This is a genomic window from Pseudomonas reactans (assembly GCF_013387025.1).
In the GTDB taxonomy this organism is placed as follows: domain Bacteria; phylum Pseudomonadota; class Gammaproteobacteria; order Pseudomonadales; family Pseudomonadaceae; genus Aquipseudomonas; species Aquipseudomonas reactans.
In genome coordinates, this window is sequence record NZ_JACAQP010000015.1 from 55,991 (window position 1) to 111,776 (window position 55,786).

Annotated in this window: 57 protein-coding genes and 1 riboswitch (1 of these 58 only partly in view); of the genes, 20 read left to right on the forward strand and 37 right to left on the reverse strand. The window is 60.5% G+C overall.

Features of this window, described 5'->3' with window-relative positions; all coding sequences use genetic code 11:
- Nucleotides 1-221 precede the first annotated feature (221 nt).
- The 11 genes from HX793_RS18160 to HX793_RS18210 form a co-directional block, all read right to left on the reverse strand.
- The gene (locus HX793_RS18160) at nt 222-1,673 is read right to left on the reverse strand and encodes a cobyric acid synthase (protein WP_177052480.1); all 1,452 of its coding nucleotides are present in this window, start codon (nt 1,671-1,673) and stop codon (nt 222-224) included.
- Nucleotides 1,670-2,659: a threonine-phosphate decarboxylase CobD gene (gene cobD / locus HX793_RS18165; protein WP_177094456.1), complete on the reverse strand. Its 990-nt coding sequence runs from the start codon at nt 2,657-2,659 to the stop codon at nt 1,670-1,672. Before cobD ends, HX793_RS18160 begins: the two co-directional genes overlap by 4 nt.
- Nucleotides 2,652-3,560, reverse strand: a complete 909-nt coding sequence (cbiB, locus tag HX793_RS18170) for an adenosylcobinamide-phosphate synthase CbiB (RefSeq protein ID WP_016976523.1) — start codon at nt 3,558-3,560, stop codon at nt 2,652-2,654. Before cbiB ends, cobD begins: the two co-directional genes overlap by 8 nt.
- On the reverse strand, nt 3,557-4,207 hold the full coding sequence (gene bluB / locus HX793_RS18175) for a 5,6-dimethylbenzimidazole synthase (protein WP_016976522.1): 651 nt from the start codon (nt 4,205-4,207) through the stop codon (nt 3,557-3,559). The genes cbiB and bluB overlap by 4 nt, the downstream gene beginning before the upstream one ends.
- Nucleotides 4,204-5,535 carry a cobyrinic acid a,c-diamide synthase CobB gene (locus tag HX793_RS18180; RefSeq protein WP_016976521.1) on the reverse strand — a complete coding sequence of 444 codons (1,332 nt, stop codon included), beginning with the start codon at nt 5,533-5,535 and terminating at the stop codon, nt 4,204-4,206. The genes bluB and HX793_RS18180 overlap by 4 nt, the downstream gene beginning before the upstream one ends.
- On the reverse strand, nt 5,532-6,143 hold the full coding sequence (cobO, locus tag HX793_RS18185; protein ID WP_010208674.1) for a cob(I)yrinic acid a,c-diamide adenosyltransferase: 612 nt from the start codon (nt 6,141-6,143) through the stop codon (nt 5,532-5,534). The genes HX793_RS18180 and cobO overlap by 4 nt, the downstream gene beginning before the upstream one ends.
- Before the next feature lie 80 nt (nt 6,144-6,223).
- A riboswitch (cobalamin riboswitch) is annotated at nt 6,224-6,474 on the reverse strand.
- A gap of 97 nt (nt 6,475-6,571) precedes the next feature.
- Nucleotides 6,572-7,108, reverse strand: a complete 537-nt coding sequence (locus HX793_RS18190; protein ID WP_177052476.1) for a C40 family peptidase — start codon at nt 7,106-7,108, stop codon at nt 6,572-6,574.
- A gap of 144 nt (nt 7,109-7,252) precedes the next feature.
- Nucleotides 7,253-7,882, reverse strand: a complete 630-nt coding sequence (locus HX793_RS18195; protein ID WP_016976518.1) for a C40 family peptidase — start codon at nt 7,880-7,882, stop codon at nt 7,253-7,255.
- Between the two features lie 213 nt (nt 7,883-8,095).
- A complete protein-coding gene (gene hda / locus HX793_RS18200) occupies nt 8,096-8,800 on the reverse strand; it encodes a DnaA regulatory inactivator Hda (protein WP_010208669.1) in 705 nt (234 codons plus the stop codon).
- Nucleotides 8,801-9,003: 203 nt separating this feature from the next.
- Nucleotides 9,004-10,077 (reverse strand): AI-2E family transporter, encoded by a 1,074-nt coding sequence (locus HX793_RS18205; protein WP_038847700.1) that lies wholly within the window; start codon nt 10,075-10,077, stop codon nt 9,004-9,006.
- 32 nt (nt 10,078-10,109) lie between these two features.
- The gene (locus HX793_RS18210) at nt 10,110-11,150 is read right to left on the reverse strand and encodes a DUF2066 domain-containing protein (protein WP_177052475.1); all 1,041 of its coding nucleotides are present in this window, start codon (nt 11,148-11,150) and stop codon (nt 10,110-10,112) included.
- A gap of 342 nt (nt 11,151-11,492) precedes the next feature.
- Here HX793_RS18210 and purM point away from each other — a divergent pair, with 342 nt between their 5' ends.
- The 4 genes from purM (at nt 11,493) to HX793_RS18230 (ending at nt 14,375) form a co-directional block, all read left to right on the forward strand.
- A complete protein-coding gene (purM, locus tag HX793_RS18215) occupies nt 11,493-12,551 on the forward strand; it encodes a phosphoribosylformylglycinamidine cyclo-ligase (protein WP_016976515.1) in 1,059 nt (352 codons plus the stop codon).
- Nucleotides 12,551-13,201, forward strand: coding sequence for a phosphoribosylglycinamide formyltransferase (purN, locus tag HX793_RS18220; protein ID WP_016976514.1), 651 nt, complete (start codon nt 12,551-12,553; stop codon nt 13,199-13,201). The genes purM and purN overlap by 1 nt, the downstream gene beginning before the upstream one ends.
- Before the next feature lie 8 nt (nt 13,202-13,209).
- Nucleotides 13,210-13,923 (forward strand): DUF3108 domain-containing protein, encoded by a 714-nt coding sequence (locus tag HX793_RS18225; RefSeq protein WP_033900686.1) that lies wholly within the window; start codon nt 13,210-13,212, stop codon nt 13,921-13,923.
- A 263-nt stretch (nt 13,924-14,186) separates the two neighbouring features.
- Nucleotides 14,187-14,375: a hypothetical protein gene (locus HX793_RS18230; RefSeq protein WP_016976512.1), complete on the forward strand. Its 189-nt coding sequence runs from the start codon at nt 14,187-14,189 to the stop codon at nt 14,373-14,375.
- 153 nt (nt 14,376-14,528) lie between these two features.
- On the opposite strand, the gene HX793_RS18235 is transcribed toward HX793_RS18230, so the two are convergent.
- The 7 genes from HX793_RS18235 to HX793_RS18265 all read right to left on the reverse strand — a co-directional run bounded on the left by HX793_RS18235 (nt 14,529) and on the right by HX793_RS18265 (nt 22,158).
- Nucleotides 14,529-15,074, reverse strand: a complete 546-nt coding sequence (locus tag HX793_RS18235; RefSeq protein ID WP_016976511.1) for a DUF2058 domain-containing protein — start codon at nt 15,072-15,074, stop codon at nt 14,529-14,531.
- 25 nt (nt 15,075-15,099) lie between these two features.
- Nucleotides 15,100-15,933 carry a nucleoside triphosphate pyrophosphohydrolase gene (mazG, locus tag HX793_RS18240; protein WP_177059454.1) on the reverse strand — a complete coding sequence of 278 codons (834 nt, stop codon included), beginning with the start codon at nt 15,931-15,933 and terminating at the stop codon, nt 15,100-15,102.
- Nucleotides 15,933-18,176 carry a GTP diphosphokinase gene (gene relA / locus HX793_RS18245; RefSeq protein ID WP_033900680.1) on the reverse strand — a complete coding sequence of 748 codons (2,244 nt, stop codon included), beginning with the start codon at nt 18,174-18,176 and terminating at the stop codon, nt 15,933-15,935. Before relA ends, mazG begins: the two co-directional genes overlap by 1 nt.
- A gap of 119 nt (nt 18,177-18,295) precedes the next feature.
- Entirely contained in the window at nt 18,296-19,648 is a 1,353-nt protein-coding gene (gene rlmD / locus HX793_RS18250; protein ID WP_177059450.1) for a 23S rRNA (uracil(1939)-C(5))-methyltransferase RlmD, read from the reverse strand.
- Entirely contained in the window at nt 19,648-20,550 is a 903-nt protein-coding gene (gene cysM, locus HX793_RS18255) for a cysteine synthase CysM (RefSeq protein WP_177059449.1), read from the reverse strand. The genes rlmD and cysM overlap by 1 nt, the downstream gene beginning before the upstream one ends.
- Before the next feature lie 111 nt (nt 20,551-20,661).
- Nucleotides 20,662-21,258 (reverse strand): tRNA-uridine aminocarboxypropyltransferase, encoded by a 597-nt coding sequence (locus HX793_RS18260; protein WP_177059448.1) that lies wholly within the window; start codon nt 21,256-21,258, stop codon nt 20,662-20,664.
- Nucleotides 21,259-21,264: 6 nt separating this feature from the next.
- Nucleotides 21,265-22,158 carry a LysR family transcriptional regulator gene (locus tag HX793_RS18265; RefSeq protein ID WP_177059447.1) on the reverse strand — a complete coding sequence of 298 codons (894 nt, stop codon included), beginning with the start codon at nt 22,156-22,158 and terminating at the stop codon, nt 21,265-21,267.
- 245 nt (nt 22,159-22,403) lie between these two features.
- On the opposite strand from HX793_RS18265, the gene speB reads away from it, so the two are divergent.
- From speB to HX793_RS18285, 4 genes are read left to right on the forward strand one after another with little or no spacing between them, the layout of a single operon-like run.
- Complete coding sequence (gene speB, locus HX793_RS18270; protein WP_016976505.1) at nt 22,404-23,354, forward strand: agmatinase; 951 nt, start codon at nt 22,404-22,406, stop codon at nt 23,352-23,354.
- On the forward strand, nt 23,354-23,776 hold the full coding sequence (locus tag HX793_RS18275) for a YybH family protein (protein WP_016976504.1): 423 nt from the start codon (nt 23,354-23,356) through the stop codon (nt 23,774-23,776). The genes speB and HX793_RS18275 overlap by 1 nt, the downstream gene beginning before the upstream one ends.
- Nucleotides 23,777-23,797: 21 nt before the next feature.
- Nucleotides 23,798-25,312 (forward strand): purine-cytosine permease family protein, encoded by a 1,515-nt coding sequence (locus HX793_RS18280; protein ID WP_016976503.1) that lies wholly within the window; start codon nt 23,798-23,800, stop codon nt 25,310-25,312.
- A gap of 24 nt (nt 25,313-25,336) precedes the next feature.
- Nucleotides 25,337-26,719 carry a sodium:solute symporter family protein gene (locus tag HX793_RS18285; RefSeq protein ID WP_177052473.1) on the forward strand — a complete coding sequence of 461 codons (1,383 nt, stop codon included), beginning with the start codon at nt 25,337-25,339 and terminating at the stop codon, nt 26,717-26,719.
- A gap of 64 nt (nt 26,720-26,783) precedes the next feature.
- On the opposite strand, the gene HX793_RS18290 is transcribed toward HX793_RS18285, so the two are convergent.
- The 4 genes from HX793_RS18290 to ptrR form a co-directional block, all read right to left on the reverse strand.
- On the reverse strand, nt 26,784-28,874 hold the full coding sequence (locus HX793_RS18290; protein WP_177052472.1) for an FAD-dependent oxidoreductase: 2,091 nt from the start codon (nt 28,872-28,874) through the stop codon (nt 26,784-26,786).
- A 566-nt stretch (nt 28,875-29,440) separates the two neighbouring features.
- Complete coding sequence (locus HX793_RS18295) at nt 29,441-30,043, reverse strand: peptidoglycan recognition protein family protein (protein WP_177052471.1); 603 nt, start codon at nt 30,041-30,043, stop codon at nt 29,441-29,443.
- A 235-nt stretch (nt 30,044-30,278) separates the two neighbouring features.
- On the reverse strand, nt 30,279-30,401 hold the full coding sequence (locus tag HX793_RS31335) for a PA1414 family protein (RefSeq protein ID WP_003193089.1): 123 nt from the start codon (nt 30,399-30,401) through the stop codon (nt 30,279-30,281).
- A 142-nt stretch (nt 30,402-30,543) separates the two neighbouring features.
- Entirely contained in the window at nt 30,544-31,437 is an 894-nt protein-coding gene (gene ptrR, locus HX793_RS18300) for a putrescine utilization regulator PtrR (RefSeq protein WP_177052470.1), read from the reverse strand.
- Nucleotides 31,438-31,540: 103 nt separating this feature from the next.
- Here ptrR and HX793_RS18305 point away from each other — a divergent pair, with 103 nt between their 5' ends.
- Entirely contained in the window at nt 31,541-32,749 is a 1,209-nt protein-coding gene (locus HX793_RS18305; protein WP_177094458.1) for an MFS transporter, read from the forward strand.
- On the opposite strand, the gene HX793_RS18310 is transcribed toward HX793_RS18305, so the two are convergent.
- From HX793_RS18310 to HX793_RS18320, 3 genes are all read right to left on the reverse strand, one after another.
- Complete coding sequence (locus HX793_RS18310) at nt 32,661-34,103, reverse strand: NCS1 family nucleobase:cation symporter-1 (RefSeq protein ID WP_177094460.1); 1,443 nt, start codon at nt 34,101-34,103, stop codon at nt 32,661-32,663. The two genes, HX793_RS18305 and HX793_RS18310, sit on opposite strands and share 89 nt — an antisense overlap.
- 199 nt (nt 34,104-34,302) lie before the next feature.
- Entirely contained in the window at nt 34,303-34,701 is a 399-nt protein-coding gene (locus tag HX793_RS18315; protein WP_177094462.1) for a DUF2177 family protein, read from the reverse strand.
- A gap of 52 nt (nt 34,702-34,753) precedes the next feature.
- Nucleotides 34,754-35,590, reverse strand: a complete 837-nt coding sequence (locus HX793_RS18320) for a CvfB family protein (protein WP_017845295.1) — start codon at nt 35,588-35,590, stop codon at nt 34,754-34,756.
- A 311-nt stretch (nt 35,591-35,901) separates the two neighbouring features.
- Between HX793_RS18320 and HX793_RS18325 the strand changes: the two genes are divergently transcribed.
- The 3 genes from HX793_RS18325 (at nt 35,902) to HX793_RS18335 (ending at nt 37,942) form a co-directional block, all read left to right on the forward strand.
- On the forward strand, nt 35,902-36,081 hold the full coding sequence (locus HX793_RS18325) for a PFL_1563 family small protein (protein ID WP_003193095.1): 180 nt from the start codon (nt 35,902-35,904) through the stop codon (nt 36,079-36,081).
- A 206-nt stretch (nt 36,082-36,287) separates the two neighbouring features.
- Nucleotides 36,288-37,010 carry a TorF family putative porin gene (locus HX793_RS18330; protein WP_016979367.1) on the forward strand — a complete coding sequence of 241 codons (723 nt, stop codon included), beginning with the start codon at nt 36,288-36,290 and terminating at the stop codon, nt 37,008-37,010.
- 65 nt (nt 37,011-37,075) lie between these two features.
- On the forward strand, nt 37,076-37,942 hold the full coding sequence (locus HX793_RS18335) for a DUF6279 family lipoprotein (protein WP_177052466.1): 867 nt from the start codon (nt 37,076-37,078) through the stop codon (nt 37,940-37,942).
- On the opposite strand, the gene copD is transcribed toward HX793_RS18335, so the two are convergent.
- From copD to HX793_RS18360, 5 genes are all read right to left on the reverse strand, one after another.
- Nucleotides 37,939-38,793 carry a copper homeostasis membrane protein CopD gene (copD, locus tag HX793_RS18340; RefSeq protein WP_177094464.1) on the reverse strand — a complete coding sequence of 285 codons (855 nt, stop codon included), beginning with the start codon at nt 38,791-38,793 and terminating at the stop codon, nt 37,939-37,941. The two genes, HX793_RS18335 and copD, sit on opposite strands and share 4 nt — an antisense overlap.
- Entirely contained in the window at nt 38,790-39,164 is a 375-nt protein-coding gene (copC, locus tag HX793_RS18345; RefSeq protein ID WP_016979364.1) for a copper homeostasis periplasmic binding protein CopC, read from the reverse strand. The genes copD and copC overlap by 4 nt, the downstream gene beginning before the upstream one ends.
- Before the next feature lie 50 nt (nt 39,165-39,214).
- Nucleotides 39,215-40,030, reverse strand: a complete 816-nt coding sequence (locus tag HX793_RS18350; RefSeq protein WP_177094466.1) for a copper resistance protein B — start codon at nt 40,028-40,030, stop codon at nt 39,215-39,217.
- Nucleotides 40,031-40,040: 10 nt separating this feature from the next.
- Nucleotides 40,041-41,747, reverse strand: a complete 1,707-nt coding sequence (locus HX793_RS18355) for a copper resistance system multicopper oxidase (RefSeq protein WP_177059444.1) — start codon at nt 41,745-41,747, stop codon at nt 40,041-40,043.
- A 127-nt stretch (nt 41,748-41,874) separates the two neighbouring features.
- Nucleotides 41,875-42,264 (reverse strand): hypothetical protein, encoded by a 390-nt coding sequence (locus HX793_RS18360; protein WP_016979361.1) that lies wholly within the window; start codon nt 42,262-42,264, stop codon nt 41,875-41,877.
- A gap of 154 nt (nt 42,265-42,418) precedes the next feature.
- Here HX793_RS18360 and HX793_RS18365 point away from each other — a divergent pair, with 154 nt between their 5' ends.
- On the forward strand, nt 42,419-42,694 hold the full coding sequence (locus HX793_RS18365; RefSeq protein WP_028617399.1) for a hypothetical protein: 276 nt from the start codon (nt 42,419-42,421) through the stop codon (nt 42,692-42,694).
- A 50-nt stretch (nt 42,695-42,744) separates the two neighbouring features.
- Here the strand turns inward: HX793_RS18365 and HX793_RS18370 are convergent, their stop codons facing one another.
- Entirely contained in the window at nt 42,745-44,091 is a 1,347-nt protein-coding gene (locus HX793_RS18370) for a DEAD/DEAH box helicase (protein WP_177094468.1), read from the reverse strand.
- Between the two features lie 193 nt (nt 44,092-44,284).
- On the opposite strand from HX793_RS18370, the gene HX793_RS18375 reads away from it, so the two are divergent.
- Nucleotides 44,285-45,583: a mechanosensitive ion channel family protein gene (locus HX793_RS18375; protein WP_016979358.1), complete on the forward strand. Its 1,299-nt coding sequence runs from the start codon at nt 44,285-44,287 to the stop codon at nt 45,581-45,583.
- Between the two features lie 111 nt (nt 45,584-45,694).
- Here the strand turns inward: HX793_RS18375 and HX793_RS18380 are convergent, their stop codons facing one another.
- The 3 genes from HX793_RS18380 to HX793_RS18390 form a co-directional block, all read right to left on the reverse strand.
- Nucleotides 45,695-46,561, reverse strand: coding sequence for a carboxylate/amino acid/amine transporter (locus HX793_RS18380; RefSeq protein WP_016979357.1), 867 nt, complete (start codon nt 46,559-46,561; stop codon nt 45,695-45,697).
- A gap of 202 nt (nt 46,562-46,763) precedes the next feature.
- The gene (locus tag HX793_RS18385) at nt 46,764-47,363 is read right to left on the reverse strand and encodes an FMN-dependent NADH-azoreductase (protein ID WP_016979356.1); all 600 of its coding nucleotides are present in this window, start codon (nt 47,361-47,363) and stop codon (nt 46,764-46,766) included.
- 139 nt (nt 47,364-47,502) lie between these two features.
- Entirely contained in the window at nt 47,503-47,817 is a 315-nt protein-coding gene (locus HX793_RS18390) for a hypothetical protein (RefSeq protein WP_025999983.1), read from the reverse strand.
- Nucleotides 47,818-47,866: 49 nt separating this feature from the next.
- Here HX793_RS18390 and HX793_RS18395 point away from each other — a divergent pair, with 49 nt between their 5' ends.
- From HX793_RS18395 to aqpZ, 5 genes are all read left to right on the forward strand, one after another.
- Nucleotides 47,867-48,790 carry a PA3225 family LysR-type transcriptional regulator gene (locus tag HX793_RS18395; protein WP_016979354.1) on the forward strand — a complete coding sequence of 308 codons (924 nt, stop codon included), beginning with the start codon at nt 47,867-47,869 and terminating at the stop codon, nt 48,788-48,790.
- A 14-nt stretch (nt 48,791-48,804) separates the two neighbouring features.
- Nucleotides 48,805-49,608: an alpha/beta fold hydrolase gene (locus tag HX793_RS18400; protein WP_095017173.1), complete on the forward strand. Its 804-nt coding sequence runs from the start codon at nt 48,805-48,807 to the stop codon at nt 49,606-49,608.
- 3 nt (nt 49,609-49,611) lie between these two features.
- Nucleotides 49,612-50,175 (forward strand): peptidylprolyl isomerase A, encoded by a 564-nt coding sequence (locus HX793_RS18405; protein WP_016979352.1) that lies wholly within the window; start codon nt 49,612-49,614, stop codon nt 50,173-50,175.
- Between the two features lie 94 nt (nt 50,176-50,269).
- The gene (locus HX793_RS18410) at nt 50,270-52,102 is read left to right on the forward strand and encodes an ABC transporter ATP-binding protein (RefSeq protein ID WP_177094470.1); all 1,833 of its coding nucleotides are present in this window, start codon (nt 50,270-50,272) and stop codon (nt 52,100-52,102) included.
- A 232-nt stretch (nt 52,103-52,334) separates the two neighbouring features.
- A complete protein-coding gene (gene aqpZ, locus HX793_RS18415; protein WP_177059441.1) occupies nt 52,335-53,036 on the forward strand; it encodes an aquaporin Z in 702 nt (233 codons plus the stop codon).
- A gap of 56 nt (nt 53,037-53,092) precedes the next feature.
- On the opposite strand, the gene HX793_RS18420 is transcribed toward aqpZ, so the two are convergent.
- The 3 genes from HX793_RS18420 to HX793_RS18430 form a co-directional block, all read right to left on the reverse strand.
- Nucleotides 53,093-53,341, reverse strand: a complete 249-nt coding sequence (locus HX793_RS18420) for a BrnA antitoxin family protein (RefSeq protein ID WP_016979349.1) — start codon at nt 53,339-53,341, stop codon at nt 53,093-53,095.
- On the reverse strand, nt 53,319-53,597 hold the full coding sequence (locus tag HX793_RS18425; protein ID WP_016979348.1) for a BrnT family toxin: 279 nt from the start codon (nt 53,595-53,597) through the stop codon (nt 53,319-53,321). Before HX793_RS18425 ends, HX793_RS18420 begins: the two co-directional genes overlap by 23 nt.
- A gap of 77 nt (nt 53,598-53,674) precedes the next feature.
- Nucleotides 53,675-54,799 carry a GNAT family N-acetyltransferase gene (locus HX793_RS18430; protein ID WP_177094473.1) on the reverse strand — a complete coding sequence of 375 codons (1,125 nt, stop codon included), beginning with the start codon at nt 54,797-54,799 and terminating at the stop codon, nt 53,675-53,677.
- Between the two features lie 283 nt (nt 54,800-55,082).
- Between HX793_RS18430 and HX793_RS18435 the strand changes: the two genes are divergently transcribed.
- Nucleotides 55,083-55,786: the 5' portion of a putative porin gene (locus HX793_RS18435; protein WP_016979346.1), read on the forward strand. Its footprint extends 619 nt past the window's final position; only the first 704 of its 1,323 coding nucleotides appear in the window; it begins with the start codon at nt 55,083-55,085; its stop codon lies off the right edge, out of view.

Here is a 55,786-nt window from a genome sequence, read left to right on the forward strand (position 1 = left end):
ATTCAAGCCGGAGTGAGGGCACACCGAGCCTAGGCGAGGTGCCGAGTGGTGGGGCGAAGACCTTTTGGTTACTTTTGGCTGGGCCGGCTTCCGGTCTTTCCAAAAGTGACCCGCTGTAAGAGCGGAACCATATTCAGCAGTTACCGCAGCAACGGATATGTACACCGACACACCGCCTTCGCGAGCAAGCCCGCTCCCACATTGGGACCGCGTACTCACCGTCAAACCCCACACAGCTCGCGCAATAAATCGGTATCCAAGTGATTCTCCACCAAATCCGCTAAGCGCTCGATATCGCGCTCACGCAAAGCGTGGTAATCCACAGATTGCACATCCTGCAAACCTGCCCAGCGCAGCAAGGCACTACACGCCGCCGGATTTTCGAACAACCCGTGCAGGTAAGTACCAAGGATCTGTCCATCAGCGCTTTGAGCACCGTCCGTGCGACCGTCATCCAACAACACAGCAGCGTTAAGCAATGCTTCGCCGGACGTCACACCCGCATGAATCTCATAGCCGCTGACCTCGGCATCCTCCAACATCAACCGCCCACGCACATTACGCAACTGCTTCTCTTCTTCCAGCGTGGTGCTGAATGCCAGCAACCCCAGGCCATCGCTGGAACCGGCAGCCCCTTCCAGGCCCAACGGGTCATGCACCTGCTCGCCAAGCATCTGCAGGCCACCGCAAATACCCAGCACCTTGCCGCCATAGCGCAAGTGCCGCGCCACGGCCGTGTCCCAGCCGTTGGCGCGCAGATAGGCCAAGTCGCTGCGCACGCTTTTCGAGCCGGGGAGGATGATCAAGTCGGCGGCTGGAATCGGCTGGCCAGGCCCAATAAATTGCAGATCCACTTGGGGATGCAGGCGCAGTGGGTCGAAATCCGTGTGGTTGCTGATGCGCGGCAACACCGGCACCAGCACCTTGAGTACCTGTGCCGCCTTGTCGATCTGGCGCTGATCAATACCGTCTTCGGCTTCCAGGTGCAGGTCCATCACGTAAGGCAACACGCCCACCACCGGCTTGCCGGTGCGCGCTTCCAGCCAGTCCAGGCCGGGCTGCAGCAGCGCAATGTCACCGCGAAAACGATTGATGATGAACCCTTTGACCCGCGCCTGCTCCGTGGGCGACAGCAGTTCCAGGGTGCCGACCAGATGGGCAAACACGCCGCCGCGATTGATATCGGCGATCAGCAACACCGGGCAATCCACCGCTTCGGCGAAGCCCATGTTGGCGATGTCATTGGCGCGCAGGTTGATCTCCGCCGGGGAACCCGCGCCTTCCACCATCACCACCGGGTAGGCCTGGCTCAAGCGAGCGTGGGAGGCCAGCACCGCCTGCATCGCGATGGCTTTGTAATCGTGATAGGCCACCGCGTTCATGCTCGTGACGGCGCGACCATGGATGATCACTTGGGAGCCGGTGTCGCTGTTGGGCTTGAGCAACACCGGATTCATGTCGGTGTGCGGCGCCAGGTGAGCGGCCTGGGCCTGCACGGCCTGGGCGCGGCCGATCTCGCCGCCTTCGGCGGTCACGGCGCTGTTGAGCGCCATGTTCTGCGGCTTGAACGGCGCCACCGCCACGCCCTGACGGACCAACCAGCGGCACAGCGCCGTCACCAAGGTACTTTTGCCGGCGTCGGAGGTGGTGCCTTGCACCATCAGCGTACTCATGTGGCGTCCTTATAGGCGACCAGGGCTTGGTCCAGGCGCAGCCAGTCAGCCTCGCTGTCGGGCAGCCCAAAGCGCAGGCTGCTGTCGTGGACAAACAGCCGCAGCAAAATGCCGCGTTGGGCCATGAATTCGTGCATGCGTTCGGCGTGGGGCGTGATCAGCCATTGAAACAACGCGCAGCCGCCCTGGGGTTGGAAGCCGTGGCGCTCCAGCAAGGCGAACAACCGCTGGCCCGCCTCGATGCAACGCGTGCGCTGGCGCACATGCCCGGCCGTGTCGCGCAAGCACACCTGGCCCAACACCCGCGTCGGTCCGCTGACCGCCCAGGGGCCGACCTGTTCGGCCAGCAACTTGAGCAGCTTGCGCTCGGCCAACACAAAGCCCAGCCGCACCCCGGCCAGGCCGAAGAATTTGCCGAACGAGCGCAACACGATCAGGCCCACCTGGTGGGCCTGGCCCGCCAGGCTCAGTTGAGGGGTGACGTCCATGAACGCTTCGTCGACCACCAGCCAGCCGCCGCGCTGGGCCAGCCGCGAATGCCAGTCCAACAAGCGTTGCGGGGTCAGGCTCAGGCCGGTGGGATTGTTGGGGTTGACCACCACCAGCACGTCGAGGCCATCGAGAAAGAAGTCGACTTCCTGCTCCTGCACTTCGCGCACCACGTATCCGGCACGACGCCAGGCTTCGGCGTGCTCGGCATAACACGGCGACAGCACACCGACCTTGCCCGCGCGGCGCAGGCGTGGCAGCAACTGGATGGCCGCCTGGGAACCGGGCACTGGCAACAGGTGCGCAGCGCCGTAGTATTCGCTGGCGGCCTGCTCCAGGCCATCGTCGGTTTCCGGCAGGCGCGCCCAGGCCCGCAGGGGGATCTCGGGGATCGGCCAGGGCCAGGGCGCGAGGCCGCTGGACAGGTCAAGCCAATCGGCCTCGGCTATTCCGTATTGAATCGCCGCCTTGCGCAGCCGGCCACCGTGCTCAAGCATAGAATTGCGCCCCCGCGCATAGGATCAGCAGCCACAACCATACGCCGCGCTGCACCAGTTGCCAGCCCCGTTCGATGGAATCGGCATCCGCCGCCGGGCCCTCGCCCAATTGCGGACGTTGATGCACTTCGCCGTGATAGATCGCGGCACCGCCCAACTCCACGCCCAGGGCGCCAGCACCGGCCGCCATGACCGGACCGGCGTTGGGGCTGTCCCAGGTCGGGCCTTGGGTGCGCCAGCATTTGAGCGCCAGGCGCGTCTTGCCCAGTACGGCGTAGGTCAACGCCACTAGGCGCGCAGGAATGTAGTTGAGCACGTCGTCGATCTTTGCCGCGGCCCAGCCGAAACGTTCGAAGCGTTCGTTGCGATAGCCCCACATCGCGTCGAGGGTGTTGCTCAGGCGGTAAAGCACCACGCCCGGGACGCCTGCGACGACGAACCAGAAAATCGCAGCAAAGACCGCATCGCTGCCGTTCTCCAGCACCGACTCGGTGGCGGCGCGGGCGACTTCAGTGCTGTCCAGTTCACTGGTCTGACGGCTCACCAGGTAGCTCACGCGCTTGCGTGCTTCTTCCAGGTCATCACTGCGCAAGGCCTGGGCCACCGGGATCACATGCTCACCGAGGCTGCGCATGCCAAGGGCGCAATACAGCGCCAGGATCTCCAATACCCAGCCGATGTAAGGTGCCCAGGATAACGCCGTGGCCAGCAGAGTCAGCGGCACCACGGCGATAAACCATGCAGTCACGCCATGGCTGCGCCAGCCGCGACCACCAGTATTGAAACGTTGCTCGATGCGCCCTGCGAAATTGCCGAACGCCACCAGCGGATGCCAGCGCCTGGGTTCGCCCAGCAGCGCATCCAGCGCGACTGCAGCGACACACAGCAAGGCCACACTCATTGACTCACTCCCCACCCATTCTCATACAACATGTCACTCAGCGGCCGAGGCTCGGTCCAGCCTTCGAGTTGCAACATCGGTGCCGGGTAAAACTCGGCCACCGGCCCCAGGCACAGCACCGCCAAGGGTTTCGCACCGGGCGGTAAACCCAGCAGATCGGCCAGGGCGTGGGGTTCGAACAGCGAGACCCAGCCCATGCCCAGCCCTTCGACACGAGCCGCGAGCCACAGATTCTGGATAGCACAGGACAATGACGCCATGTCCATTTCCGGCAAGGTGCGCCGGCCGAAAATATGCCGCTCGCGATCATCCATCAACGCCGCCACCAGCACTTCGGCGCAGTCGTGAATGCCTTCGACCTTGAGCTTCATGAACTCGTCGGAACGCTCGCCCAAGGCTTCGGCGGTGCGTACGCGTTCTTCTTCCACCAACTGTTGAATCTGCCCACGCAGCTGGCGGTCGCTGATGCGGATAAAACGCCAGGGCTGCATCAGGCCGACGCTGGGTGCCTGGTGCGCGGCCTGGAGCAGGCGGTGGAGCAATTCGGGGGCGACAGTGCCGCCGCTGAAGTGGCGCATGTCGCGGCGTTCGGCGATGGCGCGGTAGACGGCCTGACGGTCGGCCTCGGGAAAGGCGTTGTCGGTCATGGCCTCATCGCCGGCAAGCCGGCTCCTACAAGATCGGGCGCGAACAATGCGGCCACCGCCTGGGGATTCGAGGGGAAATAGAAGTGTACGTAGGACGCCGTCATCCGCCCCTGCCGATAAACCGCCTCGGCACCGCGCCCGCCATTCGGGCTCAGGCCACGGGCAATCGGCTGCCATTCGGTGGTGGTCAGCGAGTGGTGATAGGTATGGCCGCGCAGTGTGCCTTCGGGCAATTCGACATTTTGCAGCGCCAAGGCCGCGAGCTTCTTCTGCATTACCGCATCGCCTTGCAGCAAGCCGACCAGTTCGGCACGAGTGCCGTCGACATCGGTCAGCGAGTCCAGCAGGTAGAGCATGCCGCCGCATTCAGCGAGCAGCGGTTTGCCGGCGGCATGATGAGCGCGGATGGCGTCAAGCATCGGGGTATTTTCCGACAGCGCCTGGTGGTGCAGTTCCGGGTAACCACCGGGCAGGTAGAGGCTGTCGGCGTCCGGTAATTGGCGATCGTGGATCGGCGAGAAAAACTTCAGCTCAGCGCCCATTGCCCGCAACAGGTCAAGGCTGGCGCCGTAGGTGAACGCGAAGGCTTCGTCACGGGCCACGGCGATGCGCACGCCGTTGAGCAGTGGCTTGGCTTCGATCACTTCCGGTGCAGCAAAGGTCACTGGCGGCGGCAAGGCGACTTCACAACTGCTGCCCAGCGCTTGAGCGGCGGCATCCAGGCGTACATCGAGGTCATTCAGTTCGCTCGCCTGCACCAAACCCAGGTGACGGCTAGGCAGCTCGATACCGGTCTCGCGAGACAACGCGCCGTACCAGCGCAGGCCTTCGGTGAGGCTGCCCTCAAGCAATTGCGCATGGCGCAGGGTGCCGACGCGGTTGGCCAGCACGCCGGCGAACGGCAAGTCTGGCTGATAACGCGCCAGACCCAGGGCCAACGCGCCGAAGGTCTGGGCCATGGCGGTGCCGTCAATCACGCCCAAGACGGGCACGCCGAAGTGTCGCGCCAGGTCGGCGCTGGATGGCGTGCCGTCGAACAGGCCCATCACGCCTTCGATCAGGATCAGGTCCGCCTCCCCCGCCGCTTCCCACAGCAACCGGCGACTTTCCTGCTCACCCACCATCCACATGTCCAATTGATACACCGGCGCACCGCTGGCGCGCTCGTGGATCATCGGGTCGAGGAAATCCGGGCCGCATTTGAACACGCGCACCTTGCGCCCCAGGTTGCGATGTAAACGGGCCAGTGCGGCGGTGACGGTGGTTTTGCCCTGGCCGGACGCCGGTGCGGCGATCAAGACGGCCGGGCAATGACGGGGCTGATTCAAAGTTCGACGCCCTTCTGTGCCTTGATACCGGCCTGGAACGCGTGCTTGAGCATGCCCATTTCGGTGACGGTATCGCCCATTTCGATCAGTTCAGGCTTGGCGCCACGGCCGGTGACCACCACGTGTTGCATCGGCGGGCGGGCTTGCAGGTCGCTGAGCACTTGGTCCAGGTCGAGGTAGCCGTGCTTGAGGGCGATGTTCAGCTCATCCAGTACGACCAGGCCGATGGACGGGTCCTGCAGCAGCTCACGGGAAACCGCCCAGGCGGCTTCGGCGGCGGCGATGTCGCGCTGGCGGTCCTGGGTTTCCCAGGTGAAGCCTTCGCCCATGACATGAAAGCGCACTTGCTCGGGGAAACGGCGGAAGAACAACTCTTCACCGGTACTGTTACGCCCCTTGATGAACTGCACCACACCGCACTGCATGCCGTGACCCATGGCCCGGGCCAACATGCCAAACGCAGAGCTGCTCTTGCCTTTGCCGTTGCCGGTCAGCACCAGCAGCAGGCCGCACTCGTTCGGGGAATTGGCGATGCGTTCATCGATCACGGCTTTTTTGCGCAGCATGCGCGCCAGGTGGCGTTCGTCGCGGTCGGGGGAATCGGTCATGGCAGCTCTCCGTTGGGGCTGGACAAAAACGGCGGGCAGGAAAAAGAAAAAAACAGACAGCCAAGCATCGCCCACCGTGATGCTGTTGGATGTTGCAGGCCGGTCTCCGGGCTCATGAGTGGCGCGCGCTTTATAGACGCGCAGACCGACGCTGCGCCTTCCCATATCGCGAGCGATACAGTGGCAAAAGGCAGCGTCTTGACTCATTTACCGTTGCGGGGGCAGCGCCGGAATCGCGGCGGCACTGTGTACAAGTGCGCTCACTCACCGGCTTCCCTGTTTCACTCCGTCGACCCATGGGTCACAGAGCACCTGGAACAAGCGGCGAAGGGTAGTAGGTTGGGGGGCGAGCTGCAAGCTTCAAGCAGATAGCTGCAGGCAGGCATCACCCCCCTTGCAGCTTGAAGCTTGAAACTTGCCGCTGCTTCTTACGGATTCCGCGCCAGATTCCCCGGCAATACGCGCTTGGCGCTCAGGTAGGCATTCTGCCAATACGCCTTGGACAAGGTGTCCAACTTCACTGTACCGCCGGTTTGCGGTGCATGCACAAAGCGGCCTTCGCCGACGTAGATCCCCGCGTGGCTGACCTGTGAACCGCCGCCCGTGGCGAAGAACAGCAAGTCGCCGGTCTGCAGGTTCTGCTCGCTGACATCCTGCGCGCGCATCACGATCAGCTCACGGGTGGTACGCGGCAGGGAAATGCCAGCAGCGTCGCGGAAGACAAAACCGATCAGGCCACTGCAATCAAACCCGGAGTCCGGTGTGTTGCCGCCCCAACGATAAGGCGTGCCGACCAGGCCCAGCGCGCGGAAGAGTACATCTTCAGCCGCAGGCGAGAAATTCTGGGTGGAATAGTTGAACACCGGCTTGGGCTTAACCACTACAGGCGCGGGCGGTGGACGACTTGCGCAGGCGCTGAGCAGCGCGACGCAAAGAAGAAGGATCAGGCGGGCCGAGGTCGACATGGGCAGAACAATCCTGGTCTGGATGCGGCTTTCGCTGCCGAACGCTGAAAACCAGAACGCGCAAGCAAAGCTCGCGCGAACGGATTACAACAATGTCCAGGGATTCTAGCGCTTACACGTCAAACTTCAAGTATCACTTTAAGTTTACTTGCTAGCGGTAACCGTCGTCGGGGCCATGGCGAGTGCGCGCTTGGCTTCGATGAAGGTTTTGCTCCAGTAACTGTCACCCAGGTTATCGACCCGAACACCGCCACTGCGACGACTGCTGGAGTGGATAAACTGGTTATCGCCCAGGTAGATACCGGCATGGCTTACACGGCCGCGGCCCGCTGTACTGAAGAAAAGCAGATCACCGGGCTTGAGGTTGTTGCGCGCGACCAACGGTGCATCCACGTTGATCATTTCGCGGGTGGAGCGAGGCAGGTTCATACCCGCTTCTTCGCGAAACAGGTAGCCGATGAAGCCGCTGCAGTCGAAACCGGCTTCAGAGGTGCCGCCGAAACGGTAACGGGTACCGATCAGGGACATGCCGCGTTCGAGAATGCTGTCGGCCAGAACAGGAAGCTGGTAAGGCTTGCTACCGGAGAAATTGGCCAGTTCTTTTTCCGTTGCCAGCTCTTCTTCATAAACAGAAGCAGACTGTGCAGCAACGAATTTTGCCTGATTTTGAACCTGTGGTTTTTGCTGTTCTGCCACCTGTTGAGGGTGGGAGGCGCAACCAAACAACAGGGTAACGAGTGCGAGAGGCACGAGGGGTGCGAAGCGATTTAGCATGGGCACGACCGTGGCTGATATGTAAAGAAGACGAGACTATGCCCTCTATCACATCGATTTGCAAATTCAATCGTGATCTATGTGACTTCTTGTTTGGACTATGACATCTAAGCCCTTAACACCCTATATCTGCCTTTTGCGTAGCCAAACCGGCTCAAACGCAGGTTTTCTGGCGCCTGGAATCTGCCGAAAGCCGCGAAAACAGCGGGCTGACTACCAACCCAAGGTTTCTTTCAAGAAGGGAATCGTCAGCTTGCGTTGGGCCTGCAAGGAAGCCTGATCGAGCTGTTCAAGCAGGTCGAACAACGCGCTCATGCTGCGCGTGCCGCGAGTGAGAATAAAATGCCCCACTTCGTCGGTGAGGTGCAGGCCGCGACGCGATGCACGCAATTGCAAGGCACGCAATTTGTCTTCGTCGGACAGCGGGCGCATCTGGAAAATCAGCGCCAGGGTCATTCGCGACTTGAGGTCGGCCAGCTTGATCGGTAACTCGCGCGGCGAGGTGGACGCGGCAATCAGCAGGCGCCGACCGCTGTCACGCAAGCGATTGAACAGGTGAAAAAGCGCCTCTTCCCACTCTGCCTTGCCAGCGATCGCCTGCAAATCATCGAGGCACACCAGTTCGTACTGTTCAAGATGGTCGAAGATGCCGATACCGCGATCCATCAACTCAGCCAGGGGCAGGTAAACCGCCGGTTCGCCCATCTGCTCGAAACGCAGGCACGCGGCCTGCAACAGGTGGGTACGCCCTACGCCGTGCTTGCCCCACAGATAGATCAGGCTTTCGGTCCACCCGGCGTCGGCTTCGCAGAGCCGCTCGACATAGCCGAGTGCAGCGGCATTGGCGCCTGGGTAGTAGTTGATAAAGGTGGCGTCGTCACGCAGACGCACACCCAAGGGCAGCTGAATCGGTTTCATGCTGACTGAACGGCTCCAAACGAACCGTTAGTGGCCTCTGTGTAAAGTTTGCAAAGTTTATACCCGTGACGCCGGGCGCACAATGCAACAGACCCCAAGCAAAATCAAAGGTTTGCGTTAACTTGTTGGATTTACGCAGATTGTTTGACGCCCCGGCTCCAGAAACCACAAACCCGGCCTGGGCCGGGTTTGTGGCAGAGCGATTACAGATCGGGGTCTTCAACCCCCGTGTACACATCCGAATCCTTATACAAATCGTGTACATGGCGCACCAGCACCATGATCACCGCCGCCACCGGCAGCGCCAGCAGGATGCCCGTAAAACCAAACAACTCACCGCCCGCCAGGATCGCAAAGATCACCGCCACCGGGTGCAAGCCGATCCGATCACCCACCAGCAACGGCGTCAGCACCATGCCTTCCAAGGCCTGGCCAACCATGAACACCGCCACGATCCCCAGCATTGGGTACAGGTCGCCGCCAAACTGGAACAGCCCCGCCACCAACGCCGCGCCGATACCGATCACAAAGCCCATATACGGCACGATGGCGGCGAGACCGGCGATCAGGCCGATCAACAGGCCCAGCTCCAGGCCGATGGCCATCAAGCCAGCGGCGTAGATGATTCCCAGGGCCAGCATCACCAGCAATTGGCCGCGCACAAAGGCGCCAAGCACTTCATGACACTCCTCGGCCAGAGACACGATGCGCTCTTCGCGATTACGCGGCAGCAGGCTGCGAATCTTGGCCATCATGATGTCCCAATCGCGCAGCAGATAGAACGCTACCACCGGGATCAGCACCAGGTTGGTCAGCCAGCCGATCAACGCCAGGCTGGACGCCGTCGCCTGACTGAGGACCACACCGACGATATCGGTGGTCTGCCCCATATGCTCGCTGATCGCCGCCTTGACCTTGTCGAACTTCCAGAAACCATCCGACAACCCCAACTTGGCCTGGGCCCACGGCATCGCCGTGTGCTGCAACCAATCGAGCATCTGCGGCGCCAGCTCATACAGGCGAAACAGTTGCTTGGCCAGCATCGGCACCAACACCAACACCAACGCCGTGATGATCAAGGTAAACAGGGCGAACACTGCCACCACGCCCCAGGTTCGCGACAAGCCGGCTTTTTCCAGGCGATCCACCACCGGATCGAACAGGTAGGCCAGCAGCAACGCGACCAGGAACGGCGTCAGGATCGAATGCAGCAGGAACACAAAAACGCACAGCAGGACAATCCCGCCAAGCCACACCCAACGACGCGTATCCGCCATAAACCACTCCATCTATATATAGAAGAAAACTGTTACCAACGAAAACGCAGCTGCGCCTGAGGCTCTGGGGCAACTGCAGGTTGAGTGTTATCCGTCACTGGTTGTTGGAACGGCACTTCACCGGCAGGGATTTCCTGCAACTTGGCCAGGCTCAACTGCGTGCGCAACTGATCGGCACTGCCATTGACGCGGTACACAATGCGATTGCCGTCCACGAGCTGTGGTTGACCACCAAAAGGTTCGAGCAAATGACCCAGGGTGGCATAACGCTCAAGGGTCATGCCTTGCACCTCCAGCAATTGCTCGGTGCTCACACCAGGCTTGACCGCAAACCGTGGCGCGAGCTTCTGACTGACTGCCAGCATCACCGCATCCGCCACGGCGCCAGTGTCGGCGCCTTGCGCAGTGCCCTGCTCGCTTTTGTCGCCCAGCCACAGGCGCCATTTGGCTTGCCATTGGCTGCCTTCCTGGCGCGCATGCACGGCCAGCAAAGCGTCGGCGCCGTAACGCTCGGAGGCGGCGCGCAACGGTGTGGCGTCAGCACTTTCCAGGTTCGGCGCGGTGGCGACCACCTGCTCATCCAGGTCGCCCAGGGGCAGGCGCAGCGGCAAGCCTCGGTGTTGCGCGGCACGGCGCAGCGCCTGGGCGACGGTCTGGCCATCACCCACCAGGCTGCTGCCTTCGGTGGAGTCGTTCAGCCACCAGCCGAGGATCGACGGCCGATTGCTGCCCCAGATCGACAAGCCGGCTTCACGCAAGACGCGATCAGTGCTTACCGGGTCGAAATCCACTTGCAGGCTTTCCGGCGGGCCGGCGTCATAGCCATATTGGCTGATGATTTGTTGCGGATCTTTACGAACGGCCGCCAGGCCCGGGCCGTCGGCGGCCTTGGCGTCGCCGGTCAGGCGGATCACCAGGGTCTGCACCGCACGCTGGGTCGCCTGGTCGCGCTCCTGGGGCGACTGGCTGCTGACGGGCTCGAGTACTTGATAAAGGCCATTGAGGGTTTCGGCATGACTCGCCAGGCTGACCAACGACAAGCAGCCTACAAAGAAGAATTTACACAGACGCATGGAAGATTCCCGAACGACAAATTTAGCGGCTGGAACAGACCGCGTGAACTCGGTTTGCCAAGGCTGTGACCACGGCGACCGGTAAAACATTCACAGGGTCTTGGTAAGTTTTCGTACTGTCACAACGCTAGCGCCGTAAAGGCTATACCTTAATACGCACCAAAGCAGACTCGATTAGCATTTTTTTAACGCCATATGCCCCTGCCCGTCGGCCCGAGGATGGCCGCTGCCCCTCAAGCCTGATAAAATCGCGCGCCTTCGCAGACCGTCAACGGCGTGGCCTTTATAAAAGCCCCCGCCCGCTCGGTCGTTACCCCTGAATCCCCCCTAAAGGCCTGGATCATGAGCAAGCAACCCTCCCTGAGCTACAAGGACGCCGGTGTAGACATCGACGCCGGTGAAGCATTGGTCGAACGCATCAAGAGCGTCGCCAAGCGCACTGCGCGCCCCGAAGTCATGGGCGGCCTGGGCGGTTTTGGCGCCCTCTGCGAAATCCCGGCCGGCTACAAGCAGCCTGTACTGGTTTCCGGCACCGACGGCGTGGGCACCAAGCTGCGCCTGGCACTGAACCTGAACAAGCACGACACCATCGGCATCGACCTGGTTGCCATGTGCGTCAACGACCTGGTGGTGTGCGGCGCCGAGCCGCTGTTCTTCCTGGACTACTACGCCACCGGCAAGCTGAACGTGGACACCGCTGCACAAGTGGTCACCGGTATCGGCGCTGGCTGCGAACTGTCGGGTTGCTCCCTGGTCGGCGGCGAAACCGCTGAAATGCCAGGCATGTACGAAGGCGAAGACTACGACCTGGCCGGCTTCTGCGTCGGCGTGGTGGAAAAAGCCGAGATCATCGACGGCTCCAAGGTTGCCGCCGGTGACGCCCTGCTGGCCCTGCCTTCTTCCGGCCCGCACTCCAACGGTTACTCGCTGATCCGCAAGATCATCGAAGTGTCCGGCGCCGAGATCGAGAACACCCAACTCGACGGCAAACCGCTGACCGACCTGCTGATGGCCCCGACCCGCATCTACGTCAAGCCACTGCTCAAGCTGATCAAGGACACTGGCGCAGTCAAGGCCATGGCCCACATCACCGGCGGCGGCCTGCTGGACAACATCCCGCGCGTCCTGCCAAAAGGCGCCCAGGCGATCGTCGACGTGGCCAGCTGGCAGCGTCCGGCAGTATTCGACTGGCTGCAAGAGAAAGGCAACGTCGACGAAACCGAGATGCACCGCGTGCTGAACTGCGGCGTGGGCATGGTCATCTGCGTGGCACAAGAGCACGTTGAAACCGCGCTGAACGTGCTGCGTGAAGCTGGCGAGCAGCCTTGGGTCATCGGTCAGATCGCCACTGCCGCCGAAGGCGCAGCTCAGGTTGAACTGAAGAACCTCAAGGCTCATTAATGTCTCAGACCTGTGATGTCGTGGTGCTGCTTTCCGGCACCGGCAGTAACTTGCAGGCCTTGATCGACAGCACGCGCACCGGCGACAGCCCGGTGCGCATTGCTGCGGTGATCTCCAACCGCAGCGACGCCTACGGCCTGCAACGCGCCAGGGACGCGGGTATCGACACCCGCTCGCTGGATCACAAGGCTTTCGAAGGTCGCGAGGCCTTCGACAGCGCCTTGATCGAACTGATCGACGCCTTCAATCCCAAACTCGTGATACTCGCCGGCTTCATGCGCATCCTCAGCGCTGATTTCGTGCGACATTACGAAGGGCGCCTGCTCAATATCCACCCTTCCCTGCTGCCCAAATACAAAGGCATGCACACGCACCAGCGCGCGCTCGATGCCGGCGACAGCGAGCACGGCTGCAGCGTGCACTTTGTCACCGAGGAACTCGATGGCGGGCCTCTGGTCGTACAGGCAGTGGTTCCGGTAGAGTCTGACGACTCGGCGCAGACGCTTGCGCAACGGGTTCACACCCAGGAACACAGGATTTACCCGCTGGCAGTTCGCTGGTTTGCCGAGGGGCGGTTGATTCTTGGTGACCAGGGTGCATTATTGGACGGTCAGTTACTTGCGGCCAGCGGCCACTTGATTCGAACCTAGGAGATTTTATGCGTCGCGCCTTGCTCTTCGCTTTTGCGCTGTTCGCCTTGCCAGCCGTGCAAGCAGCAGACCTTCACCCTTTCTCCGTAAGCTACACCGCCGACTGGAAACAGTTGCCCATGAGTGGTTCGGCTGAACGCAGCCTGGCCAAGAATGGCGACGGCACCTGGACCTTGAATTTCAAGGCCTCCATGATGATCGCCAGCCTCACCGAAACCAGCGTGATCCAATTCGACAAGGACACCCTGCAACCGAAGAGCTACACCTTCGAACGCGGCGGCCTGGGCAAGGCGAAGAAGATCAACCTGGACTTCGACCAGACCGCCAAGAAAGTCACCGGCTTTGAAAACAAGGACGCGGTCAACGTGCCCCTGCAAAGCGGCATGCTCGACAAGTCGACCTACCAGTTGGCCCTGCAGCGCGACGTGGCGGCTGGCAAGAAGAGTATGAGCTACAACGTGGTGGAAGGCACCGACGTCGACACCTACGACTTCCGCGTGATCGGCCCGGAAAAGGTCCAGACCAAGGTCGGCTCCATCGACGCGATCAAGGTCGAGCGCGTGCGTGACCCGACTCAGAGCAAGCGCATCACCCAGATGTGGTTTGCCAAGGACCAGGGCGGCATCCTGGTTGCCTTGCGTCAGGTGGAAACCGATGGCAAGGAATACAACATCATGCTGCAGGACGGCACTGTTGACGGTAAGGCTGTCAAAGGTAGCTGACCGGTAGCTGGAACAAAGAGCCTCGCGAATGCGGGGCTTTTTTTCGCCTGTCGATTGAGCTGCCCCTGACGCGAACATGAAACTTTTGTCATAAAACTCAGCACCCTGCGGCGCAATGTCGCGGTTTACGCGGCCTGCAGGACTGTTGCATTTGCTGCAATGAATTGTTGCGCGAAAAGTCGGTTTACTTAGCAAGCTAACAAATCATATAACAAAGGCCTGCGACGACTTGCCGCAGACTCACCAGAGATTGGAGCAAGCAGATGACTGTAAAAGTAACTGAACGCGACGACGAACATATGTCCCACGAAGCACTGGGCCATGGGATTCACATCTGGGATGTACACCAACAAGACCTGTTGGTCGGCATGTTTCACAACGAGAGCGACGCTCATAATTATAAAAACGAGCTCGAAGCCCTTGAGATGAGACGCCAGTCAGAAAGTCGTTAACCCCATACTGTAGGAGCGAGCTTGCTCGCGAAAAACTCATAGGCACCGCGCTCATTCAGGCTACACGCGTTATCGTTGACGTTTTTCGCGAGCAAGCTCGCTCCTACAAATAAAAACCCCGCCTGTTGAGCGGGGTTTGTTGTTTCTACAGCCTTACCACATCAGATCATCCGGGATCTGGTAGGCCGCGTACGGATCATCCTCGTCCGGCACTTGGCTTTCCGTCAGGATATTGAGCTGCACGATACGCTCCGGTGCGCGCTCCTGGATCTTCAGCGCCGCTTCGCGCGGGATCACCTCGTAGCTGCCGCCGTGATGCACGATAGCCAGGGAGCCGTTGCTCAGCTTGTTGCGCATCAAGGTATTGACCGACAGGCGCTTGACCTTCTTGTCATCCACGAAGTTGTAGTAGTCCTCGGTGGTCAGCTTGGGCAGGCGCGAGGTTTCGATCAACTGCTTGACCTGGGCGGTGCGGGCCTTGGCCTCGGCTTTTTCCTGCTGCTGACGGTTCAGCTCCTGGTCGCGCTTGACCTTCTCGGCGTGTGCTTCGGCCGCCAGGCGGGCCTGGGTGTCATCCGCCTCAATCTGGCCTTTGTGGACCAAGCGCTGCTGCTTCTGTTTCTCTTTGCCGACCTGCTTGGCCTGCTTTTGGTTGACCAGACCTGCTTTGAGCAACTGGTCGCGAAGGGAAAGGCTCATGGTGCTTACTCACTTAGGCAACTGCTCAACCGCAGCTGGACACATTCTTTTCCTGACGTTTGGCTTCGCCCCACAGGGCGTCCATCGTTTCGAGGGTGCAATCTTCTATGGATTGGTGCGTATCGCGCAATGCCTGTTCGATAAATCGGAAGCGTCGTTCGAACTTGGCATTGGCGCCACGCAGCGCGGTTTCCGGGTCGACCTTGAGGTGACGGGCCAGGTTGACCGCCGCGAACAACAGGTCACCAACCTCATCGGCAATTGCCGCCGAATCGTTGTCGGCCATGGCTTCGAGCACTTCATCCAGCTCTTCGCGCACGTTATCCACCACCGGCAGAGCCGACGGCCAGTCGAAGCCGACCTGGCTGGCGCGCTTCTGCAATTTGGCGGCGCGGGACAGGGACGGCAGCGCCGTGGGCACGTCATCCAGCAGGGAAAGTTGCTCCGGCGCGTCGGACTTTTCCGCACGCTCCTCAGCCTTGATCTGCTCCCAGCGCTCCTTGACCTGTTCTTCACTCAGCTGCGGGATGTCCAGCGGTGCATACAGATCGCCCGTGGGGAACACGTGGGGATGACGACGGATCAGCTTGCGCGTGATGCTGTCGATCACCCCGGCGAATTCGAAGCGCCCTTCTTCCCGTGCCAACTGGCTGTAATACACCACCTGGAACAACAGGTCGCCCAACTCGCCTTGCAGGTGATCGAAGTCGCCGCGCTCGATGGCGTCGGCCACTTCGTACGCTTCTTCAAGGGTGTGCGGGACGATGGTGGCGTAGGTTTGCTTGATGTCCCACGGGCACCCGTATTGCGGGTCCCGCAGGCGGTTCATCAAGTGCAGCAGGTCTTCGAGCGAATACATCATGGGGTTCGGTTACGCCGCGTCTCGATGATATTCGGTAGCTGGGAAATCCGCCCCAGCAACCGCCCCAGTGCGTCCAGCCCCGGAATCTCGATGGTCAGGGACATCAACGCAGTGTTGTCCTCTTTGTTCGAGCGGGTGTTGACCGCCAGCACGTTGATCCGCTCGTTGAGCAACACTTGCGACACATCCCGCAGCAAGCCGGAACGGTCGTATGCACGAATAATGATGTCCACCGGGTAGGTGAGCACCGGCACCGGGCCCCAGCTGACCTGGATGATCCGCTCCGGCTCACGCCCGCCCAGTTGCAGCACCGAGGCGCAGTCCTGGCGGTGAATGCTCACGCCACGGCCCTGGGTGATATAGCCGACGATGGCGTCGCCCGGCAACGGCTGGCAGCAACCGGCGATTTGGGTCATCAGGTTGCCCACGCCCTGGATCTGGATATCGCCGCGCTTGCCGGGCTTGTAGCCGGTGGCCTTGCGTGGGATCAGTTCCAACTGTTCGCTGCCGCGTTCCGGCTCGACCAATTGTTGCGCCAGGTTGACCAGTTGGGCCAGGCGCAAATCGCCAGCACCGAGGGCGGCGAACATGTCTTCGGCGATCTTCATGTTGGCTTTTTCGGCCAACTTGTCGAAGTCCACCTGAGGCAGGCCGAGGCGCCCCAGTTCGCGTTCAAGCAAGGTTTTACCGGCGGCGACGTTCTGGTCGCGCGCCTGCAATTTGAACCAGTGGACGATCTTCGCCCGTGCCCGCGACGTGGTGATGTAGCCCAGGTTCGGGTTCAGCCAGTCGCGGCTCGGCGTGCCGTGCTTGCTGGTGATGATCTCGACCTGTTCACCGGTCTGCAGGCTGTAGTTGAGCGGCACGATGCGCCCATTGATCTTGGCACCCCGGCAGTTGTGGCCGATCTCGGTGTGCACACGGTAGGCGAAGTCCAACGGCGTGGCGCCCTTGGGCAAGTCGATGGCGTGGCCGTCCGGTGTGAAGATGTAGACCCGGTCCGGCTCGATATCCACGCGCAGCTGTTCGGCCAGGCCGCCGATGTCGCCGAGTTCTTCGTGCCATTCCAGCACTTGGCGCAGCCAGGAGATTTTTTCTTCGTACTGGTTGGACCCGGCCTTGACGTCGGTGCCCTTGTAGCGCCAGTGCGCACACACGCCCAGCTCGGCCTCTTCGTGCATGGCGTGGGTGCGGATCTGCACTTCCAGCACCTTGCCCTCGGGGCCGATTACCGCGGTGTGCAGCGAGCGATAGCCGTTCTCCTTGGGGTTGGCGATGTAGTCGTCAAACTCCTTGGGAATGTGCCGCCACAGCGTGTGGACGATGCCGAGCGCGGTGTAGCAGTCGCGCATTTCCGGCACCAGCACGCGCACCGCACGCACGTCATAGATCTGGCTGAACGCCAGGCCCTTGCGCTGCATTTTGCGCCAGATGGAATAGATGTGCTTGGCGCGGCCGCTGATGTCGGCTTCGACGCCGGTGGCCTGCAACTCGGAACGCAACTGGTTCATCACGTCGGCGATGAAGCGCTCACGGTCCAGCCGCCGCTCATGCAGCAGCGTGGCGATCTGTTTGTATTGATCGGGTTCGAGGTAGCGGAAGGACAAGTCCTCCAACTCCCACTTGATATGGCCGATACCCAGGCGGTGCGCCAGCGGTGCATAGATGTCGAAAACTTCGCGGGCAACGCGGTTGCGCTTCTCGTCGTCGGCGGTCTTCACCGCACGAATCGCGCAGGTACGCTCGGCCAGCTTGATCAAGGCGACACGCACGTCGTCGACCATCGCCACCAGCATCTTGCGCAGGTTCTCGACCTGGCCCTGGGTGCCCAGCACCATGGACTGACGTGGGCTGAGGCTGGCGCTGATCGCGGCCATACGCAGCACGCCGTCGATCAACTTGGCCACCACGGCGCCGAAACGCTGGCTGACGGTGGGCAACTGAATATGCCCTTCACGCACGCCGCGATACAGCACGGCGGCAATCAGTGAATCCTGGTCCAGCTTGAGATCGGCGAGGATCTCGGCGATTTCCAACCCGGTGCGAAAGCTCGAAGTGCCTTCGGCCCACAGGTTCTTGGCCGCATTGTCTTGCTGCTCAGACTCGCGAGCGAACTCGCAGGCTGCTTTCAAGGCTTCACGGTCCAGTGCCGGGTCGACACTGATGGCATGATCCAGCCATGCCTCGAGATTGATACTGCCGTCGGTGTTGATCGGCTGGTGTGCTCTCACCTGTACCATCTTGCTTACCTTCCCTACGACGCACCTTCGATGCGCCAGAATTCATCGCCGACCTTCTACTGCTCCCTGGCAGATCACAGGCCCTGGAGACGACAGGCCGGTCGGATTAAACGGGCATCCTAGCCCGCTTCAAATAACGCCATGGCCTCGACATGCGCGGTTTGCGGAAACATGTCGAGGATCCCGGCACGTTTTAGCCGGTAGCCTTGCTTGACCAACTCAACCGTGTCCCGCGCCAGCGTGGCCGGGTTGCAGGACACATACACCAGACGCTTGGCTCCCAGGGTCGCGAGCTTGCGCACAACCTCCAGGGCACCATCACGGGGTGGGTCCAAGAGTACCGCAGAAAAGCCCTGTTTGGCCCATTCCGCGTTAGTCAAAGGCTGGGACAAATCGGCCTGAAAAAACTGTGCATTATGCAAATCGTTGCTGACGGCGTTGACGGCCGCGCGGTCCACCATGGTCTGCACGCCTTCCACCGCCACCACTTCACGCACCTGGCGCGCCAGTGGTAGGGCGAAGTTGCCCAGGCCGCAAAACAGGTCCAGCACCCGTTCGTCGGGTTGTGGCGCCAGCCATTCCAGGGCCTGCGCGACCATCGCTTCGTTGACCCCGGCGTTGACCTGCACGAAGTCGCCAGGTCGGTAAGCGAGCTCCAGATCCCACTGTTCCAATCGAAAACCCAAGACCGAATCGACGTCGACCGGCTCAGGTTGACCCTCGCCATGCAGCCATAATTGGGCTTCATGGAAGGCACAGAATTCTTTCAATACCTGCAGGTCCGCTTCCGACAACGGCGCCATATGCCGCAGCAACACGGCGATGGAGGTGCCGCTGAACAACTCCACGTGCCCCAGGGCCTGCGGTTTGCTCAGGCGACGCAGCATGTTCGGCAGGCGCTGCATGATCGGTTGCAAGGCCTGTACCAGCACTGGGCAATCGTCGATGGCGACGATGTCCTGGCTGGCCACGGCGCGAAAACCTACTTCCAGCTGTTTCGCCTTGGCATCCCAGCGCACGGCCACGCGGGCGCGGCGACGGTAACCGAATTCCGGACCGCTCAAAGGCGCAGCCCATTCTTGCGGTTCGACACCGGCCACACGGGACAGTTGCTCGGCGAGCATGCGCTGTTTCAGGGCAAGCTGTTCGGTATGGGGCAAGTGCTGCACGCTGCAACCGCCGCAGCGGCCAACATGCGCGCACGGCGCCGGGCGGCGCAATTCGCTGGCCTTGAACACGCGCTCGGTGCGCGCCTCGACGATCTTGCCGTGGGCACCCAATACCCTTGCTTCAACTTCTTCGCCGGCCAGCGCACCATTCACGAACCAGGTGCGGCCTTCAAAAAACACGATGCCCCGGCCGTCATTGGCCAGGCGCTCGATGGTCAGGCGTTGTTTCTTGCCCACAGGGATCTGCGGGGCCCGGCTGCCGCCTGTCGGTTGGAAGCGCAGGCCTCTCTCGTGCTTGGCCATCAGTTGGGTTCGTCGAAGATGCCGGTCGACAGGTAGCGGTCGCCTCGGTCACAGATGATCGCGACGATCACCGCGTTTTCCACTTCCTGGGACAAGCGCAACATGCCGGCCACCGCGCCACCGGACGACACACCGCAGAAGATGCCTTCTTCACGGGCCAGGCGGCGGGTGGTGTCTTCGGCTTCACGCTGGGCCATGTCGATGATGCGGTCCACGCGGGTCGAGTTGTAGATCTTCGGCAGATACTCCTCGGGCCAGCGGCGGATACCCGGGATGGCCGAGCCTTCCATGGGTTGCAGGCCGACGATCTGGATCGCCGGGTTCTGCTCCTTGAGGTAGCGCGAGTTGCCCATGATGGTGCCGGTGGTGCCCATGGAGCTGACGAAATGGGTGATGGAGCCCTGGGTCTGGCGCCAGATTTCCGGGCCGGTGGTGGTGTAGTGCGCCTCGGGGTTGTCACCGTTGGCGAACTGGTCCAGCACCAGGCCACGGCCTTCGGACGCCATGCGCTCGGCCAGGTCCCGTGCGCCTTCCATGCCCTCTTCCTGGGTCACCAGGATCAGTTGGGCGCCGTAGGCGGTCATTGCCGCCTTGCGTTCGGCGCTGCCGTTGTCGGGCATGATCAGGATCATCTTGTAACCCTTGATCGCGGCGGCCATGGCCAGGGCGATCCCGGTGTTGCCCGAGGTAGCTTCGATCAGGGTGTCGCCGGGCTTGATCTGCCCGCGCAGCTCGGCGCGGGTGATCATCGACAGCGCCGGGCGGTCCTTCACGGAGCCGGCCGGGTTGTTCCCTTCAAGCTTGAGCAACAGGGTATTGCTGGTTTCACCCGCCATGCGTTGCAAGCGGACCAGGGGCGTGTTGCCGACGCAATCGGCGATTGTAGGGTACTGCAAGGTCATGGCGTATTCGCAATCCAGACTGCGGGGGCGAACATCATACCGGGAAAGGCCGGCGGGCCATATCACGCAAAGTGTGGTGCTTATGGCTTAAAGGAATAAGACACAGAATGTTCACCGCTCGCCATGGTTGCGGTTGAACACATCAGGCCCCATCGCCGCAATCTGGCCGTCGATCAACGCATCGAAGGGTTTGAGCAAGGGTGCAAACGAAGCGGGCGACTCCAGGACCTCCAGCGCCTGCACAATCGCTTCCACTGTCGACAGCGCGCCGGGGCCGGGCGCCTTGCGCAGCCGATAGCGGGACACTGCGTTGTCGGCCAACGCCACCCTTGGCAACGCCGCCAATAGCGGGTTGAGGTGCAAAAGCTTGCGCGCCTTGCGCCAAGTGCCGTCGGGGACCACCAGCAGCAGCGGCTGATCTTCGGGCGCGTACACCTTTAATGGCTGGGCGTCGTCAGCCGGAAACAGCAACCGTGCCTGGTAACCGGGCACGTTCAACAACGTCGGCAAGTCTTCAAACACCTCCCCTACTACCAACTGCGCGTTGTTCAAACCCAACGCCGCCAGCCGTGCGGTATTCAGCGCATGGTTGACCTCGCTCGGGTGCTGCAACAGCAACACGCGGGTGCGGCTATCGAGGCTGGGGATCAACGCGCACAGACAGTGGGCGACAGGCCTGAGGCAACGGGAACATTGGGGTCTGGACATGGTTTATCAGGCCTGGTTGAGCTGGGCTTTGAGCAAGTCGCGGAAGGTCTGGATCAGCGGTTCGCGACTGCGGCCTCGACGCATGATCATCGAGAACGGTGCCTGATAGCCGAAGGTCGCCGGCAGCAACACACGCAGGTCGCCCTTGTCGGCCCAAGCCTGGGCATAGTGCTCGGGCAGGTAGCCGATGTAGGCGCCGGACAGTACCAGGATCAACTGCGCCTCCATACTCTCCACGGTGGCTGCGCTGTGTTTGAAGCCGTGGCGTGCCAACTCGGCCTGGCTCCAATAGCCGCGACCGACCATGCGTTGCTGCGTGATCACCTGCTCGGGAATGCGCCGTTCATTGAATAAAGGATGCCGCGTGCTGCAATACAGCCAGTGCTGCTCGCGGTACAACGGCATGTAGATCAGCCCGCTCATGCGGTTGGAAAACGCGCCGATGGCCAAGTCCAGGCGGTTGTCCTGCACGCCCAGTTGCAGCTCATAAGGGCTCATCACCGACAGATGCAAGTGCACCGCCGGGTGTTCCAGGCTGTAGGCGCCGATCACTTCGGCGAAGGGCAACGCGTTGTCGCTGACCGTGGAGTCCAGCACGCCCAGTTTCAGCGTGCCGCGCAACTCGCCCTTCAACGCAGCAGCGTACTGCTCGAAACCTTCCAGCTCGCCGAGCAGGCGCAAGGTCTCTTGATGAAACAATTCGCCTTTGCTGGTGAGGCTGAACCCGCCGCGCCCGCGATGACACAGCACCAGGCCCAACGCCGCTTCCAACTGGCTCATGTACGTGCTGATGGCGGATGTGGACAGGTTGAGTTCGTGCTGGGCATTGGCAAACCCCTGGTGCCGCACGACGCTGACGAAGATGCGCAGGAGTTTCAGGTCGGGCAAGGCGTTGGCCATCGGTTCTCCAGAAAAACACAAAACCTGTGGGAGCGGGCTTGCCCGCGAATGCGGTGGATCAGTCGAGCGATCTATGGCTGACACACCGTATTCGCGAGCAAGCCCGCTCCCACATTTGAGCCGAGTTTACCTCAGGCATTAGTTTAGAAAAATCTGAACTAAGTATTTGCCCCTGCCGATTCTTTCGTTTCCATGTATTTCGCAGAATCGGCCCCTAATAAACAAAACAACGATGAGGCACTCCCGTGGACAAGATTTTCCACCAACCACTGGGCGGCAACGAAATGCCGCGCTTCGCCGGCATCGCCACCATGATGCGTCTTCCCCACCTGCAAACGGCCAAGGGCCTGGATGCCGCCTTTGTCGGCGTGCCCCTGGACATCGGCACCTCGCTGCGCGCCGGTACCCGCTTCGGGCCGCGTGAAATCCGCGCCGAATCCGTGATGATCCGCCCTTACAACATGGCCACCGGCGCCGCACCGTTCGACTCGCTGTCGGTGGCCGACATCGGCGATGTGGCGATCAACACCTTCAACCTGCTCGACGCCGTGCGCATCATCGAAGAAGCCTACGACGAGATCCTCGAACACGACGTGATCCCCATGACCCTGGGCGGTGACCACACCATCACCCTGCCGATCCTGCGGGCGATCCACAAGAAACACGGCAAGGTCGGGCTGGTGCACATCGATGCCCACGCCGACGTCAACGACCATATGTTCGGCGAGAAAATCGCCCACGGCACCACCTTCCGCCGCGCGGTAGAAGAAGGTTTGCTCGATTGCGACCGTGTGGTGCAGATCGGCCTGCGCGCCCAGGGCTACACCGCCGAAGACTTCAACTGGAGCCGCAAACAAGGCTTCCGTGTGGTTCAGGCCGAAGAATGCTGGCACCACTCACTCGCGCCGTTGATGGCCGAAGTGCGTGAAAAAGTCGGCGGCGGCCCGGTGTACCTGAGCTTTGACATCGACGGTATCGACCCGGCCTGGGCGCCGGGCACCGGCACTCCGGAAATCGGCGGGCTGACCACCATCCAGGCGATCGAGATTATCCGCGGTTGCCAGGGCCTCGACCTGATTGGTTGCGACCTGGTAGAAGTTTCGCCGCCCTACGACACCACCGGCAACACCTCGCTGTTGGGCGCCAACCTGCTGTACGAGATGCTCTGCGTGCTGCCTGGCGTGGCGCATCGCTGATGAGCACGCGCGAGGTGCTGCAAGCCGCTGCCGACCTGGTGGCGGCCTTCGCCCGCAATGACCGCGCCGCCTACTTCGGCGCATTCACGGCGGACGCCAGTTTTGTGTTCTACACCCTGCCCCAGCCGCTGCTCAGTCGCGACGCCTACCAGGCGTTGTGGGACAGCTGGCGCCGGGATGAGGGGTTCGAGGTGCTGTCGTGCACCTCGAGCAACGCCTTTGTCAGCCTGCAAGGTGACGTGGCGATATTCATGCATGACGTGGCCACCGAGTTGCGCATGAACGGGGAGCAATTCAATAGCCAGGAACGCGAGACCATTGTCTTCAAACGGCAAGGGCTTGGCGCAGAACAACAAGAAGGCCTGTGGCTGGCCTGTCACGAACATTTGTCCGCTATGCCGGAAGGGCTGCCGCCCCCTTAGCCAATGTGATCGGAGCAGATCATGAATAATAAAAACAACGATAAAAGTATTCGCAAGATAGAAACCAACGGGGTCGAGCAGATCCCGGACCACGAACGTACCGCCGGCCCCAAGGATCTGTTCCGACTGATCTTCGGCGGTGCCAATACCTTTGCCACCGCCGTGCTGGGTTCTTTCCCCGTACTGTTCGGTTTGTCGTTCCAGGCGGGTGTCTGGGCGATTGTGCTGGGCGTGCTGGTGGGTGCGCTGATCCTGGCGCCCATGGGCCTGTTCGGGCCGATCAATGGCACCAACAACGCCGTGTCTTCCGGTGCGCACTTTGGCGTGCACGGGCGGATTGTCGGCTCTTTTCTCTCGCTGCTGACGGCGATTGCCTTCTTCTCACTGTCGGTGTGGAGTTCAGGTGATGCACTGGTGGGCGGTGCGAAACGTCTGATCGGCTTGCCGGAAACCGACCTGAGCCTGGGCCTGGCCTACGGCGTGTTCGCGATCCTGGTGCTGACCGTATGCATCTACGGTTTTCGCTTCATGCTGTGGGTCAATCGTATTGCGGTGTGGGCGGCGAGCCTGCTGTTCCTGCTGGGGATCTTCGCGTTCGCGCCGGCCTTCGACAGCCACTTCGCCGGCACTGTCGCCCTGGGTCAGACCGGCTTCTGGGCGGCGTTCATCGGCGCTGCATTGGTCGCCATGAGCAACCCGATCTCCTTCGGCGCGTTCCTGGGTGACTGGTCGCGCTATATCCCGCGTGAGACACCGAAAATACGCATCATGCTGGCGGTGGTCCTGGCGCAAATCGCGACCTTGATCCCCTTCCTGTTCGGCCTGGCCACCGCGACCATCGTGGCGATCAAGGCACCGGACTACATCGCAGCCAACAATTATGTCGGCGGTTTGCTGGCGGTGGCGCCGAGCTGGTTCTTCCTGCCGGTGTGCCTGATCGCCGTGATCGGCGGCATGTCTACCGGCACTACTTCGCTGTATGGCACCGGGTTGGACATGTCCAGCGTGTTTCCTCGCCTGTTGTCACGGGTCAAGGCCACGTTGCTGATCGGGGTGATGTCGATTGCCTTCATCTTTATCGGACGTTTCGCCGCCAACCTGGTGCAAAGCGTGTCGACCTTCGCCGTGCTGATCATCACCTGCACCACGCCGTGGATGGTGATGATGATCATCGGCCTGATCGTGCGTCGCGGCTTTTACTGCCCGGATGACCTGCAGGTGTTCACGCGCGGTGAAACCGGCGGCCGCTACTGGTTCAGCCATGGCTGGAACTGGCGCGGGCTGGGAGCGTGGATCCCGAGTGCGCTGGTTGGCCTGTGCTTCGTCAACCTGCCGGGGCAGTTTGTCGGGCCGCTGGGCAATCTGGCGGATGGCATTGATATCAGCCTGCCGGTGACGCTGGGGTTGGCCTCGGTGGTGTACCTGACCTTGCTTCGTGTGTTCCCGGAACCGGCGGCTGTTTATGGGCCCCAGGGGCCGCTTCGCAGCCCAACGGGAGCAAGCTCCCTCGCCACAAAAAGCGCCTCAATAGCCTAAAAAAATAATCGGAGAACCGCCGTCATGGCTTTGGATTTATTCGTCGTACTCATCTACGCCGCCGGCATGCTCGTGCTCGGCTACTACGGCATGCGCCGCGCCAAGACCCACGAAGACTACCTGGTGGCCGGGCGCAACCTGGGCCCGTCGCTGTACATGGGCACCATGGCCGCCACGGTACTGGGTGGGGCGTCCACCGTCGGCACCGTGCGCCTGGGCTACGTGCATGGCATCTCCGGCTTCTGGCTGTGTGCCGCGTTGGGCATGGGCATCATTGCGCTGAACCTGTTCCTGGCCAAGCCGCTGTTGAAGCTGAAGATCTTCACCGTGACCCAGGTGCTGGAAAAACGCTACAACCCCATGGCCCGCCAGGCCAGCGCGGTGATCATGCTGGCCTACGCGCTGATGATCGGCGTGACCTCAATCCTCGCTATTGGCACCGTGCTGCAAGTGCTGTTCGGCCTGCCGTTCTGGATCTCGGTACTGCTTGGCGGTGGCGTGGTGGTGGTGTACTCGACCATCGGCGGCATGTGGTCGCTGACCCTCACTGACATCGTGCAGTTCGTGATCAAGACCGTCGGCCTGATGTTCATCCTGCTACCGATCTGCCTGTACCGCGTCGGCGGCTGGGACGAACTGGTAGCCAAGCTGCCCGCATCGAGCTTCAGCTTCACCGCGATCGGTTGGGACACCATCATCACCTACTTCATGATCTACTTCTTCGGCATCCTGATCGGCCAGGACATCTGGCAACGGGTGTTCACCGCCCGCGACGAAAAGGTCGCCAAGTACGCAGGCACGTTCGCCGGTTTCTACTGCATCCTCTACGGCCTGGCCTGTGCATTGATCGGCATGGCCGCGCATGTGCTGATCCCGGACCTGGATAACGTCAACAACGCCTTTGCCGCCATCGTCAAAGCCTCGCTGCCTGACGGCATCCGTGGCCTGGTGATTGCCGCAGCACTGGCGGCGATGATGTCTACCGCCAGCGCAGGCTTGCTCGCCGCCTCTACCGTACTGACCGAAGACCTGCTGCCGCGCCTGCGTGGCGGCAAACAGTCGAGCCTGGCCATCAACCGCCTGTTCACGATGCTGACCGGCATTGCCGTGCTGGGTATCGCCCTGGTGGTGAGCGATGTGATCAGCGCTTTGACCCTGGCCTACAACCTGTTGGTGGGCGGCATGTTGATCCCGCTGATCGGCGCGATCTTCTGGAAGCGCGCCACCACATCAGGCGCCATCACCTCCATGACCCTGGGCTTCGTGACGGCGCTGGTGTTCATGATCAAGGATGGCTTGGATGCGAACACGCCGATCTACTACAGCCTGGCGATTGGGCTGGTGAGTTTTGTGGTGGTGAGTTTGCTGTCGCGCCGGCCAGCGGGTGTGGCGGCCAGCGCGGTTTGAGATACAACTGGATTTAGAGCGGTTTCTTCAGCGGGCGCGACGTCGGATGTCGTGCCCGTTTTTTTCATTCAACAGCCAGATCTTGATTTGCCTGGATGATTTCCTGGACCAGGGAGGCCCATAGCAATCCCTGTGTGGTGCCGCCGGCGTAGGTCCCTCCTGCTGCAATTAGGTGGTGGGCGGAACAATGCACTATCGACAACCCATCCGAGGTGCCGGGTCTGGCGCATTCGATAACTTGTAAGTCACCACTTTCGATTGCCCTGCGATAGGACCTTGGAAAGTGCCGAGAGACAGCAGCCAAGCATGCCGCCAATATCTGCTCCTTGTGCTCTGCTGTCGAATCGGGCGGAACCTGTCCACCTGAAATGAGAATGCAGTCCCCATCCAAACGGCAATTCATGACACCGATTGGCAAATCGTACTGCAACTTGAGTCCGCGCATTCCAGCACCTTCATGATCAGCAGCGCGCAGCTTGAAAAACCAACCAATAATCGAAACGACTTCAAACTCCTCTACTCCCTTGGCAGTCACGACGAAGTGTTGCCTGCTTAGCTCAGTAATTTGGGACGAATTCAGATGCCCAGGCATGAACTGAACCCCGGTGTTCAGTAAAAGCGCCTCTATCTCATCCTTCAAATGGACAAACTCCAGATCGTAGCCCGACACTTCAATAGCCCGACCAATGCCTGGAACGCCATACCGCTCAAAAAACTGTCGTTGAGTGATCTCTTTGAGTTCGCATCCCAATTTGCCACTCGGCCAAGGCCTGTTTTCGATATCGGACTGCTCTCTTATCGCTGCGTCTACTCCAAGGGCGCCATCCCTGTAAGCACGTACGATCCGAGCTCGAGCGAATCGCGCCAACGCTGGATTATCAGCCAGTAGTTTTTCAAACAACTCAATGCCCGCGCGATTGCATTCAACGGCCAAATGCTGATTGGCGGGAAGCAGATAATCGTTATGCAGTGGCTTTGCGCTCGTCTCCGTGGCCGACAGGTGGCGCATGTTCACAGGCTTGTGACTGGCGCCGTCGCCCCTCTGATTGCCTCCATATATCGTCACTTGATAATTCGCCAGGCGGAGCATCACCGCCTGGAGCAGGCCATTGATCCCTCTGCCAATGATCGACACACGCGCTGCACCAGCACCTGCGGGCCGAGGAGGAATCGCCAAGGATTGTGTAAGTTTGCGCCTGACCAGGCCGCGCACAGCCATCAGGCTCAACTGAACTGAAACAGCGTAGTCAAGGTCGCAGTGGCAGGCCTCGCTGGTTGATGCCTGCGTAGTCAGCGTGGCAGGTCTGTACCAGGTGGAGACATCACAGCCGAGCGTTTGTGTGCGTAGGCGGAACGCCTCCAATGTCGCAGGCCCATAGTCCACGACAAGCTGGATATCTTCAGCCGCTGCCAGGGCATGCAAAGCATCGTCACTCAACACATCCGGCTTGGCGACACAGACCAATCGAGCGTTTGTGCACAGGGATTGGATGAGGGATGAATCAATGCGATGAGTGGACTCATCGTTAAGGGATAGGCATAGGGCGACAGCGGAAGCGCCCGCCAACACCTCGGACCAATCCACGACAAATGACACTCGACTATCGGGAGACGCCTGCTCAAGAGCGTCCGGTGCTCGATCATGGCGGACTAATACCTTGATCCGAACATCGGGATCTCGATCAAGCAACAAATTGACCAGTTCCTTTCCCACATTGCCGTATCCCAGTACACGCACATCATGAGGGATGGAACCATCCGCCAGTGTCAGCCAACGTAGGAGATAGGCAGCCACATGCGGCGCGTTCACCCCGGGCGTGTTGAATACTTGAATACCATTAGATTCACATAGGTCCAGTCGTATCTTATCCAGACTCGTACCTCTGCGGATCAAACAGAGCTCTCCAAAGGGGTGAGAGGCGCGCCATTGGTCAATGAGGTCGGCATCAATGGCTTGGTCGCCAACGATGAACGTTGTAGGGCGTAGTAGCCCGAGTTGTAGGAGAAGAGCCTGCTTGGTCAATGCGGGAGGAAGAAACACTACGTTTCTGGGAGCGTCGGCCTTCCAGCCTTTCGACACCGGTGCAATATGTAGAACACTGTCGATTGTGGTGATGAGTGACGCGGCGACCGGCGGAACTGAAGAGAGCAACATAGCTTTGTCTCCAACAATTCTGGTTTATTGACCCCTTGAGAAGAGGAGTTCAATAACGTTGGGGCGCCACGAATGGGCGCTTGGGTTTCAACCTATGCGCCTCTTAAGAATTAAATAAGCCGGCCGATTCTGACTACCTGGTAGTCCAACTCCGATAATTGCAAAGCCTGACTGACAGCATGTGTTTACTCCTCCCTACGGCTAGAGTCCTTTGAACAAATCACCACACGCCTGGCAGCCAAAATACTGCTCGGTTGCAGAGCATTCGATCTCCCCTATCGCCCCCGCCCTCACCCGCCAAGTACATGCCTTACCGCGATACTTCAGTGTGCCTTCAAGGTAACAAGGTGCCCAGTCGTACTCGTCATGCAGCGTGCGTGCGTCAATAGGTTCAGCGCGTTTGAAGAAGGACGCGACTTGTCGCTTATCCAACATAACGTCGCTGGGTCGACAGCGCTCCGGTTCTTCGGAGTGAAAACCCGAGATAGCGATGTTGTCGATATCTGGAGGGGAAGCCGCGCACCCGGCGAGTATCACCCACACGCCCAACAACCCTCCCCATAGGTTCATTGCCACACCGCGCTGCTGGCTTCACCAGGGTGCTTGTAGGAGATTTGCGGATGCGTGTAGACGTCCTCTGGCGTCAGGCGGAAATGGCCATACAGCTCACTCACCAACCATTGCAGAGACTGATTTTGCATAGCAGTCACTTCCTCATATCGCGCTGCATCAAGGTGCTTGCCGACCAGCTCAATCCCCAAGGAGTCCGCATTCATCGGGTAGCGATCAGGATAGTCCTTGTTACGCTCATAACGGTCCAGCGTTCGAACCTGCAACGTCCAGGTGAGTGTTTGAATAGAGTGGATTTGAGCCGGGTCGCACGTCGCCTTATCCGTTGCCAGGCACTTGGAACGCAGGTAGCGCCCAACGTGGTAACAGCGCTTTTTGAGGCTGGCCGTCTGGTAGATCACGCCACTTTTCTCGATGAGAAAGTGCGCGCCGTTGCCCTTGGCAAGGTAAGCATTAAAGGTGTGTTGCGCCGTCGGAGCGTCCGTCTGGTGGACTACCAAAGCGCCCACGCCACGCAAATCCCCATGCTCGATCGTTGGAAACCGACGGAGCTCGACTCTGTCGGAAATCAACATGCCTTCGCTATCAATGCTCGACATTCCAATGCCCATTCATCCATGTGAAGGCAGAAATATAGAAGGACGAACAGGAAAAAGGGCACGGATGACGGAATAAGAAGAAGGCTCTGACAATGAGGTATGCCTCGTCAGACAGTTGCGGACACTACGAAATGTACGGCGAATACAGCGTGATTACAGGGAACCGAACACGCCCTGAAGAACGAACCGAGGTATTAGCGCCCGCGCGATTCAATCACGTGAGCGCTTCCAGGACTTACCTGCGACGTGGGCGACGTTGCTCGTCATCGGTGCGAATCGGCACGGGTTGCAGTGGGGGCTCGATCAAGCCCAGTGCAACACCCAGATCATGGAGCCAGTTTTGAATTTTCTCTTTCATGGTTGCCCCCTTTGAGGGTAATGCTGGTAGGCGCAAGTTCTGTCGCCCTTTCCTACACTGATAGTAGCCCTAAGTCCTACGTAATGCTTGAACGAAACCACAACGAACTATTACTGAATTCATCAAAATCCTGACGGATCGCTCAAGCAATGGCGCGGGTGTCTTGCAGGACCGCAGCCTTGCTGGCTTGCTGCAGGTCGATCCATGCGTTGAGGTTAGCGCCGAGCATACCCTTTCGCCACATCAGCCAGGTGGTCGCAGTGGCAAAAGGCCCTGTCAGCGGATGAACGGACACGCTGTCCTTGCCTGGCAGGCTCTCAAGCATGGATTCGGACATCAACGCCACCCCGGAGCCAGCGATCACGCACGCCAGCATGCCCTGATAAGACTCGATCTCAATTGCCCGCCCCATGGCCACGCGCTCGTGGGAAAACCAGGTTTCCAGGCGCGTGCGATAGGCGCAACTACGACGGAAGGTGAACACCGAGCGTCCCGCAACATCCTGGGGCCCTCGCACAGGCGGGTGGTCGGCCTCGCAGATAAGCACCAGGCGTTCTTCACACAGAGGCACACCGTCCAGGGAGGCGATTGTGATGGGGCCGTCCACAAAGGCCGCATCCAGCCGGCCGGTGATCAACCCTTCGAGCAGTTCTCCGCTGGGCGCCGATTGCACCTGCAGATTCACCATCGGGTAAGCCTTGTGATAGCCCGCCAGCAGCTTCGGCAAATGCACCGCCGCCGTGCTGTACATGCTGCCTACCACGAAATCGCCGGCCGGTTGCCCGCCTTGCACCGCGCCGTGGGCTTCGTCATGCAGGGCCAGCAGACGGGTGCTGTAGTCCAGCAACACCTTGCCAGCAGGAGAAAGCTGCAAGCGCTGGCGTTCACGTACGAATAGCTCGACGCCGAGCTGCTCCTCCATTTGCTTGAGGCGCGTCGACAGGTTCGATGGCACTCGATGCAAGCGCTCAGCCGCGCGCGTAATGGAGCCCTCTTCCGCCACCGCCTGGAAAATGCGCAATTGACTGAACTCCATACCTTTCTCCAAAACTGAACAAGTTACTCACTATTATTCATTTTTGCAGAAAGTCAATCCGCTTTAGCCTGAGGGTATTCGTTTACCCGCAGGAAAACTGACCATGTCTCCATTAGTCCGCTTACTCGCCAGCTTTGTCGCCCTGATGATGGCGATGGGCATTGGCCGCTTCGCCCTCACTCCCCAAATGCCCCATCTGCTCAGTGAAGGGCAGATCGACCTGACCGGCGCCGGCCTGATTGCCGCCGCCAACTACCTGGGCTACTTCGTCGGCGCGGTGGATTCGATCTTCGCGCGCAGCCACCACCATGTCCGTGGGCGCTTATATGGCGGGTTGTGGCTGTGCGTGCTGCTGACCCTGGCGTCGTACTGGGCCCATGGGTTCTGGCCGCACCTGTTGCTGCGCTTTGGGACCGGGGTCGCGAGCGCCTGGGCGCTGGTGATGATCACTAGCCTGAGCCAGCCGCTGGCGATTGCCGCCGGGCGTCCGCGCCTGGGTGCCTTGGTTTTTGCCGGGCCGGGGCTGGGGATTTTGTTGACCGGTTTGCTGGCGCTGGGCTCCAACCTGATGGGGCAAAACTCGGGCACGTTGTGGCTGGTATATGGCGCGGTGGCGCTGGTGATGTTACTGGCCATCTTGCCGTTCCTGCCCAAGCCTTCTGCGACCGACACGCCTGTTGCCGGCCACACTGATGCAGGCAGCAATGGCAGCATTGCCCACCTGTGCTGGATCTATGTGTTGTATGGTCTTGGCTACATCATCCCGGCGACGTTCCTGTCGCAGATGGCCAGCGCGCAATTCAAAGGTGCCTGGCAAGCCGACCTGTTCTGGCCATGCTTTGGCCTGGCCGCCGCGATTGGCGTGGTGGTGGCGACCCTGCGCCGCAAGGACCCAGACACCACTCGCCGCTGGCTGATGACTACATTGTGGCTGCAAGCGGCCGGGGTGTTTGCCTGTTTGCTGGGCAATGGCTGGGGCCTGGCACTGGGGGTATTGCTGTGCGGCGGACCGTTCCTGGCTTGCATGCAGTTGGTGATGGCCCGCCTGCGGGACGTTGCCCCCCACGGCTATCAGCGCAGCACCGGACTGCTCACCGCCAGCTTCGCCATCGGCCAATTGAGCGGCCCGCTACTGGCCTCGGTCAGCAGCCACCTGAGTGGCGGGCTGCAACCGGCACTGGTAGTCGCCGGCGCCGGATTACTGGTGGCGGGCTCGATTCTGGTCAGCCGGCAACCAGCGGCGCAGGCACGCGCACCTGTTCACGCCGCGCCAACACCAGGAAAAACAGCCCACCCAGGAAGCAGCCGGTAAACCAGGCGAAGTTGGCCATACCCTGCAACGCCGGGGTAAAGGTGATCGCGACGCCCACCAGCGTCGCGGGCACCAGCGCCTTGACCGCCGTCCAGTTCACGCCGCCGTCGAAGTAGTAGCGCCCACTCGGGCTGTCATCGAACAACGCGTCCACATCGATCTGCTGTTTTTTGATCAGGTAGAAATCCACCAGCAGAATGCCGAACAGTGGCCCAATGAAGGCCGCGAGAATATCCAGGGTGTAGTGGATCATCAGCGGGTTATTGAACAGGTTCCACGGTGTGATGAAGATCGACGCCACGGCGGCGATCATTCCACCCGCGCGCCAACTGATCTTGCTCGGCGCGACGTTGGCGAAGTCAAAGGCCGGGGACACGAAGTTGGCGACGATATTGATGCCGATGGTCGCGGTAACAAATGCAAAGGCGCCCAGCAACACCGCCATGCTGTTATCGATGCGCGAAACCGTGGCGATCGGGTCATGCAGCATTTCGCCAAACACCGGCAAGGTGCCCGAGACGATCACCACGGTCACCAGGGAAAACGCCAGGAAATTCACCGGCAGCCCCCAGAAGTTGCCGCGCCGTACGTCCTGCATGCTGCGGCAGTAGCGGCTGAAGTCGCCGAAGTTCAGGGTCGGCCCGGAGAAGTACGACACCACCAACGCCGTCGCCACGATCACCTGGCCGAATGCCTGCCAACCCGACAGGGATTTCTCTGCCAGGGTGAAGCTGATGTTCGACCAGCCCGCCTTCCACACGATCCAACCCGCCAGGGCGAACATCACCGCGTAGACCACCGGCCCGGCCCAATCGATAAAACGCCGGATGGATTCCATACCGGCCCAGAACACCGCCGCTTGCAACAGCCACAGACTGAGGAAACCAAACCAACCAAGGTAGGACAAGCCCGCGAAATGCGGCTCCGCGTACACCGCCATCTGTGGGAAGAAACGCAGCACCACGATGATCAAGGCGCTCGACGCCAGGTACGTCTGAATCCCGTACCAGGCCACCGCGATCAAGCCGCGAATCACCGCAGGAATGTTCGCACCAAACACACCAAATGACAGGCGACAGATCACAGGATAAGGCACAGCGGCTTGCTGGCTCGGTTTGGCTACCAGGTTGGCGATCACTTGCACGATGCAGATTCCGGCGAGCAAGGCGATCAGCACCTGCCAACTGGCGAGGCCCAGGGCGAAGAGGCTGGCAGCGAACACATAACCGCCGACGCTGTGCACGTCGCTCATCCAGAAAGCGAAGATGTTGTACCAGTTCCACTTTTGCGGCAGCGGGCCCAAGTCCTGGTTGTACAGGCGCGGGCTGTAGCCTTTGGGCAATTGTTCGGTCATCGCGGGGCTCCTCGAAATACCGGCCTGCGCGTCCGTCACGGGGGTGCATACGGGAGGCGGCATGGTTTGTATACGAGGTGTTCAGCAGAATGCGTGCCAATTGAACGCAATCCCTCTGGAACGGTGTTCCAAAGGGAGGGGAACAGGCTTGGATACAGGGCCTACGCTCGGCAACGGTGCACAAAAATCCTGTACACAATCAGCGCTGCACTCGATGTGCACACAGATAACCCACCGTGCAGCAGGCTGCGGTCAGGAAGGTGCCCCACGCCATGTCCATGACCGCCAGCTGCGCAGACCAACCTTGCAGCGTGGCCCAGTTGCTCAAGTCATAGGTGCCATAGGCGACCAGGCCCAACAAGGCGCCCAGGCGTGCAGCGCGTTGCCAACTTGCGCTTGGCAAGACAACGAACACCACGCAACCGAGCATATAAAGCAGATAAAAGAGTGTGGCGGGCAACAGACGGGGTTGGTCCAGCATCAGTGGACCCAGCAGGGACTTATAGGTAGGCCCCATGAGGACACCGAGCCAGAGGCCGTCCAGGATCAGGAAGGCGAACAACGTGCCGAAGTAGCCGAACAGCGATTTCTTGCTCATTGATGCAACCTCTGTAGACGCCGACGGGCGTCTACAGAAGAGCAAAGCGAACTCAGCTTAGTTCAATGCGATCCGCGTGAATCACAATCTGGCCCTGCTTGTACAACGCACCAATGGCCTTCTTGAAGTTGCCCTTGCTCACCCCGAACAAGTTGCTGATCACCGCCGGATCACTCTTGTCGCTGACCGGCAAGCTGCCGTTGTTTTCACGCAACTTGGCGAGGATCTTCGAGTTGAGGCTGGAGGCCGCTTCTTGGCCGACCGGCTGCAGGCTCAGGCTGATGTTGCCATCGGCGCGGATCTCTTTAATAAAGCCCTTCTCTTCTTTCCCTGGGCGCAGGAACTTGAACACTTCGTTCTTGTGGATCAGGCCCCAGTGCTTGTTGTTGATGATCGCCTTGAAGCCCATGTCAGTGGCTTCGGCCACCAGCAGGTCGACCTCCTGGCCCACCTGGTAGTTGGCCGGGGTCTTGTCCAGGTAGCGATCCAGGCGTGCAGTGGCGGTGATGCGCTTGGTGTGTTTGTCGAGGTAGACGTGCACCACGCAGTATTCGCCTGCGGTCATCTGGCGCTTTTCTTCCGAATACGGCAGCAACAGGTCCTTGGGCAAACCCCAGTCGAGGAACACACCAATGCTGTTGACTTCCACCACTTTCAAACTGGCGAATTCACCCACTTGAACTTTGGGTTTTTCAGTCGTGGCGATAAGTTTGTCATCGCTGTCCAGGTAAATGAAAACGTTAAGCCAGTCTTCATCTTCACTGGGAATATCTTTGGGGATATACCGATTAGGCAAGAGGATTTCGCCATCTTGCGCACCGTCCAGGTACAAACCAAAGTTAGTGTGTTTAACCACTTGCAAGCTGTTGTAGCGCCCGACCAAAGCCATTTTCAATACCCTCATTACGTGGGCGGCATTCTACCCGAGTTGCGCTCGCCACGCGCGCGTGCCTGAAAAATCACGGGTTGCCATGGCGCTGCCCCGCCCGTCTGATCAATCGGCCCATTTTTTCCACGCAGTCAGTCGCGGACAGCTGCAGGGTTTCGAGTTAAAACAGTAAGTTAGGGGATTATTTCAAGGATGAACTTCGGCTATTTCTCACCGCCCCAGTTATTCCCGGGGGATATTTGCCAAGCAATTGTCAAGTATTTCCTGTACGATGCCTGGCCAAGTTAATTTTCTACAGGTTAGTGGCCGCCATGCGCGTAAAAGCATCCAACAGCAAAGCAAAGCCAGCTCCCGCCGTTGAAACCAGCGAATCGATCAACAGCCAGATTGCTGCATTCCTCAAGTCCGGCGGCGAAATCCAGCAGATTGCCAAGGGCGTGAGCGGCCAGACTTTCGGCCCATCCAAGCAGATCAGCCTGGGTAAGAAGTAATACCGCGCAACACACCTGGTCCCTAAGCGTCTTGCCATCAAGGCGCTAGGACTAGAGCCCGAAATACCTCTGCAATACCTTCAGAACCACGCGAATCGACGAACGGGCCTCATCGCTTGGCATTCGCCAGTATGCTTGCACACGTCTAGCACGGGCATCTGCCCGACTTTCTCTGTCACTGCTCCTCGCTTTTCATGGAGTGAAGCATGTTCAAACCCTGCATATTCCTGGTCGGTGCCCTGATTGCCAGCCCTCTCGCCGAAGCGCAAATCTTCCAGCGTGAATTGGGTGACTTCGACTTGAAATTGGGCACGACGCCCAGCCGCAGCATGGCCCAGGGCCTGGTCAAGCCAACGTCTCCTGGCAGCGACTCGTTCCATGGCGGGTTGGACTTGAGCCACGACAGCGGCCTGTACTTCGGCCAGTTTTCACCGAACATGGGCCTGTCCTCGTCCAGCAACCTCGAAGTCGATTCCTACATGGGCTTCAAGCACCCCTTCGACCAGACCCTGGGCTACGAAGTGGGTCTGATCCACTACAGCTACCCCAGGCTCAGCCCCCTCGACAGCCAGGAGTTCTACGGCGGCCTGAACCTGCTGGGCAATCGCTTCGGCGCCTCCTTCAGCAACGACCCGGATCGCCAGGACAGCACCCTGTTTGCCGACCTCGGAGGCACCCAGCCGTTCGGCATTGGCGTCAGCATGAAATACACCACTCATCAGTTGGGCACCCCGGTCTCGGTGGACGGCGGCTCCATTCGGGCCTTCAGCGACTGGTCGGTGCAATTCTCCCGGCAGTGGATGGGCGTGGACTTGAACCTGATCTACAGCGATTCCAGCCTCAGCGGCGGGGATTGCTCGGCCTATTCCGGACACAACTCGCAATGCGATGGGCTGTTGACGTTGAAGGCTGCGCGGTCGTTTTATTGAGGGGCTGAACTGTCGCACCCGGCGCGGGTTCACATGTGATAACCCACTCTGCGAAGGACCCGCCCATGCTGCGTCGGCTCAAACTATTGGTGGTACTGCTGACCCTGAGCCTGGTGCTCACCGGTTGCAATCGCGTGGGCCTGGCCTATCGCAACCTCGACGTGATCATCCCCTGGACCCTCAATGACTACCTGGACATGAATGCCGGGCAGAAGAGTTGGTTCAACGACAAGCTCAAGGAACACCTGGCCTGGCACTGCACTACGCAATTGCCGGGTTACCTGGATTGGCTGGACCGCCTGCAACAGATGGCCAACGGCAATCAGGTCACCGACGCCGCGCTTCAGGCGCGGACCACCGAGGCCAAACAGGCCATCGACGAAGTCGCCCGTGAAATCACGCCCTCCGCCATCGAACTGCTCCAAGGCCTGGACGACCAGCAGGTCAAGGAAATGAACGACGCCCTGGCCAAGGACCTGCGCAAGCGCCAGGATGAATACCTCAAGCCGCCCCTGGCCCAGCAGATCAAGGACCGCGCCGAGCGCATGAGCAAACGCCTGGACGCCTGGATCGGCCCGCTCAGCGCCAGCCAGCAGAACCGCGTGACCGCCTGGTCCATCGCTCTGGGCGAGCAGAACGAGGAATGGATCGGCAACCGCGCCCGCTGGCAGGCGCAGTTTATCGACGCCGTGCAACAGCGCAAAAACGCTGACTTCCCACAAAAAATGCAGCAGTTGCTGGTGGACCGCGAAAGCCTGTGGACGCCGCAATATCGCACCGCCTATGCACAGACGGAAGCTGCGGCCCGCAGCCTGATTGTCGACGTGATGGCCGAAAGCACTGTGCAGCAACGGCAGAAACTCACCCAGAAAATCGACAAGGTGCGCAGCGATTTCCAGGCGCTTAAATGCCTGAAGAGCGTGCAGCCCTAACGGGGTGCCAAGGTTCCCAACCAGGCCACCAGCCCCAGGATCAGCACCACCGCCCCAAACTCCAGGGTGATGCTACGACGCAAGGCTTCACGCGCCGCTCGGTGATCGCCCGCCGCCAGCGAGCGTTGAAGCAACGGCGTCAAGTGCGAGCGATTAAGCGCGGCCAGCCCCAACATCAATCCAAACAAGCCCAACTTCAAGCAAAGCAGGATCGCGTAGGCGCCGCCCGTAATGCCATCCAGGTTCGGCCCGACCACAAACAGATAATTCGCCACGCCCGTGCCGATCAGCACCGCGACGAAGACTGCGCCGACACGCTCGAAGCCCGCCAAGGCATGTGCCAACACTGGCACCGCCTGCTCAGAGGTACTTCTCAACATCAGACTGAACGCCGCCAATGCCCCGACCCAACCCGCCGCCGCCAGCAGATGCGCACTGTCGCTGAGGAGATGCCACAGCCCCAAGGAGCCCTCATGCATCACGCCATGCCCGGCCCACGCCAGCGTCACCAGCGCGACGCCGCCGAACAAGCTGGCCAATCGGGTATTCAGCGCAACCAAAACCAGCGCCGAAACACGCAACCACCACGTCCAGCCCAGTTCGGTCTGCCAGAGCATCATCTGCAGGTGCGTCCACAGTGTTGGCCAATCCTCGGCGCCACTCATGGCCTGGGTCATGGACAGCAGCGACGCCAACGACAGCAGCAACCCCAGCGCCGCCAACCGGCGTAGTAGCGGCTTCAGATTCAGCAACCTGCCGTCTGCATACAGGCCAAACAGCCCCAGGCCAAACACCAGCATCAAGTCCAGATAAAGGGCGAAGCGCAGTAACACCGGGACCAGTTCACTCATGGCTGGACGCTGAACACCACGTTGCCAAGGATCGGGTGCGTGTCGGACGACACGGCCCGCCAATCGACCCGATAGGTCCCGGTCGTCAGCGTGGAAGCCGGTTTGATCAGCATCACTTTGGGGTCGGTACTGGCGGCGACACTGGCCTTTACCGGCATCGGCGAATTGGGCATGCCGGGCATATCGGTCATGATCAGCTTGGCACCGGAAAACTGCGTCAACAGGTTTTCCGAGAAGCGCAGTTCAATGACTGCGGGTGCCGCGCCCTGGGCACCGGATGCCGGGCTGGAAGACAGCAGTGTGGGATGGGCTGAAGCCGCCACGCTGGTGCACAACACAACGCCCGCCAGGGCGGTTTTCAACATCGACATGCAAGGCTCCAGGCCGCTCGTGGCGGCGAGTTATAGGAAAAATAGAAACGTCAGAACCACAGGCGCACACCCACGACCCAGCGCACTTGGTTCGTGTCTTCGCCTTCATCCCTGGCGTATTGCGCGGTCTGGCCGTAGCTGCGATTCCAGGTCACACCCACATAGGGCGCAAATTCGCGGCGCACTTCATAACGCAGCCTCAGTCCCAGCTCACTGTCCGACAGGCCCGAACCGACGCCACGCTGTGGATCGCTGCGCCCATAGAAGTTGAGTTCGGCAGTGGGTTGCAGGATCAGCCGATTGGTCAGCAGGAAGTCGTAGTCGCCCTCCAGCCGCGCAGCAGTGCGCCCTGCCTCACCGACAAACGCCGTGGCTTCGGCTTCAAAGTTGTAAAGAGCCATGCCCTGCGCGCCGAACGCGGCCCAGGTCTGGCCGTCACCGGGTTTGAAGTCCTGGCGCACACCGCCGACCAGGTCCCACCAAGGACTGATGGCATGCCCCCACAACGCCTGGACTTCAGCGCTTTCGGTGCGACCGGCGCTGCGCTCGCCTTCACTGCGCAGCCACAGGCGATCGATATCGCCGCCGACCCAGCCCTTGATATCCCAGTTCAGCGCGCCCTCACCCTCGCCGCCCTGCCATTCCAACTGGTTGATCAGCAGCAGGGAATTGATGCCACTGTCGTGAACCCTATGCCCACCGGGCGCGGTGTAGACCGCAGCGCGATCGGCGTCAGTCAACACGGGAATCGGTGTGCGACTCTCGGTAAGCGCCGGTGTCGCCGGGCTCATGCCCTGGAACTCGTCGGCCTGCGCCAGCGGAGCAAACGCCAGCGCAAGCAAAACAGGTAAAACTCGACGGCTCATGCTCGCGTCCTCATTCATGCACGCGTACCTCACGGAACATGCCCATTTCCATGTGATACAGCAGGTGGCAGTGATAGGCCCAACGCCCCAGCGCATCGGCGGTCACCCGGTAGCTGCGCCGGGAACCCGGCGGCATGTCGATGGTGTGTTTGCGTACCTGGAACTGGCCGTTTTCGTCTTCCAGGTCACTCCACAGACCGTGCAGGTGAATGGGGTGACTCATCATGGTGTCGTTGACCAGCACCAGCCGGACTCGCTCGCCGTAAGTCAGTTGCAAAGGCTCGGCGTCGGAAAACTTCACGCCATTGAAGGACCAGGCGAACTTCTCCATATGCCCGGTGAGGTGCAGTTCAATGGTACGGCTGGGATCGCGTCCGTCGGGGTCTTCAAAGGTGCTGCGCAGGTCGGCATACGTCAGGACACGCCGGCCGTTGTTGCGCAAGCCGATGCCGGGATCGTCGAGCTTGGGCACCGGGCTCATGGCCTGCATATCCACCAGCGGGTTGCCTTGCTCGCTGGCAGGATGGGCCTGCATCGACATGGCACTGTGATCCATGCCCGCCATCTCCGGCATGTCCGCCATGGCGCCGTGATCCATCCCTCCCATGCCCATGTCGTCCATGGTGATCCAGGGGCGCGGGTCCAGTGCCGGCACGGGGGCCGTCGCCCCGGTTTGTCGGGCAAGCGTGCCGCGGGCATAACCACTGCGGTCCATTGACTGTGCAAACAGTGTGTAGGCCGCTGCCGTCGGCTCGACCAGCACATCGAAGGTTTCCGCCACGGCGATACGGAACTCGTCGACGCTCACCGGCTGCACTGGCTGGCCATCGGCGGCGATCACGGTCATCTTCAGCCCCGGAATGCGCACATCGAAGTAGCTCATTGCCGAGCCGTTGATAAAGCGCAAGCGGACCGTCTCGCCAGCCTGAAACACACCGGTCCAGTTGCGCTCCGGCGGCTGGCCGTTGAGCAGGTAGGTATAGGTCTCGCCGCTCACGTCGGCCAGGTCCGTGGGGTTCATCTTCATCTGCGCCCACATTAGACGGTCGGCAGCCGTGGCCGACCAGCCCTGCTTGCCCACATCCCGGATAAAGTCGCCCACGGTGGGTTTGTGCAGGTTGTAGTAATCGGACTGTTTCTTGAGGGTTTTCATCAGCGCGACAGGGTCTTCGTCGGTCCAGTCCGACAGCATCACCACGTAGTCGCGCTGATAGGTGTAAGGCTCGGGCTCTCTAGGCTCGATCACCAGCGGGCCATACACGCCCTGCTGTTCCTGGAACCCGGAATGGCTGTGGTACCAGTAAGTGCCGTGCTGCTTGACTGTGAATTGGTAGACAAACACGCCACCCGGCTCGATGCCCTTGAAGCTCAAGCCCGGCACACCGTCCATGGTCGACGGCAGGAGAATGCCGTGCCAGTGAATCGACGTCGGCTCGGCCAAGCGGTTCTTCACGCGCAAGGTCACGGTGTCGCCTTCGCGCCAGCGCAGCAGCGGGCCGGGCAAGCTGCCATTGATGGTTAGCGCCGTGCGGTGGCGGCCGGTGAGGTTGACGGGAGTCTGGTCGATGAACAGATCAAACTCGGTGCCGGCCAGCACCGTGGGCTGGCCGGGGCTGGTCAAGGCCCAGACCGGGCTGCGCCAGAGCCCAGATCCAGCGAGCAAGCCGCCGGCAGCCAGGCCTTTGACGAAGGTTCGTCGGGAGGTATTGGAGTACATGCCGATTCAATTCCATGAGTTGAATGGCAGCAGATTAGGCAGGGCCGGCTGTCAGCCAGCTTAGCGGCAGATTACCGATCTGACAGTTTCGCCCCGGCGTTGCGAGCGTGCCGGGGCGTAATGGACATCAGGCGATCTGGGCCTTGGAGGCGACCTCGGCGAAGGTCGCCGGGTCCAGCGCGTCGGATTGCTCATCCAGCACCTGGCGTGGGTGATCGTTGCCCGGAATCGAACTGTCGATCAGCGCCAGCAACTGCGCGCCCAGCGGAGTCAGGATGAAATTCTCGCCATTACCGCCCTCATCTTCGGGGCGCGATTCGATAAAACCGCGCTTGAACAGTAGCGCTTCATAATCCGCCGCCGTCTTCTTGAGCGCGTCGAGGTTGCCGGTGGACTCGCCCGCCGTGGCCTTCTCGGCCGCTTCCTGCTCGGCGTATTTGCGCGGGGCGAAGCTGCCCTCGCCGTTCTGCACTTCATGCAGCAGACGTTCGATCAGATCCCAGTTGTAAGTCGTCATCCTGATTCCTCCTGCGGGCGGGTGGAAAGTAGCCCGTTAAGAGGTGTGACCCGCCGCGTCACTGGCCGTTCAGCCCAGGAGACGAGCGTCATTGGCGTGAACTTTCCAGGGACCCACGACCTCCACTGAGTATCACTGCCAAGGAGGTCCACCCATGAAAACCCTGATGAACCTGGCCATCGCCGCCGCGTTGTTGACCGCCCTGCCCGCCTGGGCCTGTACGCCAGACGAGGCTACCGCCAAGCGCGAGCAACTGGCCCAGGAAGTGGCCAAGCTGACCGAGCAGAACCCGACCAAGGCCAAGGAGATGAACGACGAGCTGCAGAAGATGGACCTGGACACCGAAAGCGCGGAATTCCCCGATAAGTGCCAGTTGATCGATGCTCGCCTGAAAGAGCTCAAGGAAGCAGCCGCCAAGGCCAAGAACTGACGGCATAAAAAAACCGGACAATCGTCCGGTTTTTTCACATCACCTGCGCCTTATTCGGCAGCCGGGGCTTCCGGCTTGCGGCGCTTGAGCGGCGCCATGCCGTCCTTGCTGACGAGCGACAGGTTGTCGGTCTTCGGTCGGTTGGCGATCTTGCGCTTGGTCGGCGACTTCGCGCCGGTTTTCTTCTTGTCGCCCTTGGCGTCGGTCTTTTTCTTCTTCACGCCAACGGCCTTGCCCGACGCCTTGACCTTCTTCGGCCCGGTGTAGGTGCCTTTGACTTCCTTGATGGTGCGGCGATCGAACGATTGCTTGAGGTAGCGCTCGATGCTCGACATCAGGTTCCAGTCGCCGTGGCAGATCAGCGAGATGGCCAGGCCGTCATTGCCGGCACGCCCGGTACGCCCGATACGGTGCACATATTCGTCGCCACTGCGCGGCATGTCGAAGTTGATCACCAGGTCCAGGCCGTCCACGTCCAGGCCACGGGCGGCGACGTCGGTGGCCACCAGGATTTTCACGCCACCCGCCTTGAGGCGGTCGATGGCCAGCTTGCGATCCTTCTGGTCTTTCTCGCCGTGCAGCACGAACGCCTTGTATTCCTGGGCCACCAGGCGGCCATAGATGCGGTCGGCGGCGGCGCGGGTGTTGGTGAACACGATGGCTTTCTGATAGGTCTCGTTGGCCAGCAGCCAGTTGAGAATCTGCTCTTTGTGCACATTGTGGTCAGCGGTGACGATCTGCTGGCGCGTGGTCGCGTTCAGGTCGCTGACGTTGTTGACCTGCAGGTGCTCAGGGTTGTTCAGCACCTTGGCGACCATGTCGCGCAGGGTCGAACCACCGGTGGTGGCGGAGAACAGCATGGTCTGCTGGCGATTGACGCATTCGCCCACCAGACGCTGCACGTCATCGGCAAAGCCCATGTCGAGCATGCGGTCGGCTTCGTCCAGCACCAGCACTTCGACTTCCTTGAGGTCGAGGTTGCCGGCGTTGAGCTGCTCGATCATGCGGCCCGGGGTGCCGATCAGGATGTCCGGCACCTTGCGCAGCATGGCGGCCTGGACCTTGAAGTCTTCACCGCCGGTGATGATGCCGGACTTGATGAAGGTGAACTGCGAGAAACGCTCGACTTCCTTCAGGGTCTGCTGGGCCAGCTCGCGAGTCGGCAGCAGGATCAGGGTCTTGATGCTGACGCGAACCTTGGCCGGGCCGATCAGGCGGTTCAGCACCGGCAGGACGAAAGCAGCGGTCTTGCCGCTACCGGTTTGAGCTGTCACCCGCAGGTCACGCCCTTCGAGCGCGAGCGGGATGGCCGCTGCTTGCACAGGCGTAGGCTCGACAAATTTAAGCTCGGCCACGGCTTTGAGCAGGCGTTCGTGCAGGGCGAATTGGGAAAACACGGGTGCTACCTCGAAGAAATACAAAAAATCAGCTGCATAGGTTACCGGTTTCGGGCGCCCAAACCGAGTTTCTTTACGCGAACAGTGCTAATCGACCGCTTTTTTGTCAGGGCATTTGTCCATGACATCAACTTTGTTGCACTTAAATGCTCTAATCGCCCCGTGTTGTCTTATAGAAGAATCGGTTTCACCCATGGATATCAAACAGCTCTGGCTCAACGTCCAAGACCTCTGGGGCGCCCTCGACGAACACCCGCTGCTGCATGCCAGCCTCGGCTTGCTGGTGTTGCTGGTGGTGGCCCTGTTGCTCGGACGAGTGGCACGTTACCTCATCCTCCACGCCGTCAAACTGCTCGGCCGGCAACCGGCCCTGCACTGGCTCAACGACCTGCGGCACAACAAGGTGTTCCACCGCCTGGCGCAGATGACGCCGTCGCTGGTGATTCAGTTTGGCCTGTACCTGGTGCCAGACCTGAGCAAGACCGCCATCCTGTTCATCGGCAATGTGGCCCTGGCGATCACCATCCTGTTCCTGGTGCTGGCCGTCAGCGCCCTGCTCAACGCCCTGCTGGACATCTACGCCCGCACCGAACACGCGCGCACCCGCTCGATCAAGGGCTACGTGCAGTTGGCGAAGATGGTGCTGTTCGTGTTTGGCGCGATCATCATCGTCGCCACCCTGATCGACCGCTCGCCACTGTTGCTGCTGTCAGGGCTTGGCGCCATGTCGGCGGTGATCCTGTTGGTATACAAGGACACGCTGTTGTCGTTCGTCGCCAGCGTGCAGTTGACCAGCAACGACATGCTGCGGGTCGGCGACTGGATCGAAATGCCCCAGGTCGGCGCGGATGGTGACGTGGTGGACATCACCCTGCACACGGTCAAGGTGCAGAATTTCGACAAGACCATCGTCTCCATCCCCACCTGGCGCCTGATGTCCGAGTCGTTCAAGAACTGGCGCGGCATGCAGGCCTCCGGTGGGCGACGCATCAAGCGCAGCCTGTTCATCGACGCCAGCGGCGTGCGCTTCCTGCGTGACGATGAGGAAGTACGCATGACCCAGGTGCACCTGCTTACCGACTACATCGGACGCAAACAGGCCGAACTCAAGGCCTGGAACGAAGCCCAGGGCCACAGTGCGCAGCTCTCGGCCAACCGCCGCCGCATGACCAACCTCGGCACCTTCCGCGCCTACGCCCTGGCCTACCTGAAAAGCCACCCAGACATCCAGCCGAACATGACCTGCATGGTGCGCCAGATGCAAACCACCGCCCAGGGCGTGCCGCTGGAGATCTACTGCTTTACCCGCACCACGGCGTGGGCGGATTACGAGCGTATCCAGGGGGATATTTTTGATTACCTGCTGGCGGTACTGCCGGAGTTTGGCTTGAGCCTGTATCAGCAGCCGAGTGGGAATGACTTGCGTGCGGGGGTGTTGCCGGCGATTTTGGGGGCCAGTCATTTACCCACGCTGGAAAACAAATCTGCCTGACGCCACCACAACCCACTGTGGGAGCGGGCTTGCTCGCGAAAGCGGTGTGTCAGTCAGCACATTCTTTTCTGACAAACCGCCTTCGCGAGCAAGCCCGCTCCCACAGGGGGTTCAGTGGTGGGCTGGCTGTTTGCGCACACCCAACCGGCTGATCCACACCGCCCCCAGAATCACCAACCCGCCCAACGCCAACCGCCCCAGCGGCTCATGCTGGTTCCAGATCAGCAAGTTCAGCAGCAACCCCACAGGCACATGCAGGTTATTCATCACCGCCAGCGTGCCGCCCTGCACCAGGCAAGCACCCTTGTTCCACCAGTACATGCCCAGCGCGGTGCTCACCAGCCCGAGGAACACCAGCACACCCCATTGCAGTGGCGCATCGGGCAGGTAGTTGGCCTTGCCAAACATCAGGAACGCCGGCAGCACCACCAGCAATGCGCCCACATAGAAGAAACCAAAGCGGCGGTAATGCGGCAGTTCGCTTGGGTAGCGTTTGACCAGGTGCTTGTACATCACCTGTCCGGCGGCGTAGGTGAAGTTGGCCAGTTGCAGCAGCAGGAAGCCTCCCAGGAAGTGCGGAGTGATCTGGTCGAAACGGATCACCGCCGCGCCCGCCACCGCAACCAGCGCGGCAATCAACGCCCAGGGGTTGAAGCGCCGGTTGAGCGCATCCTCGATGAGCGTCACGTGCAAGGGCGTGAGAATGGTGAACAACAACACTTCCGGCACCGTAAGCACGCGAAAGCTCAGGTACAGGCACACGTAGGTCACGCCGAACTGCAACGCGCCGATCACCAGCAGACCGCGCATGAAGCCCGGTTCCACCGAGCGCCAGCGGGTCAGCGGGATGAATACCAAGCCGGCCAGCAGCACGCGCACCAGCACGGCGAAATAGCTGTCGACGTGACCGGCGAGGTATTCGCCGATCAAGCTGAAGGAAAATGCCTGAATCAGGGTGACAACCAGTAAGTAGCCCATGCGCGCCTCGTTTCGAATGGGCGGGACATTAAAGGTTTTCGGCGGTTGAAGAAACTCGGGGCAAAAAAAACCCGACCTCGCTAAAGCGGCAGTCGGGCAGGAGCACTCAGGAGCAAAAGTGCAAAGGGAGGTTCGTTACGCGTACTTGAAGGGCTTGCGTGGAGCTAGATAAACATCACGGGATTATCTGGCGATTAAAGGATCACGCTACCTGTGCCAACAACGCCTTGGCGTGGTTGATGCCCTTTTCCTGGAAGTCCCCACTCAGGTTCACCCCTTCGGCGTGGATGAAGGTCACGTCGTGAATCCCGATAAACGCCATGACCTGACGCAGGTAAGGTTCCTGGTGATCGGAGCTGGCCCCGGTGTGAATGCCGCCGCGCGCGGTGAGCACGATGGCACGCTTTCCGGTCAGCAGACCCTGTGGTCCGGTGGCGGTGTACTTGAAGGTCACACCGGCCCGCAACACGTGATCCAGCCAGGCTTTGAGGGTGCTGGGGATAGCGAAGTTGTACATCGGCGCCGCCATCACCAGAACGTCGGCAGCCAGCAGCTCATTGGTCAATTCGTCCGAGCGGTCCAGGGACGCCTGCTCGCTGTCGTTTCGCTGATCCGCCGCTTTCATCCAGCCGCCGAGCAGGTTGGCGTCCAGGTGTGGAACCGGGTTGAGGGCCACATCGCGCACGGTGATCTGATCGGCCGGGTGAACGGCCTGCCATTGGCTGATGAATTGCTGGGTCAGTTGGCGGGAAATCGAATCCTGCTGGCGAGCACTGCTTTCGATGATCAGAACATTGGACATGGCTTTGTAGGCTCCATCGGAAATTGCTGTAAGGCGATGGAGTGGAGATTAAACAGAGCCAATTCGATAAAAAAGCGCAAAAAACTGCTATAACCCATCTATAAATTTGTTTATAAGCGGAGCATGCTCCGCTGCTCGGTCACTTCGGTGCGCAAGCCAGGGCGATCCGCATCTTGATAATGGCGCGGTTGAACTTGACCGTGGTGTTGGTGCTTTTGCCTGCTGGCACCGTGACCGTGCGGCGACGCGGCGATTCCGGGCCGTTGGTGAAGATTACCGAGCAAACGGCATCGTTGGTGCCGTAGTTATTGAGCTGGATCGAGCTGATATCACCGTCCACATCGGAGGGGGTGTAATCGATGCTGACGCCGTCGATCTTTTTGGTCACGTCGATGGGGTAGGCAAACGCACTCAACGGCAGCAACGCCAGCAACACACAACAGAATTTTCTCATTCGGCAGTCTCCAATAAGGACTGTCAGCTTAGGACAAGAGGAACCCATCTTGAAAGCGCCCCGCGTTACCCTCGATCAATGGCGCACGCTGCAAGCCGTGGTCGACCATGGCGGCTTCGCCCAGGCGGCCGAAGCGCTGCACCGTTCGCAGTCCTCGGTGAGCTACACCGTGGCCCGCATGCAAGACCAGCTCGGCGTGCCGCTGCTGCGCATTGACGGGCGCAAGGCGGTGCTCACCGACGCCGGTGAAGTGCTGTTGCGCCGCTCCCGGCAGTTGGTGAAAAACGCCAGTCAATTGGAAGACCTCGCCCACCATATGGAACAAGGCTGGGAAGCCGAGGTACGTCTGGTGGTGGACGCGGCCTATCCAAACGCTCGCCTGGTGCGCGCGCTCACCGCGTTCATGCCGCAGAGCCGGGGTTGTCGTGTGCGCCTGCGTGAAGAAGTGCTGTCGGGCGTGGAAGAGTTGTTGCTCGATGGCATGGCCGACCTGGCCATCAGCGGGTTCATTATCCCCGGCTACCTGGGCACGGAAATGAGTGATGTGGAGTTCATCGCCGTGGCCCATCCTGACCACTCATTGCATCGTCTGAACCGCGAGCTGAGCTTCCAGGACCTGGAAAGCCAGATGCAGGTGGTGATTCGCGACTCCGGCCGCCAGCAACCGCGTGATGTAGGCTGGCTTGGCGCCGAACAGCGCTGGACCGTCGGCAGCCTGGCCACCGCCGCCACCTTCGTCAGCAGCGGCCTGGGCTTTGCCTGGCTGCCGCGCCACCTGATCGAACGCGAAATGAAGGAAGGCCTGCTCAAGCAGCTACCCTTGGAAAAGGGTGGAAGCCGCAACCCGACGTTCTACCTGTACTCAAACAAGGACAAACCCTTGGGGCCCGCCACGCAGATCCTCGTGGAACTGCTGCGCACCTTTGACACCGCCCCGTTGGACGCGCCTTTCGCCGCCCCGCAGCAAGCCTGAAACGGAGTTCATGCATGGCCTGGTTCGATCACGAAGGATGCAGCCTGCACTACGAGGAATACGGCCACGGTACGCCGCTGATCCTGATCCACGGCCTGGGCTCCAGCAGCCAGGATTGGGAACTGCAGATTCCGGTGCTGGCCAGGCATTACCGACTGATCGTGGTGGATGTGCGCGGCCATGGCCGTTCGGACAAACCGCGCGAACGCTACAGCATCCAGGGCTTCACCTTTGATCTGCTGGCGCTGATCGAACACTTGGACCTGCCACCCGCCCATGTGGTCGGCCTGTCCATGGGCGGCATGATCGCCTTCCAACTGGCAGTGGACGAACCCGCGCAGGTCAAGAGCCTCTGCATCGTCAACAGCGCGCCAGAGGTGAAGGTGCGCAGTGCCGATGATTACTGGCAATGGGCCAAACGCTGGAGCCTGGCACGTGTGCTCAGCCTGGCCACTATCGGCAAGGCGCTGGGCGACCGTTTGTTTCCCAAGCCGGAGCAAGCCGACCTGCGCCGCAAGATGGCCGAACGCTGGGCAAAAAACGACAAACGTGCTTATCTCGCCAGCTTCGATGCCATTGTGGGCTGGGGCGTGCAGGAACGACTTTCCAGAATCACCTGTCCAACCCTGGTCATCAGCGCCGACCACGATTACACCCCCGTGGCGCAAAAAGAAAACTATGTAAAACTGCTGCCCGATGCGCGACTGGTGGTGATCGAGGATTCCCGCCATGCCACGCCCTTGGACCAACCCGAAGTCTTTAACGCAACCCTGCTCGATTTTCTAAAGACAGTCGAAACCACTACCCAGGATCACTGACCCATGTTGAAAAAAATCGCCTTCTTTGCCGGTTCCGTACTGTTCGCCGCCAACCTGATGGCCGCCGAGCCCGCCAAGGCGCCCCACGTATTGATCACCACCACCAACGGCGACATCGAGATCGAACTGGACCCGGTCAAGGCGCCGATCAGCACCAAGAACTTTCTGGCCTATGTCGACAAGGGCTTCTACACCAACACGATTTTCCACCGCGTGATCCCAGGCTTCATGGTCCAGGGCGGCGGGTTTACCGCACAGATGTCGCAGAAGCCGACCGAAGCACCGATCAAGAACGAAGCCAGCAACGGCCTGCATAACGTGCGTGGCACCCTGTCGATGGCGCGCACCAATGACCCGAATTCGGCCACCAGCCAATTCTTCATCAACGTGGCCGACAATGCGTTCCTCGACCCGGGCCGCGATGCCGGTTACGCCGTCTTCGCCAAAGTGGTCAAGGGCATGGACGTGGTTGATGTGATCGTCAACTCGCAGACCACCACCAAGCAGGGCATGCAGAACGTGCCAATCGATCCTGTTGTGATCAAGTCGGCCAAGCGCATCGACTGAGGTCAGCAGGGCGTTCTTCAGGTAGTCCCGCGCGCTGCCCACTAGGCCGCGCGCGCATTTGAAAGGAGAGCCCGCCCCGCGGGCGTCAACCCTAATGCTCTATCGTCGTTTTGAACAACTGATCGATATTTTCCGCGACGCCCCCAGCGAAGCCCCGCCCGACAAAGTCTTGCCCTTCTACCTCTACTACCTGCGCCAGGTGTGGCCGCATTTCGCCGCCTTGCTGGTGGTGGGCCTGATCGGGGCGCTGATCGAAGTCGCGCTGTTCAGCTACCTGAGTCGCATCATCGACCTGGCTCAGGGCACGCCGCCGGCCAACTTCTTCCAAGTGCACAGCACCGAGCTGATCTGGATGGCCGTGGTCGCCCTGCTGCTGCGCCCGATTTTCGGTGCCCTGCATGACCTGCTGGTGCACCAGACCATCAGCCCCGGCATGACCAGCCTGATCCGCTGGCAGAACCACAGCTACGTGCTCAAGCAGAGCCTGAACTTCTTCCAGAACGACTTCGCCGGGCGTATTGCCCAGCGCATCATGCAAACCGGCAACTCCCTGCGCGACTCTGCCGTGGCGGCAGTGGATGCGATCTGGCACGTGGCGATCTACGCCATCAGCTCCTTGGTGCTGTTTGCCGAAGCTGATTGGCGCCTGATGATCCCGCTGGTGACCTGGATCATTTGCTACAGCCTGGCGCTGCGCTATTTCGTGCCACGGGTGAAGGAGCGCTCGGTGATTTCCTCCGAAGCGCGCTCCAAATTGATGGGTCGCATCGTCGACGGCTACACCAACATCACCACCTTGAAGCTGTTCGCCCATACCCGTTATGAGCAGGAATACGCCAAGGAAGCGATCATCGAGCAAACCGAAAAAACCCAGCTGGCCAGCCGCGTCGTTACCAGCATGGACATCGTGATCACCACCATGAACGGCCTGCTGATCGTCACCACCACCGGCCTGGCCCTGTGGTTGTGGACGCAGTCGCTGATCTCGGTGGGCGCGATTGCCCTGGCCACGGGTTTGGTGATCCGTATCGTCAACATGTCCGGCTGGATCATGTGGGTGGTCAACGGCATTTTCGAGAACATCGGCCAGGTGCAGGACGGCCTGAAGACCATCGCCCAGCCACTCGCCGTGATCGACCGCGACAACGCCCCGCGCCTGAGCGTGCCACGGGGCGAAGTGCGTTTCGAACAGGTGGACTTCCACTACGGCAAGAAGAGCGGAATCATTGGCGGCCTGAACCTTGAGATCAAGGCCGGTGAAAAGATCGGCCTGATCGGGCCGTCGGGTGCCGGCAAGTCGACGTTGGTCAACCTGCTGCTACGCCTGTACGACCTGCAAGGCGGACGCATCCTGATCGATGGCCAGAACATCGCCGACGTGGCCCAGGAATCCTTGCGCGAACAGATCGGCATGATCACCCAAGACACTTCATTGCTGCACCGTTCGATCCGCGACAACCTGCTGTACGGCAAGCCCGACGCCACCGACGAAGAACTCTGGGCCTCCGTGCACAAGGCGCGTGCCGATGAGTTCATCCCGCTGCTGTCGGACTCCGAAGGCCGTACCGGGCTGGATGCGCATGTCGGTGAGCGCGGGGTGAAGCTCTCTGGCGGGCAACGTCAACGTATCGCCATTGCCCGCGTGCTGCTCAAGGACGCACCGATCCTGATCATGGACGAAGCCACCTCCGCGCTGGATTCGGAAGTGGAAGCGGCCATCCAGGAGAGCCTGGAAACCCTGATGCAAGGCAAGACGGTGATTGCGATCGCGCACCGGTTGTCGACCATTGCACGGATGGACCGCCTGGTGGTGCTTGAGAAAGGCCAGATTGCCGAGAGCGGCAGCCACGCCGAGTTGCTGGCCCATGGCGGACTGTATGCGCGGTTGTGGCAGCACCAGACCGGAGGTTTTGTCGGCATCGACTAACCCCTCTCACTGTAGGAGCGAGCTTGCTCGCGAAAAACGTCAACGATAACGATAACGCGGGCAGTCTGGTTTTAAGTGGCGTCCTGGCGTTCTTCGCGAGCAAGCTCGCTCCTACACTTTTGCCGCAATCCTGCTGTAATCAGTGCAGTGCCCAGAGGGGCGCTGAAGTAAATCTGCAAGGAGCATCACTGATTTACGGATCCGGTAGAGCGATCTATCAAGGACGGGTTGCATGTCTTTGTTCAAGCGTTCAATCACAGAGGGGCTAGGTACATTTTGGTTGGTGTTGGGCGGTTGTGGGAGTGCGGTGCTGGCCGCAGCGTTCCCTGCAGTCGGGATCGGGTTGTTGGGTGTGTCCCTGGCATTCGGGCTCACGGTGCTGACCATGGCCTTCGCCATCGGGCACATCAGCGGCTGCCACCTCAACCCGGCCGTGTCAGTGGGGTTGGTGGTAGGCGGACGATTTCCTGCCAGGGAACTGCCCGCGTACATCGTGGCGCAGGTGGTCGGCGGTACGATCGCCGCTGCGTTGCTGTATTTCATTGCCAGCGGCAAACCGGGGTTCGAACTGGCATCGGGCCTGGCGTCCAACGGTTATGGCGAGCATTCGCCGGGCGGTTATTCGATGGCCGCGGGCTTTGTCAGTGAGCTGGTGATGACCGCCATGTTCGTGGTGATCATCCTCGGCGCCACCGATCGCCGTGCCCCGCCGGGCCTTGCACCCATCGCCATCGGCTTGGCGCTGACACTCATCCACCTGATCTCCATTCCCGTGACCAACACCTCGGTCAACCCGGCGCGCAGTACCGGCCCTGCCCTGATCGTCGGCGGGTGGGCGATCCAGCAGTTGTGGATGTTCTGGCTCGCGCCGATCCTTGGCGCGTTAATCGGTGGGGTTACCTATCGATGGCTTGGCAAGGAAGAGCAGGGCTGACGCAACAGGGGTTCAGCCCTGCCGATAAGGCAGGGCTGCCCATTTCGGGCGACCTTTCACCCTTGATGGGCCTGCATGTACTGGCGCAATAGCTGGTTGATACGCGTCTGGTAACCAGATCCCTGACCTTTGAACCACTCCAGTACATCAGCATCCAGCCGAATAGTGACCGCCTGCTTTACTGGAACACGTAACTCAGCACGCCGGAAAAAATCGGCATCCAGCTCAGGGATATCGCTGGTATCGATCTCTTTATCATTCATCTTGGCCAAGCGCTCCCAATCAGTTTTCGATGTTTGCGTCATAATATTTGGCCTCCTTCTTGGTTGCTTTTCGGGCGGAGATGATACGGATCACATCACCACATCGTTCGGTGTATACGACCACACCTATTAACAATTTGATCCAGCCAATACTAATCCAACGCTCCTCGCCATAATCCGCTCGATCATCGCGTAAGGCCAGCATTGGGTGCCTAAAGATATCCGGGACGTCATTGAAATCGATGCCGTGCTTAACAATATTGGCGTTATTTTTGGATTCATCCCACTCAAATAACATGGCACATCCTGTATGTACCTTTGTACATACAGGATAACGATTTCAGTCTTGGTTTGAAGCGCCGCCAGACCAGTGGTTCAGCCCTGCCGATAAGGCAGAGCTGCCCTCGCTTCCTGCGCATACGCCACAATCCCCACCCGCTCACGCTCCAAAAAATCCTCCACGGCACTCTTCAACCCCGGATGGCGCAGATAATGCCATGACCGTGTAATCACCGGTTCAAACCCACGAATCAGCTTGTGCTCGCCCTGTGCCCCCGCGTCGAAGCGTTGCAGGCCGTGGGCGATGGCGTAGTCCATGCCCTGGTAGAAGCAGGTTTCGAAGTGCAGACGATCGAACTCTGCCAGGCAGCCCCAGTAGCGGCCGTAGAAGCTGTCGTCGCCGATCAGGCTGAAGGCCATGGCCACCGGGCGAGTGCCTTGTTTGGCCAGGACCACGCGAATCGCTTCGGGCATGCGCTCGGCCAGCAGGCTGAAGAACGCGCGGGTCAGGTACGGGGATTGGCGGCGGATGGCGTAGGTGTTGGCATAGCAGGCGTAGACAAAATCCCACTGGGCTTCGCTCAGCTCATGGCCTTGCAGCCACTCGAAGTCGATGCCCTGCCCCGCCACTTGTTCGCGCTCTTTACGCATCTGTTTACGTTTGCGTGAACTCAGCGCATCAAGAAAATCCTGGAAGTCTCGATAACCCCGATTCTGCCAGTGAAACTGACAACCCAAACGCTGCAGCCAGCCCGGTTGTTGGGCCAGCGCCGCATCGGCCAATTCGTTGGTGAAGTTGATGTGGGCACTGGAGAGCCCTTCGATTTCCAGGTAACCCGGCAGACTTTTCAGCAGCTCAAAACCATCCTCTGCACTCGCCGCCAACAGGCGTGGCCCACTGACCGGGCTGAACGGCACGGCGGTCAGCAGCTTAGGGTAATACTCAATGCCAGCCCGCTCACAGGCATCCGCCCAACCGTGATCAAACACGTATTCGCCATAGGAATGCCACTTGCGATAACTGGGCAGTGCCGCCACCAGCCGATCACCTTCCCAATGCAACAAATGCTCCGGCTGCCAGCCCGATTGCGGGCCCAGGCTGGCGCTGTCTTCCAATGCGCTCAGAAAGGCGTGCCGTACGAACGGCTGGGCCTGTGGCACCAGCGCATCCCAGGCTTGCGGGGCGATCTCGGACAGGCTGTCCAGGCGTTGCAACGGCATCGGCATCCTCACTACTTCAGGGCGTGAAAGCCTGGCGAGTATCGCTGATTGCCGGCCTTGGCACACCCCTGTTTCGCGCGACAAGGCTCTAAACCAATAGTTCCGAACGTGAAAAATTTGTCATCTAGATGACATCACTTCGCCACTGCGCCGTCATAAACGATCGTGATACTGACGCCTGTTTTTAGAGCGCCTGGTTCTACCCGGCGGCTATTTTTCCGTCCGTCATCGGTCGGTTGTGTCCTGGATGGTTTGCCATCCCTCCTCACTTTCGGAGATTGATATGCGTCTTGCTTCCACTAAAACTGCGGCGGTCCTGTGCGGCGGCCTGTTACTGGCCCTGAGCGTTCCGGCCAGCGCTGCAGTCGACGCTAAATTGCTCGACATGCTCAAGGCCAACGGCCAAATCACCAATGCCCAGTACAGCGAACTGCAAGCTGAACTGGCACGGGACCAGAAAGAGCAGCAGATCGCACGGCAAGCTCAACAAGAGACCAACGAACAGATCGCGGCCACCGCGAAGAAAACCAACGAGCTGAGCAGCTTCGACCAGAAGCTGGCCTGGGCGGCCAAGACTCAGTTCAAGGGTGACGTACGTTTCCGTCAGGAAACCGTGAAAATTCAGGGCGAATCCAACAACGGCGGCCGCGACAAGGACCGTCAGCGCATCCGTGCTCGCCTGGGCGCTTACACCGAGATCAACTCGCAAGTCGACACCGGCATCCGTATCGCCACCGGCAGCAGCGACGATGCGCGCTCGACCAACCAGGACCAGGACAACTACTTCGACAAGAAATCGATCTGGCTGGACCTTGGCTACATCGACTACCACCCGGACCAGATCAAGAACCTGCACGTGATCGGCGGCAAGATGCTGCAACCGTGGGTGAACATGGGCGACGTCATCTGGGATAGCGACATCAACCCTGAAGGCCTGGCACTGACCTACAAATACCCTCTGGGTAGCAGCGCCGAGCTGTTCGGTAG

Excerpts from the sequence above, each read along its gene's own strand:
- HX793_RS18160 (WP_177052480.1), bottom strand. The coding sequence starts at position 1,673 with ATGAGTACGCTGATGGTGCAAGGCACCACCTCCGACGCCGGCAAAAGT.
- cobD (WP_177094456.1), bottom strand. The coding sequence starts at position 2,659 with ATGCTTGAGCACGGTGGCCGGCTGCGCAAGGCGGCGATTCAATACGGA.
- cbiB (WP_016976523.1), bottom strand. The coding sequence starts at position 3,560 with ATGAGTGTGGCCTTGCTGTGTGTCGCTGCAGTCGCGCTGGATGCGCTG.
- bluB (WP_016976522.1), bottom strand. The coding sequence starts at position 4,207 with ATGACCGACAACGCCTTTCCCGAGGCCGACCGTCAGGCCGTCTACCGC.
- cobO (WP_010208674.1), bottom strand. The coding sequence starts at position 6,143 with ATGACCGATTCCCCCGACCGCGACGAACGCCACCTGGCGCGCATGCTG.
- HX793_RS18190 (WP_177052476.1), bottom strand. The coding sequence starts at position 7,108 with ATGTCGACCTCGGCCCGCCTGATCCTTCTTCTTTGCGTCGCGCTGCTC.
- HX793_RS18195 (WP_016976518.1), bottom strand. The coding sequence starts at position 7,882 with ATGCTAAATCGCTTCGCACCCCTCGTGCCTCTCGCACTCGTTACCCTG.
- hda (WP_010208669.1), bottom strand. The coding sequence starts at position 8,800 with ATGAAACCGATTCAGCTGCCCTTGGGTGTGCGTCTGCGTGACGACGCC.
- HX793_RS18205 (WP_038847700.1), bottom strand. The coding sequence starts at position 10,077 with ATGGCGGATACGCGTCGTTGGGTGTGGCTTGGCGGGATTGTCCTGCTG.
- HX793_RS18210 (WP_177052475.1), bottom strand. The coding sequence starts at position 11,150 with ATGCGTCTGTGTAAATTCTTCTTTGTAGGCTGCTTGTCGTTGGTCAGC.
- purM (WP_016976515.1), top strand. The coding sequence starts at position 11,493 with ATGAGCAAGCAACCCTCCCTGAGCTACAAGGACGCCGGTGTAGACATC.
- purN (WP_016976514.1), top strand. The coding sequence starts at position 12,551 with ATGTCTCAGACCTGTGATGTCGTGGTGCTGCTTTCCGGCACCGGCAGT.
- HX793_RS18225 (WP_033900686.1), top strand. The coding sequence starts at position 13,210 with ATGCGTCGCGCCTTGCTCTTCGCTTTTGCGCTGTTCGCCTTGCCAGCC.
- HX793_RS18230 (WP_016976512.1), top strand. The coding sequence starts at position 14,187 with ATGACTGTAAAAGTAACTGAACGCGACGACGAACATATGTCCCACGAA.
- HX793_RS18235 (WP_016976511.1), bottom strand. The coding sequence starts at position 15,074 with ATGAGCCTTTCCCTTCGCGACCAGTTGCTCAAAGCAGGTCTGGTCAAC.
- mazG (WP_177059454.1), bottom strand. The coding sequence starts at position 15,933 with ATGTATTCGCTCGAAGACCTGCTGCACTTGATGAACCGCCTGCGGGAC.
- relA (WP_033900680.1), bottom strand. The coding sequence starts at position 18,176 with ATGGTACAGGTGAGAGCACACCAGCCGATCAACACCGACGGCAGTATC.
- rlmD (WP_177059450.1), bottom strand. The coding sequence starts at position 19,648 with ATGGCCAAGCACGAGAGAGGCCTGCGCTTCCAACCGACAGGCGGCAGC.
- cysM (WP_177059449.1), bottom strand. The coding sequence starts at position 20,550 with ATGACCTTGCAGTACCCTACAATCGCCGATTGCGTCGGCAACACGCCC.
- HX793_RS18260 (WP_177059448.1), bottom strand. The coding sequence starts at position 21,258 with ATGTCCAGACCCCAATGTTCCCGTTGCCTCAGGCCTGTCGCCCACTGT.
- HX793_RS18265 (WP_177059447.1), bottom strand. The coding sequence starts at position 22,158 with ATGGCCAACGCCTTGCCCGACCTGAAACTCCTGCGCATCTTCGTCAGC.
- HX793_RS18275 (WP_016976504.1), top strand. The coding sequence starts at position 23,354 with ATGAGCACGCGCGAGGTGCTGCAAGCCGCTGCCGACCTGGTGGCGGCC.
- HX793_RS18280 (WP_016976503.1), top strand. The coding sequence starts at position 23,798 with ATGAATAATAAAAACAACGATAAAAGTATTCGCAAGATAGAAACCAAC.
- HX793_RS18285 (WP_177052473.1), top strand. The coding sequence starts at position 25,337 with ATGGCTTTGGATTTATTCGTCGTACTCATCTACGCCGCCGGCATGCTC.
- HX793_RS18290 (WP_177052472.1), bottom strand. The coding sequence starts at position 28,874 with ATGTTGCTCTCTTCAGTTCCGCCGGTCGCCGCGTCACTCATCACCACA.
- HX793_RS18295 (WP_177052471.1), bottom strand. The coding sequence starts at position 30,043 with ATGTCGAGCATTGATAGCGAAGGCATGTTGATTTCCGACAGAGTCGAG.
- HX793_RS31335 (WP_003193089.1), bottom strand. The coding sequence starts at position 30,401 with ATGAAAGAGAAAATTCAAAACTGGCTCCATGATCTGGGTGTTGCACTG.
- ptrR (WP_177052470.1), bottom strand. The coding sequence starts at position 31,437 with ATGGAGTTCAGTCAATTGCGCATTTTCCAGGCGGTGGCGGAAGAGGGC.
- HX793_RS18305 (WP_177094458.1), top strand. The coding sequence starts at position 31,541 with ATGTCTCCATTAGTCCGCTTACTCGCCAGCTTTGTCGCCCTGATGATG.
- HX793_RS18310 (WP_177094460.1), bottom strand. The coding sequence starts at position 34,103 with ATGACCGAACAATTGCCCAAAGGCTACAGCCCGCGCCTGTACAACCAG.
- HX793_RS18315 (WP_177094462.1), bottom strand. The coding sequence starts at position 34,701 with ATGAGCAAGAAATCGCTGTTCGGCTACTTCGGCACGTTGTTCGCCTTC.
- HX793_RS18320 (WP_017845295.1), bottom strand. The coding sequence starts at position 35,590 with ATGGCTTTGGTCGGGCGCTACAACAGCTTGCAAGTGGTTAAACACACT.
- HX793_RS18325 (WP_003193095.1), top strand. The coding sequence starts at position 35,902 with ATGCGCGTAAAAGCATCCAACAGCAAAGCAAAGCCAGCTCCCGCCGTT.
- HX793_RS18330 (WP_016979367.1), top strand. The coding sequence starts at position 36,288 with ATGTTCAAACCCTGCATATTCCTGGTCGGTGCCCTGATTGCCAGCCCT.
- HX793_RS18335 (WP_177052466.1), top strand. The coding sequence starts at position 37,076 with ATGCTGCGTCGGCTCAAACTATTGGTGGTACTGCTGACCCTGAGCCTG.
- copD (WP_177094464.1), bottom strand. The coding sequence starts at position 38,793 with ATGAGTGAACTGGTCCCGGTGTTACTGCGCTTCGCCCTTTATCTGGAC.
- copC (WP_016979364.1), bottom strand. The coding sequence starts at position 39,164 with ATGTCGATGTTGAAAACCGCCCTGGCGGGCGTTGTGTTGTGCACCAGC.
- HX793_RS18350 (WP_177094466.1), bottom strand. The coding sequence starts at position 40,030 with ATGAGCCGTCGAGTTTTACCTGTTTTGCTTGCGCTGGCGTTTGCTCCG.
- HX793_RS18355 (WP_177059444.1), bottom strand. The coding sequence starts at position 41,747 with ATGTACTCCAATACCTCCCGACGAACCTTCGTCAAAGGCCTGGCTGCC.
- HX793_RS18360 (WP_016979361.1), bottom strand. The coding sequence starts at position 42,264 with ATGACGACTTACAACTGGGATCTGATCGAACGTCTGCTGCATGAAGTG.
- HX793_RS18365 (WP_028617399.1), top strand. The coding sequence starts at position 42,419 with ATGAAAACCCTGATGAACCTGGCCATCGCCGCCGCGTTGTTGACCGCC.
- HX793_RS18375 (WP_016979358.1), top strand. The coding sequence starts at position 44,285 with ATGGATATCAAACAGCTCTGGCTCAACGTCCAAGACCTCTGGGGCGCC.
- HX793_RS18380 (WP_016979357.1), bottom strand. The coding sequence starts at position 46,561 with ATGGGCTACTTACTGGTTGTCACCCTGATTCAGGCATTTTCCTTCAGC.
- HX793_RS18385 (WP_016979356.1), bottom strand. The coding sequence starts at position 47,363 with ATGTCCAATGTTCTGATCATCGAAAGCAGTGCTCGCCAGCAGGATTCG.
- HX793_RS18390 (WP_025999983.1), bottom strand. The coding sequence starts at position 47,817 with ATGAGAAAATTCTGTTGTGTGTTGCTGGCGTTGCTGCCGTTGAGTGCG.
- HX793_RS18400 (WP_095017173.1), top strand. The coding sequence starts at position 48,805 with ATGGCCTGGTTCGATCACGAAGGATGCAGCCTGCACTACGAGGAATAC.
- HX793_RS18405 (WP_016979352.1), top strand. The coding sequence starts at position 49,612 with ATGTTGAAAAAAATCGCCTTCTTTGCCGGTTCCGTACTGTTCGCCGCC.
- HX793_RS18410 (WP_177094470.1), top strand. The coding sequence starts at position 50,270 with ATGCTCTATCGTCGTTTTGAACAACTGATCGATATTTTCCGCGACGCC.
- aqpZ (WP_177059441.1), top strand. The coding sequence starts at position 52,335 with ATGTCTTTGTTCAAGCGTTCAATCACAGAGGGGCTAGGTACATTTTGG.
- HX793_RS18420 (WP_016979349.1), bottom strand. The coding sequence starts at position 53,341 with ATGACGCAAACATCGAAAACTGATTGGGAGCGCTTGGCCAAGATGAAT.
- HX793_RS18425 (WP_016979348.1), bottom strand. The coding sequence starts at position 53,597 with ATGTTATTTGAGTGGGATGAATCCAAAAATAACGCCAATATTGTTAAG.
- HX793_RS18430 (WP_177094473.1), bottom strand. The coding sequence starts at position 54,799 with ATGCCGTTGCAACGCCTGGACAGCCTGTCCGAGATCGCCCCGCAAGCC.